The sequence below is a fragment of the Arthrobacter sp. J156 genome (assembly GCF_056172865.1).
The window spans coordinates 2603850-2660158 of sequence record NZ_CM149650.1; the positions used below are offsets into that span (position 1 = coordinate 2603850).

53 protein-coding genes, 1 pseudogene and 1 riboswitch (2 of these 55 cut by a window edge) are annotated in these 56309 nt (G+C 71.1%); of the genes and pseudogenes, 16 read left to right on the forward strand and 38 right to left on the reverse strand.

From position 1 onward, the window contains the following. The 5 genes from AC0QR5_RS11955 to AC0QR5_RS11975 all read right to left on the reverse strand — a co-directional run. Positions 1-708 carry the 5' portion of a CPBP family intramembrane glutamic endopeptidase gene (locus AC0QR5_RS11955; protein WP_329861275.1) on the reverse strand. It extends 69 nt beyond the left edge of the window, so 708 of the gene's 777 nt are visible here — the first part of the coding sequence; the start codon lies at positions 706-708; the stop codon falls past the left edge of the window. A gap of 48 nt (positions 709-756) precedes the next feature. After that, positions 757-1419, reverse strand: coding sequence for a pentapeptide repeat-containing protein (locus AC0QR5_RS11960; protein ID WP_329861276.1), 663 nt, complete (start codon positions 1417-1419; stop codon positions 757-759). 15 nt (positions 1420-1434) lie between these two features. After that, on the reverse strand, positions 1435-3471 hold the full coding sequence (locus AC0QR5_RS11965) for an ABC transporter ATP-binding protein (protein ID WP_329861310.1): 2037 nt from the start codon (positions 3469-3471) through the stop codon (positions 1435-1437). A gap of 57 nt (positions 3472-3528) precedes the next feature. Beyond that, positions 3529-5262: an ABC transporter ATP-binding protein gene (locus AC0QR5_RS11970; RefSeq protein WP_329861277.1), complete on the reverse strand. Its 1734-nt coding sequence runs from the start codon at positions 5260-5262 to the stop codon at positions 3529-3531. Positions 5263-5424: 162 nt separating this feature from the next. Next, complete coding sequence (locus AC0QR5_RS11975) at positions 5425-5868, reverse strand: SRPBCC family protein (RefSeq protein ID WP_329861278.1); 444 nt, start codon at positions 5866-5868, stop codon at positions 5425-5427. Positions 5869-5974: 106 nt separating this feature from the next. Between AC0QR5_RS11975 and AC0QR5_RS11980 the strand changes: the two genes are divergently transcribed. Both AC0QR5_RS11980 and AC0QR5_RS11985 read left to right on the forward strand, forming a co-directional pair. After that, entirely contained in the window at positions 5975-7072 is a 1098-nt protein-coding gene (locus AC0QR5_RS11980) for a WD40/YVTN/BNR-like repeat-containing protein (RefSeq protein WP_329861279.1), read from the forward strand. A gap of 2 nt (positions 7073-7074) precedes the next feature. Next, positions 7075-7362, forward strand: coding sequence for a MoaD/ThiS family protein (locus AC0QR5_RS11985; RefSeq protein WP_329861280.1), 288 nt, complete (start codon positions 7075-7077; stop codon positions 7360-7362). Positions 7363-7373: 11 nt separating this feature from the next. Here AC0QR5_RS11985 and AC0QR5_RS11990 read toward each other — a convergent pair whose 3' ends face one another. Beyond that, a complete protein-coding gene (locus tag AC0QR5_RS11990) occupies positions 7374-7877 on the reverse strand; it encodes an Lrp/AsnC family transcriptional regulator (RefSeq protein WP_329861281.1) in 504 nt (167 codons plus the stop codon). A 103-nt stretch (positions 7878-7980) separates the two neighbouring features. Here AC0QR5_RS11990 and kynU point away from each other — a divergent pair, with 103 nt between their 5' ends. From kynU to AC0QR5_RS12005, 3 genes and pseudogenes are all read left to right on the forward strand, one after another. Beyond that, positions 7981-9270: a kynureninase gene (gene kynU, locus AC0QR5_RS11995; protein ID WP_329861282.1), complete on the forward strand. Its 1290-nt coding sequence runs from the start codon at positions 7981-7983 to the stop codon at positions 9268-9270. A 21-nt stretch (positions 9271-9291) separates the two neighbouring features. Further along, positions 9292-10254 (forward strand): annotated as a pseudogene (locus tag AC0QR5_RS12000) (pirin family protein); the annotation flags it as partial. Continuing rightward, positions 10243-10974 (forward strand): GNAT family N-acetyltransferase, encoded by a 732-nt coding sequence (locus tag AC0QR5_RS12005; RefSeq protein WP_475372528.1) that lies wholly within the window; start codon positions 10243-10245, stop codon positions 10972-10974. The pseudogene AC0QR5_RS12000 and the gene AC0QR5_RS12005, both read left to right, overlap by 12 nt. A gap of 323 nt (positions 10975-11297) precedes the next feature. On the opposite strand, the gene AC0QR5_RS12010 is transcribed toward AC0QR5_RS12005, so the two are convergent. Continuing rightward, positions 11298-14297, reverse strand: a complete 3000-nt coding sequence (locus tag AC0QR5_RS12010) for an aminotransferase (protein WP_329861284.1) — start codon at positions 14295-14297, stop codon at positions 11298-11300. Positions 14298-14449: 152 nt separating this feature from the next. Here AC0QR5_RS12010 and AC0QR5_RS12015 point away from each other — a divergent pair, with 152 nt between their 5' ends. After that, a complete protein-coding gene (locus AC0QR5_RS12015; protein ID WP_329861285.1) occupies positions 14450-14965 on the forward strand; it encodes a GyrI-like domain-containing protein in 516 nt (171 codons plus the stop codon). Between the two features lie 43 nt (positions 14966-15008). Here AC0QR5_RS12015 and AC0QR5_RS12020 read toward each other — a convergent pair whose 3' ends face one another. Both AC0QR5_RS12020 and dnaB read right to left on the reverse strand, forming a co-directional pair. Next, a complete protein-coding gene (locus tag AC0QR5_RS12020; protein WP_329861286.1) occupies positions 15009-16448 on the reverse strand; it encodes an MFS transporter in 1440 nt (479 codons plus the stop codon). 37 nt (positions 16449-16485) lie between these two features. After that, entirely contained in the window at positions 16486-17859 is a 1374-nt protein-coding gene (gene dnaB / locus AC0QR5_RS12025; protein ID WP_329861287.1) for a replicative DNA helicase, read from the reverse strand. A 544-nt stretch (positions 17860-18403) separates the two neighbouring features. Between dnaB and AC0QR5_RS12030 the strand changes: the two genes are divergently transcribed. After that, positions 18404-18913: a hypothetical protein gene (locus AC0QR5_RS12030; protein ID WP_329861288.1), complete on the forward strand. Its 510-nt coding sequence runs from the start codon at positions 18404-18406 to the stop codon at positions 18911-18913. Positions 18914-18962: 49 nt separating this feature from the next. Here the strand turns inward: AC0QR5_RS12030 and AC0QR5_RS12035 are convergent, their stop codons facing one another. The 16 genes from AC0QR5_RS12035 to AC0QR5_RS12110 all read right to left on the reverse strand — a co-directional run bounded on the left by AC0QR5_RS12035 (position 18963) and on the right by AC0QR5_RS12110 (position 32839). Then, positions 18963-19469, reverse strand: coding sequence for a flavin reductase family protein (locus AC0QR5_RS12035; RefSeq protein ID WP_329861289.1), 507 nt, complete (start codon positions 19467-19469; stop codon positions 18963-18965). Positions 19470-19525: 56 nt separating this feature from the next. Then, positions 19526-19642: riboswitch (SAM riboswitch) on the reverse strand. Between the two features lie 143 nt (positions 19643-19785). After that, a complete protein-coding gene (gene rplI / locus AC0QR5_RS12040) occupies positions 19786-20244 on the reverse strand; it encodes a 50S ribosomal protein L9 (RefSeq protein WP_329861290.1) in 459 nt (152 codons plus the stop codon). 17 nt (positions 20245-20261) lie between these two features. Further along, positions 20262-20501 carry a 30S ribosomal protein S18 gene (gene rpsR / locus AC0QR5_RS12045; RefSeq protein WP_007269381.1) on the reverse strand — a complete coding sequence of 80 codons (240 nt, stop codon included), beginning with the start codon at positions 20499-20501 and terminating at the stop codon, positions 20262-20264. A 67-nt stretch (positions 20502-20568) separates the two neighbouring features. Continuing rightward, on the reverse strand, positions 20569-21153 hold the full coding sequence (locus AC0QR5_RS12050) for a single-stranded DNA-binding protein (protein WP_329861298.1): 585 nt from the start codon (positions 21151-21153) through the stop codon (positions 20569-20571). 41 nt (positions 21154-21194) lie between these two features. Continuing rightward, on the reverse strand, positions 21195-21500 hold the full coding sequence (gene rpsF, locus AC0QR5_RS12055; RefSeq protein WP_329861299.1) for a 30S ribosomal protein S6: 306 nt from the start codon (positions 21498-21500) through the stop codon (positions 21195-21197). 194 nt (positions 21501-21694) lie between these two features. Continuing rightward, positions 21695-22258: a GNAT family N-acetyltransferase gene (locus tag AC0QR5_RS12060; protein WP_329861300.1), complete on the reverse strand. Its 564-nt coding sequence runs from the start codon at positions 22256-22258 to the stop codon at positions 21695-21697. Positions 22259-22324: 66 nt separating this feature from the next. Beyond that, the gene (locus AC0QR5_RS12065; protein WP_329861302.1) at positions 22325-23623 is read right to left on the reverse strand and encodes a M18 family aminopeptidase; all 1299 of its coding nucleotides are present in this window, start codon (positions 23621-23623) and stop codon (positions 22325-22327) included. A 62-nt stretch (positions 23624-23685) separates the two neighbouring features. Further along, positions 23686-23850: a hypothetical protein gene (locus tag AC0QR5_RS12070; protein ID WP_329861304.1), complete on the reverse strand. Its 165-nt coding sequence runs from the start codon at positions 23848-23850 to the stop codon at positions 23686-23688. A 9-nt stretch (positions 23851-23859) separates the two neighbouring features. Next, positions 23860-24531 carry a response regulator gene (locus AC0QR5_RS12075; RefSeq protein WP_475372529.1) on the reverse strand — a complete coding sequence of 224 codons (672 nt, stop codon included), beginning with the start codon at positions 24529-24531 and terminating at the stop codon, positions 23860-23862. 76 nt (positions 24532-24607) lie between these two features. Next, positions 24608-25930: a sensor histidine kinase gene (locus tag AC0QR5_RS12080; protein ID WP_329861305.1), complete on the reverse strand. Its 1323-nt coding sequence runs from the start codon at positions 25928-25930 to the stop codon at positions 24608-24610. 169 nt (positions 25931-26099) lie between these two features. Continuing rightward, complete coding sequence (locus AC0QR5_RS12085) at positions 26100-26966, reverse strand: ABC transporter permease (RefSeq protein WP_329862014.1); 867 nt, start codon at positions 26964-26966, stop codon at positions 26100-26102. Continuing rightward, the gene (locus tag AC0QR5_RS12090) at positions 26963-27934 is read right to left on the reverse strand and encodes an ABC transporter ATP-binding protein (RefSeq protein ID WP_329862013.1); all 972 of its coding nucleotides are present in this window, start codon (positions 27932-27934) and stop codon (positions 26963-26965) included. Before AC0QR5_RS12090 ends, AC0QR5_RS12085 begins: the two co-directional genes overlap by 4 nt. 106 nt (positions 27935-28040) lie before the next feature. Continuing rightward, on the reverse strand, positions 28041-28670 hold the full coding sequence (locus AC0QR5_RS12095; RefSeq protein ID WP_329862012.1) for a response regulator transcription factor: 630 nt from the start codon (positions 28668-28670) through the stop codon (positions 28041-28043). Continuing rightward, a complete protein-coding gene (locus AC0QR5_RS12100; protein ID WP_329862011.1) occupies positions 28661-29947 on the reverse strand; it encodes a sensor histidine kinase in 1287 nt (428 codons plus the stop codon). Before AC0QR5_RS12100 ends, AC0QR5_RS12095 begins: the two co-directional genes overlap by 10 nt. Continuing rightward, positions 29944-31371 carry a phytoene desaturase family protein gene (locus tag AC0QR5_RS12105; RefSeq protein ID WP_329862010.1) on the reverse strand — a complete coding sequence of 476 codons (1428 nt, stop codon included), beginning with the start codon at positions 31369-31371 and terminating at the stop codon, positions 29944-29946. Before AC0QR5_RS12105 ends, AC0QR5_RS12100 begins: the two co-directional genes overlap by 4 nt. Then, the gene (locus AC0QR5_RS12110) at positions 31361-32839 is read right to left on the reverse strand and encodes a glycosyltransferase family 87 protein (protein WP_329862009.1); all 1479 of its coding nucleotides are present in this window, start codon (positions 32837-32839) and stop codon (positions 31361-31363) included. Before AC0QR5_RS12110 ends, AC0QR5_RS12105 begins: the two co-directional genes overlap by 11 nt. Before the next feature lie 94 nt (positions 32840-32933). Between AC0QR5_RS12110 and AC0QR5_RS12115 the strand changes: the two genes are divergently transcribed. Both AC0QR5_RS12115 and AC0QR5_RS12120 read left to right on the forward strand, forming a co-directional pair. Next, a complete protein-coding gene (locus AC0QR5_RS12115; protein ID WP_329862008.1) occupies positions 32934-33812 on the forward strand; it encodes a hypothetical protein in 879 nt (292 codons plus the stop codon). A gap of 65 nt (positions 33813-33877) precedes the next feature. Further along, positions 33878-34963, forward strand: a complete 1086-nt coding sequence (locus tag AC0QR5_RS12120; protein ID WP_329862007.1) for an inositol-3-phosphate synthase — start codon at positions 33878-33880, stop codon at positions 34961-34963. Between the two features lie 45 nt (positions 34964-35008). Here the strand turns inward: AC0QR5_RS12120 and AC0QR5_RS12125 are convergent, their stop codons facing one another. After that, on the reverse strand, positions 35009-35638 hold the full coding sequence (locus tag AC0QR5_RS12125; protein WP_329862006.1) for a MerR family transcriptional regulator: 630 nt from the start codon (positions 35636-35638) through the stop codon (positions 35009-35011). A 127-nt stretch (positions 35639-35765) separates the two neighbouring features. Here AC0QR5_RS12125 and AC0QR5_RS12130 point away from each other — a divergent pair, with 127 nt between their 5' ends. Further along, positions 35766-36281, forward strand: coding sequence for a DUF2306 domain-containing protein (locus AC0QR5_RS12130; RefSeq protein ID WP_329862005.1), 516 nt, complete (start codon positions 35766-35768; stop codon positions 36279-36281). Here the strand turns inward: AC0QR5_RS12130 and AC0QR5_RS12135 are convergent. Further along, positions 36265-37950, reverse strand: a complete 1686-nt coding sequence (locus tag AC0QR5_RS12135; RefSeq protein ID WP_329862004.1) for a formate--tetrahydrofolate ligase — start codon at positions 37948-37950, stop codon at positions 36265-36267. The genes AC0QR5_RS12130 and AC0QR5_RS12135 overlap by 17 nt on opposite strands. Positions 37951-38254: 304 nt before the next feature. Beyond that, entirely contained in the window at positions 38255-38401 is a 147-nt protein-coding gene (locus AC0QR5_RS12140; RefSeq protein WP_329862003.1) for a hypothetical protein, read from the reverse strand. Between the two features lie 534 nt (positions 38402-38935). Here AC0QR5_RS12140 and AC0QR5_RS12145 point away from each other — a divergent pair. Next, on the forward strand, positions 38936-40177 hold the full coding sequence (locus tag AC0QR5_RS12145; protein WP_329862002.1) for a DUF418 domain-containing protein: 1242 nt from the start codon (positions 38936-38938) through the stop codon (positions 40175-40177). Between the two features lie 6 nt (positions 40178-40183). Here AC0QR5_RS12145 and AC0QR5_RS12150 read toward each other — a convergent pair whose 3' ends face one another. Continuing rightward, positions 40184-40774 (reverse strand): histidine phosphatase family protein, encoded by a 591-nt coding sequence (locus AC0QR5_RS12150; protein ID WP_329862001.1) that lies wholly within the window; start codon positions 40772-40774, stop codon positions 40184-40186. Then, the gene (locus AC0QR5_RS12155) at positions 40767-42215 is read right to left on the reverse strand and encodes a CCA tRNA nucleotidyltransferase (RefSeq protein WP_329862000.1); all 1449 of its coding nucleotides are present in this window, start codon (positions 42213-42215) and stop codon (positions 40767-40769) included. Before AC0QR5_RS12155 ends, AC0QR5_RS12150 begins: the two co-directional genes overlap by 8 nt. 112 nt (positions 42216-42327) lie before the next feature. Between AC0QR5_RS12155 and AC0QR5_RS12160 the strand changes: the two genes are divergently transcribed. From AC0QR5_RS12160 to trxA, 5 genes are all read left to right on the forward strand, one after another. Continuing rightward, the gene (locus AC0QR5_RS12160) at positions 42328-42861 is read left to right on the forward strand and encodes an NUDIX hydrolase (protein ID WP_329861999.1); all 534 of its coding nucleotides are present in this window, start codon (positions 42328-42330) and stop codon (positions 42859-42861) included. Next, complete coding sequence (gene murJ / locus AC0QR5_RS12165; protein ID WP_329861998.1) at positions 42851-44548, forward strand: murein biosynthesis integral membrane protein MurJ; 1698 nt, start codon at positions 42851-42853, stop codon at positions 44546-44548. The genes AC0QR5_RS12160 and murJ overlap by 11 nt, the downstream gene beginning before the upstream one ends. 99 nt (positions 44549-44647) lie before the next feature. Continuing rightward, positions 44648-46276, forward strand: coding sequence for an ABC transporter substrate-binding protein (locus AC0QR5_RS12170; protein ID WP_329861997.1), 1629 nt, complete (start codon positions 44648-44650; stop codon positions 46274-46276). Positions 46277-46378: 102 nt separating this feature from the next. Next, positions 46379-47356: a thioredoxin-disulfide reductase gene (trxB, locus tag AC0QR5_RS12175; RefSeq protein WP_329861996.1), complete on the forward strand. Its 978-nt coding sequence runs from the start codon at positions 46379-46381 to the stop codon at positions 47354-47356. A gap of 28 nt (positions 47357-47384) precedes the next feature. Further along, the gene (gene trxA, locus AC0QR5_RS12180; protein WP_329861995.1) at positions 47385-47708 is read left to right on the forward strand and encodes a thioredoxin; all 324 of its coding nucleotides are present in this window, start codon (positions 47385-47387) and stop codon (positions 47706-47708) included. Positions 47709-49993: 2285 nt separating this feature from the next. On the opposite strand, the gene AC0QR5_RS12185 is transcribed toward trxA, so the two are convergent. From AC0QR5_RS12185 to rpmH, 8 genes are all read right to left on the reverse strand, one after another. After that, the gene (locus AC0QR5_RS12185; protein WP_329861994.1) at positions 49994-51223 is read right to left on the reverse strand and encodes a ParB/RepB/Spo0J family partition protein; all 1230 of its coding nucleotides are present in this window, start codon (positions 51221-51223) and stop codon (positions 49994-49996) included. A gap of 622 nt (positions 51224-51845) precedes the next feature. Continuing rightward, entirely contained in the window at positions 51846-52736 is an 891-nt protein-coding gene (locus AC0QR5_RS12190; RefSeq protein WP_430633254.1) for a ParA family protein, read from the reverse strand. Between the two features lie 344 nt (positions 52737-53080). Next, on the reverse strand, positions 53081-53728 hold the full coding sequence (rsmG, locus tag AC0QR5_RS12195; protein WP_329861993.1) for a 16S rRNA (guanine(527)-N(7))-methyltransferase RsmG: 648 nt from the start codon (positions 53726-53728) through the stop codon (positions 53081-53083). Between the two features lie 88 nt (positions 53729-53816). After that, the gene (locus AC0QR5_RS12200) at positions 53817-54359 is read right to left on the reverse strand and encodes a Jag family protein (RefSeq protein ID WP_329861992.1); all 543 of its coding nucleotides are present in this window, start codon (positions 54357-54359) and stop codon (positions 53817-53819) included. A gap of 3 nt (positions 54360-54362) precedes the next feature. Continuing rightward, complete coding sequence (yidC, locus tag AC0QR5_RS12205; protein ID WP_329861991.1) at positions 54363-55322, reverse strand: membrane protein insertase YidC; 960 nt, start codon at positions 55320-55322, stop codon at positions 54363-54365. A gap of 6 nt (positions 55323-55328) precedes the next feature. Beyond that, positions 55329-55700, reverse strand: a complete 372-nt coding sequence (gene yidD / locus AC0QR5_RS12210; protein WP_329861990.1) for a membrane protein insertion efficiency factor YidD — start codon at positions 55698-55700, stop codon at positions 55329-55331. Then, positions 55687-56142, reverse strand: a complete 456-nt coding sequence (gene rnpA / locus AC0QR5_RS12215) for a ribonuclease P protein component (RefSeq protein WP_329861989.1) — start codon at positions 56140-56142, stop codon at positions 55687-55689. Before rnpA ends, yidD begins: the two co-directional genes overlap by 14 nt. Before the next feature lie 71 nt (positions 56143-56213). Then, positions 56214-56309, reverse strand: the 3' portion of a protein-coding gene (gene rpmH, locus AC0QR5_RS12220) for a 50S ribosomal protein L34 (RefSeq protein WP_127513203.1). Its footprint extends 42 nt past the window's final position; only the last 96 of its 138 coding nucleotides appear in the window; the start codon falls outside the window, past its right edge; the stop codon is at positions 56214-56216.

Consider the following 56309-nt stretch of genomic DNA (forward strand, 5'->3'; position numbering starts at 1 on the left):
GATGTAGGCGTAGGCGAGCGACTTGCCGGTCAGGACGTAGGCGACGCTGATCACCGTGCCGAGCGTCAGGTAGGGCACGAGCGAGCTGACGTCGAACGAGCCGGTGCCGATGAAGTGGATCCCCGCGAAGAGCGCGATCGAGACCACCACGCAGAGCCAGACGTTGACGTAGCGGCTGAGCTTGCCGATGAGCAGGTGGCGGAAGACGTACTCCTCCACGAACGGCCCCATGACCACGGCCACGACGAACATCGTGGGGAACGGGACGGAGTAGGTCATGCCCTCGATCGCCAGCTGGTTCTCGCTCTTGACCACCTCCCCCATGCCCATGAGGATCGCAGCCGTGATCATGAGCGAGCCGAACCAGGCGCCCGGAATGCCGAAGCCCTTGGCCCACGGGTGGAACGCGAACGTGCGCAGGGATTCGCGGAACGCGCCGAAGGCCATGATCATCGCGGCCGTGAAGAGGACGGCGTAGACGATCAGGTTGACCGCGAACGTCGCCGTGTCCGGCGTGGAGAACGTGTCCGTGAAGCCCGGGACGAGGACCATGAAGCTGGCCAGGCCCACGACGAACAGCAGGATGTACAGGCCCACCGTGACGCCGTCGCCGACCCCGAAGCGGCCGGGATCGAACACGGGCTGCCGGCGCCGCGGCCCGGGGAACGGGTAGGGGCCGGCCGGTCCTGGCTGGGGGTGGGGACGCATGCCCCAACCCTACCGATTCGCCCCGGGCCGCGCTTCACGCCGGGACCCTCAGAGCACCCGGATCCCGGCCTCGGCGGCGAGCAGCGGCGCGAGGTCCTGGAGCTGCAGGGCGTCGATCGTCGCGCCCCGCAGCCCCGCCGGGGCCGTGATGGACCTCAGGCCCGCACCGCGCAGGTCGGCGTGGGAGAGCCGGGCCCCGTGGAGCAGGAGCGAGTCGATCCGGCAGTCCTCGAAGGCCACCCGGGTCGCCGTCGCGGATCCCAGGTCGAGCTCCTCGATGATGACGTCCCGGAACAGGACGTCCTTGAGCTCGGCCGAGCGCAGGTTGACGTAGCCGAGCTTGCCGCCGTCGAACAGCACGGAGCGCAGCGTGGCCCCGTACAGCTCGGCGGAGCCGATCCGCCCGCGGGCGATCCGCGTGTTCCACCAGGCAGAGTCCGGGGCGGAGAGCGTCGGCGCGAGCAGCTCCTCGAAGCGGCAGTCGCCGAAGGAGGCCCGCTCGAGGCGCGCCCCGGCGAGGGAGACCCCGCGGAAGGAGCAGGCCGTGAAGACGGCGTCCTCGAGGTCCGCTCCCGCGGCGTCGTCCTGCTCGAACAGCAGGCCCTCGCACCGCCCGTCGGCATCCAGCGCGGTCAGGTCGCCGGCCCCGGGGTACGACGCCGGGGCGAAGGACGGCAGGCGGGGCGCCTGGGGCGCGGGCCGGGCGGGCACCGCCTCCCGCCCCACTCAGCCCTCCCGGCCGGACGCGTCCGCCGAGGCGGCGTCGGGGACCGGCTCCGCACCGCCGTCGTCCCCCGGCTCCACCCCGGCCTGCGGCGCCGAGGCGGCGTCCGCGAGCGCGGCGGCGTCGGGGTCCTCGGCCGGGCCCGCGAACTGGGACATGTAGAGCCGGTGGTACGCACCGCGGGACTCGAGCAGCCGCTCGTGGCTGCCCTGCTCGACGATCCGGCCCGCCTCCATCACCAGGATGGTGTCCGCGTCGCGGATCGTGGAGAGCCGGTGGGCGATCACGAAGCTCGTGCGGTCGCTGCGCAGGGCGGCCATGGCGTGCTGGACCAGGACCTCGGTGCGCGTGTCCACGGAGGAGGTCGCCTCGTCGAGGATCAGCAGCGAGGGGTTGGCCAGGAACGCGCGGGCGATCGTGATGAGCTGCTTCTCGCCGGCCGAGACGTTGGTGCCCTCGTCGTCGATCACCGTCTGGTAGCCGTCCGGGAGCGCCCTGACGAAGCGGTCGACGTAGGTGGCGCGGGCCGCCTCGAAGACGTCCTCGTCGCTCGCGTCCAGGCGCCCGTAGCGGATGTTGTCCATGATGGTGCCGTTGAACAGCCAGGCGTCCTGCAGCACCATGCCCACCTTGGAGCGCAGCTCCGCGCGGGACAGCGCGGTGACGTCCACGCCGTCGAGCGTGATGCGCCCGGAATCGAGCTCGTAGAAGCGCATGACCAGGTTCACGAGCGTCGTCTTGCCCGCGCCCGTGGGTCCGACGATCGCCACCGTGTGGCCCGGGTGCGCCTCGAAGGACAGCTCCTCGATGAGCGGCTTGGCCGGATCGTAGGAGAACGAGACGCCGTGGAACTCCACGTGGCCGTCGGTGCGCTCCGGGAGGTGTCCCGTGACCGTCTCCGGCTCCTCCTCGTCGGCGTCGAGCAGCTCGAACGTCCGCTCGGCGCTCGCCACGCCGGACTGGAGCATGTTGGCCATGCCGGCCATCTGCCCGAGCGGCTGCGTGAACTCGCGCGAGTACTGGATGAAGGCCGTCGCGTCGCCGAGGGTCATCTGCCCGCTCGCGACGCGCAGGCCGCCGACCACGGCGATGCCCACGTAGGCCAGGTAGGAGATGAAGTTCATCACCGGGTAGATGGTGCCGGAGACGAACTGGGCGCCGAAGGAGGCCTTGTAGAGCTCCTCGTTGCGCTCGTCGAAGCGCGCCAGCGCCTCCTCCTCGCGCCCGAAGACCTTCATGAGCTCGTGGCCGGAGAAGGACTCCTCGATCTGCCCGTTGAGGGCGCCGGTGGACTTCCACTGGGCCGTGAACTGCTTCTGGGCCCGCACGCCGATGACGCCGGCCGCGACGGCGGACAGCGGCAGCGCGATGAGCGCGATCAGCGCGAGCTGCCAGGAGACGATGAACATCATGATGACGATCCCGACCACCGTCAGGAGCGCCTGGACGAGCTGCGCGAACGCCTGTTGGAGGGCGTTCTGGATGTTGTCGACGTCGTTCGTCACGCGCGAGAGCACATCGCCGCGCTGGCGCGTGTCGAAGTAGTTCAGCGGCAGCCGGTTGAGCTTGTGCTCGACGTCCTTGCGGAGGTTGTAGACCACGCGCATGACGAGCTTGTTGAGGATGAAGCCCTGGGCCCACATGAACACGTTGGCGACGAAGTACATCGCCAGCACGATCGAGATGACGATCCCGAGCTCGCGGAAGTCGATCCCGGCGCCGGGGACCACCGTCATGCCGGAGAGCATGTCGGCGAAGTCGTCCTGGCCGCTGGCCCGCAGGCCCGCGATGAACTGCTCCTGGGTGACGTCGGCGGGCATCATGGGGCCGAGCACGCCCGCGAAGATGATGTCCATGGCGTAGCCGAGGACCTTCGGGGCGATGACGTTGAGCACGACGCCGATGGCCACGAAGACCAGGACGATCCCGATGCCGGCCTTCTCCGTGCCGAGCAGGCCCAGCAGGCGCTTGGCCGAGGGCCAGAAGTGCTTGGGCTTGCGGATCGACGTCTGGCCGCCGAATCCGTCGTCGAGCGACATGTCGGCGAACTCTTCCTCGGTGTTCTCTTCGGTGTTCTCCACCTGGGTCTGCGCCATCTAGGCCACCTCCTCCGCGCTGATCTGGGATTCGACGATCTCGCGGTAGGTCTCCGAGGAGGCCAGGAGCTCGTCGTGGGTACCGCGGTCCACGATCCTGCCGTTGTCGAGGACCAGGATCTGGTCCGCTTCGGTGATCGAGGCGACGCGCTGGGCGACCATGATGACGGTCGCGTCGTGGATGCTGGACTTCAGGGCCTGCCGCAGCCGGGCGTCGGTGGCGACGTCGAGGGCGGAGAACGAGTCGTCGAACAGGTACACGGCCGGCCGGGCGACGAGCGCCCGGGCGATGCAGAGGCGCTGCCGCTGGCCGCCCGAGACGTTGGTGCCGCCCTGGGAGATCCTGGTCTCGAGCCCGTCCGGCTTCTCGCGCACGAAGTCCTCGGCCTGGGCGATCCGCAGGGCCTCCCACAGCTCGGCCTCGTCGGCGTCGCCCTTGCCGTAGCGCAGGTTGGACGCGACGGTTCCGGAGAAGAGGTACGGCCGCTGCGGGACGGTGGAGACGCGCCGGGACAGCTGTTCGCGGGTGAGCCCGGAGACCGGGACGCCGTCGATCAAGACCTCGCCGGACCCGGGATCGTAGAGCCGGGGCACGAGGTTCAGCAGCGTGGACTTGCCGGCGCCGGTCGAGCCGATGATCGCCGTCGTCTGGCCCGGCTTCGCCGTGAAGCTGATGTCCTTGAGCACGGGCTCCTCGGCGCCGGGGTAGCCGAAGCTAACGCCGCGGAACTCGACCTCGCCGCGGACGGGCCCCGTCGCGCGCGGCGCGTGGGGATCGTGGAGGGAGGGTTCGACGGCGGTCACCTCGCCGATGCGCTCGGCGCAGACCATGGCGCGCGGGATCATCATGGCCATGAACGTGCCCATCATGACGGCCATGAGGATCTGCAGGAGGTACTGCAGGAAGGCCGTGAGCGCACCGACCTCGACCTGGCCGGCATCGACCCGCTGGCCGCCGAACCAGAGCACGGCGGCGGTGGCCACGTGCAGGATCATGCCGATGACGGGGAACATGAGCACGAACAGCTGGCCGACCTTGACGCCGACGTCCGTCAGCTTCTCGTTGGCGCCGCGGAAGCGTTCGGTCTCGAAGTCCTCGCGGACGAACGCGCGGACCACGCGGATGCCGGTGATCTGCTCGCGCAGCACGCCGTTGATGCCGTCGATGCGGTCCTGCATGATGCGGAACAGGGGCATGAGGAAGCGGATGAGGATGCCGACGATGACCACGAGGAGCGGCACGGAGACCCAGACGAGCCAGGACAGCCCGGCGTCCTCGCGCAGCGCCATGATGATGCCGCCGATGCACATGATGGGGGCCGCGACCATGAAGTTCAGGCCCATGAGCACGAGCATCTGGACCTGCTGGACGTCGTTCGTGCCACGCGTGATCAGGGTGGGGGCGCCGAACTGGTTGACCTCGCGCGCCGAGAAGCCGGCGACGGAGTGGAAGACGGCGCGGCGGATGTCCCGGCCGATGGCCATGGACGTCTTGGCGCCGAAGTAGACGGCGGCGACGGCGGTGAGCACCTGCGCGAACGCGACGCCGAGCATCACTCCGCCGGTGCGCCAGATGAAGTCGGTGTCGCCCTTGGCCACGCCCTCGTCGATGATGCGGGCGTTGAGGCTGGGCAGGTAGAGCGTGGCGATCGTGGTGGCCAGCTGGAAGACCATCACGGCCACGATCCACATCGTGTAGGGCTTGGAGTACTTCAGGATCAGTCGAAGCAGCATGGTGGAAGTGGTCCTTTGCGCGGTTCCGCCCACGGCGCGCCCCGGGGCGGGGCGGGGTGGCGGGAGGGCACGCGGAGGCCGGCTGCCTCCGGAGCATAAGGAACTCTAGTCCCCAGTTGGGACAACTCAATCCGTCGAGAGGATGATTTCTCCGCCGGCGGATCAGCCGCGGGCGAGGAGCCTCTCGAGCTTCGCGAAGGACTGCTCCCAGCCGCCGCCCGCCATCTCGAGGACCTCTTCGGGGTAGGGGCCTTGGCTGAGGCGCATCCGCGTGCCGCGGCCGGACTCCTCGAGCTCGACCCGCAGCTCCATGACCTGTCCGCCGGACTCCGGCGTCGCGGCGGTACGCCCCACGAGGAGCGACGGCGGCTCGAACGCGCCGAGCTCGGCCTCGATGGGCGAGACGGACAGGGGGTCCTCGTCGGAGGCCATAACGAGCCGCCACACGCCGCCGGGGCGCGGTTCCACCATCACGGACCCCGCGGTCACGCTCCAGCCCTCGGGGCCGAACCAGGCGGCGAGGACGTCGGGATCGGTCCACGCCTCCCACACCTTCTCCCGCGGCGCATCGAAGTCGCGTTCCATCACCAGGGTTCCATCGGCCATGGCGCCAGAGTACCCGTCCGCGGTCCGGGGGTCGACGCCGCCGCGGTCCCGAATCCGGGTCCACCACCCCTTGTCCGCCGCCGCACCCGGTGGTGGACTATGGCCCATGGGCAACGCAGCAGAGACCGTGATCGCCATCGGCACCAAAAAGGGCCTGTGGCTCGCCAGAAGCACCGACCGCGCCAGCTGGATCCTGGACGGCCCGTACTTCCTCAACATCGAGGTGGCCTCCGTGGCCATCGACACCCGCGGCGGCCGGACCCGCGTCCTCGCCGGCATCAACGACTGGCACTGGGGCCCGGCCGTGGTGCATTCGGATGACCTCGGCGCCACGTGGACCGAGCCGGAGCACGGGGCCATCAAGTTTCCGGCGGACACGGGCGCGGAGCTCGCCCGGATCTGGCACCTGCGCCCGGACACCGACGAGCGGCCGGGCGTGGTCTGGGCCGGCTGCGAACCGATCTCCGTGTGGAAGTCCACGGACTCCGGGGAGAGCTTCGAGCTGAACCGCGGGCTGTGGGAGCACCCGCACCGCAAGGAGTGGGGCGAGGGATTCGGAGGCCCCGCGGCCCACACGATCATCCCGGACCGCGAGGACGCCAAGACGCTGCACGTGGCCATGAGCACGGGCGGCGTGTACCGCAGCCGGGACGCGGGCGGCAGCTGGGAGCCGCGCAACAAGGGCATCAGCGCCGGGTTCATGCCGGACGAGGAGCCGGAGTTCGGCCAGTGCGTGCACCGCATCACGGCGGACGCCGCGGACCACAACCGGCTCTACGCGCAGAACCACGGCGGGGTCTACCGGACGGACAACGGCGGGGACGAGTGGGTGAGCATCGCCGACGGGCTGCCGGCCGACTTCGGCTTCACGTTCCTGACGCACCCGCGCCGGGCGGGCACGGCGTGGACCATTCCGCTCCATTCCGACTTCCAGCGCATCCCGGTCGGAGGCCGGCTGGCGCTCTGGCGCACGGACGACGCCGGGCTGACCTGGGCGGAGCAGCGCGAAGGCCTCCCGGACGGCGAGTACAACGTGGTGCTGCGGGACGCGGCGTGGGTCGACGAGCACGACGGCGTCGCGGGGCTCTACTTCGGCACGCGGGCCGGCGAGGTCTTCGCGAGCAGCGACGAGGGGGCGTCCTTCAGCCAGGTCGCCGAACGGCTGCCGGACGTGCTCAGCGTCCGCGCAGCCATCGTGGCGTAGCCGTGCCGAGCGCGATCCTGGACGTGCCCGCGGTGCTCGCGCCGACCCTCGGCGGGCGCCGGACGCTGGATCTGGAGTACGACGCCGGAGCGACCGTGGGTGCCCTGCTGGACCGGGTGGGGGCCGGGCACCCCGTCTTCGCGCGGCGCATCCGGACGGAGACGGGCGCGGTGCGGCGCTTCGTCAATGTGTTCGTGGGGCAGGACAACATCCGCGACCTGGCCGGGCTGGACACGCCGGTGCCGGACGGGGCCCGCATCCTGGTGATCCAGTCGGTCGCCGGCGGCTGATCCGCGGCGCGTCAGCGCCCCGCGCCGGCGCGGGGCGTGAGGTGCTCGAAGACCAGGCTGGTCTGGGTCGAGGCGACGGCCGGGTCGGCGAGCCGGACGTTGATGAAGTCCCGCAGCTCCTCCGGGCCGGCACAGGCCACGTGGACCAGGAAGTCGCGGTCCCCGGCCAACAGGAAGACTCCCAGCGTCTCGGGGAGGTCCCGGAGCGCGGCCGCGAGCTCGAGCATCCGGTGGCGGGCCTGAGGGTTGACGCGGACGGAAATCATGGCGAAGACGTGCAGACCCAGGCGGGCCAGGTCCAGCTCGGCGTGGTAGCCCGTGATCACGCCGGAGTCCTTGAGTGCCCGGACGCGGGCCAGGCAGGTCGACGGCGCGATCCCGGCCTTGCGGGCCAGGACGTTGTTGGGAAGACGCGCGTCGGCGGCGAGCTCGCGCAGGATCACCAGGTCCGCCTCGTCGAGCCGAACCCGATTCCGGCCCTCCTGGTGATTTCGGATCAGATCCGAATTGATCACGGAACTCCCTCTGCTTTCTGGATGAATATTCGCTGAAGAGGACGCGTTCTTCACGTCGATTCTAGACTGGGCGGAGAATCCACCTCAACGAAGGACACCGGGCATGGACACCACCACGGCACCACTCACCCGCGCTGACTGCCTCGCGCTCGACGCCGCGGATCCGTTGGCCGGGTTCCGCGGCCGCTTCGAGCTGCCGGACGGCGTCGTCTACCTCGACGGGAACTCGCTGGGCGCCCTGCCCCGCGGCGCCGCGGAACGCGCGCAGGAGGTCGTGACCGCCGAATGGGGCCGCGGCCTCATCCGCTCGTGGAACACGGCCGGATGGTTCGGGCTGCCCCGCACGCTCGGGGACAAGCTGTCCCGCCTCATCGGAGGAGCCCCGGGCGAGACAGTGGTCACCGACACCACGAGCCTGAACCTCTTCAAGGCCCTCGCCGCCGCGATCCGGATCCAGCAGCAGGACGCGCCGGCCCGCCGCGTGATCGTCACGGAGCGGGACAACTTCCCCACGGACATCTACATCGCGGAGGGCATCGCCGACTTCCTCAACTCCGTCGCCGAGCACACGGGAACCCGCTACGAGGTCCGCCTCGTCGACGACTCGCTCCCGCTCGGGGAAGCGCTCGACGAGGACAGCGCCGTCGTCTCCCTCTCCCACGTGAACTACCGCACCGGCGCCATGTGGGACCTCGCGGGCGTCACGGCCCGGGCCCACGCGGCGGGGGCCCTGATGATCTGGGACCTTGCGCACTCCGCCGGCGCCGTACCCGTGGACCTGAACGGAGCGGGCGCCGACTTCGCCGTCGGCTGTACCTACAAGTACCTCAACGGCGGGCCCGGCGCCCCCGCGTTCATCTGGGTGAGCCCGCGCCACCAGGACCGCTTTTGGCAGCCGCTGTCCGGCTGGTGGTCCCACGCCGCCCCGTTCGCGATGGCCGATTCCTACAGTGCCGCCCCGGACATCCGCCGCTTCCTCTGCGGGACGCAGCCGGTGACCTCCCTGGCCCTGGTGGAGACGGGTCTGGACGTCGCGCTCGAGGCGGACATGGCCCTGGTCCGGGAGAAGTCCCTGGCACTGACGGATCTGTTCATCCGCCTCGTCGAGGAGCGCTGCGCGGAGCACCCGCTGCGGCTCGTGACGCCCCGGGAACAGGCCGCCCGCGGCAGCCACGTGAGCTTCCGCCACCCGGAGGGCTACGCGGTCATGAGCGCGGTCATCGCCCGCGGCGTCATCGGCGACTACCGCGAACCGGAGGTCCTGCGCTTCGGGATCACGCCCCTCTATGTCGGGTACGCGGACGTGTGGGACGCCGTCGAGGTGCTGCGCGACGTCCTGGATTCGAAGGCGTGGGACGCCCCGGAGCACCGCACGCGCCATGCCGTGACCTGAGGATCGGCATATGCTGGCCCCATGAGCAATGCGGAGACCCTTCCGGACGAGGTGCTCTGCGCCGCCGGAGGCACCGGGGAGATCGAGCTGCTCGAGCCCCGTGCGGTGCCGCTCGGCGGGCCGCGGGCCATGGACGTGCGCCGGACGCTGCCGCAACGGCGGCGCAGCCTCATCGGCGCGTGGTGCTTCCTGGACCACTACGGCCCGGACCACGTCGCGGCGTCCGGCGGCATGCGGGTCCCCCGCCACCCGCACACCGGTCTGCAGACCGTCAGCTGGCTCTTCACGGGGGAGATCGAGCACCGCGACTCCGCGGGCTTCCACGCCCTGGTCCGCCCGGGCGAGCTGAACCTGATGACGGCCGGCCGTGGCATCAGCCACTCCGAGTTCTCCACCCCGTCGACGACGCTCCTGCACGGGGCCCAGTTGTGGCTCGCCCTGCCCGAGGCCGCCCGCCACACGGCCCCGACGTTCGAGCACTATGCGCCCCAGGCCGTCGAGGGGCCGGGCTGGAGCCTGCGCGTCTTCATCGGCTCCCTCGCCGGCAGCACCTCGCCCGTCGCCACGCACACCCCGCTCCTCGGCGCCGAGATCCTCCTGGAGGGCGGCGCCGAACTGGAGCTCGAGCTCGATCCGTCCTTTGAGCACGGACTGCTGCTGGACGCGGGCGACCTCTACCTGGACTGCCCGGCCCCCGACGCCCCGGGGCCGGTCGGCACCGGCCAGGAAGCCCAGGGCGCAACCACCGCCCCGGGCGCGGCGACCGCCCGGGGCGGCATCGCGGCGGTCCGGGACCACCTCGCCTACCTGCCCACGGGCCGCGCGCGGCTGGTGCTGCGCGCGGGGGCCGAGCCGGTCCGCGCCCTGCTGATCGGCGGGGAGCCGTTCGACGAACAGATCGTGATGTGGTGGAACTTCGTGGGCCGCAGCCACGAGGAGGTCGCCGCCTACCGCGCCGACTGGCAGCGGGAGATCGGCGCCGAGGGACCCCTCGGCGCGGCGGCCGGCAGCCTCGCGGCCCAGGCGGGGGGAGCGGGCGCCGGGACCTCCGTACCGGCGCCGGACGATCCCCGGACGGACCAACCTGCGACGGACAGGACCGGAGGGGACGTCGCTGGCTCGGGCGGACCCGGGACCGACGAGGCCGGAGGGGACGTCGCCGGGGCCCCACCGCCCGCGGACGGGCTGCGGTTCGGCACTTTCCCGCCGGGCGAGCCGGACCCACTGCCCGCTCCAGCGCTGCCGAACGCGCGGATGCGGCCCCGCGGCGGGCCCGCCGAACAGCGGAACAACCGGACGAACCACCAGGAGGACGCCATGGAACACGCCGAGGCCGCAGCCCAGGACGACGGCCGGGACGAGGGCAAGAACGACGCCGCCGGGGACGCCATCACCGTCCGCCACAACGCCAAGCGGCGCCGCTACGAGCTGCTCGACGGCGAGGCGGTCATCGGCGCGGCCCACTACCTCCCGTTCGGCCAGGACCAGCGGATCTTCTTCCACACCACGGTGGACGAGGCCTATGGCGGGCGCGGGCTCGGCGGCCGACTGGCCGCGGCCGCGCTGGACGGGACCGTGGCCGAGGGGCTCCGCATCGTCCCGGTCTGCCCGTACATCAAGGCCTACCTCGGCAAGCACGCCGGGACCGCGGACAGCGTCGACGCGGTCACGCCGGAACACCTCCAGGCCCTTCCCCGCGCCTGACGGCCCCACGGGCCAGGCTGAACGCCTCCGGCCGGCCCACACGACCACCCGCCCAGACCGCCCTGCCTCCCCGAGTCCCCAAGCCCCCACGTCCACGCGTCCACGCGTTTACGAGCCCACGAACCCACGAGCCCACGCTGACCCGCACCGACACCGCCCCGCTGACCCGCTGACCCGCTGACCCGCCTCACCCAGTTCACGTCATCTGGGCGAGTCGACCCTCTACAGGCCAGACCACCCCGTAGACCCCGTGGCCTCGCCCAGATGACGTGAAGTGGGCAGGGAGGCGGAACGTGGAATGGGAGCGAACGGGGCAGGGAGGACTAACGCGGGAGGGAGGCGTGCCGCTCTTCCGCCTCGCCCAGCGCCGCGTCCAGCGCGTCGACGAGGAACTCCGTGGCCTCGGCGTCGAACGTCAGCGGTGGCTTGACCTTGAGCACGTTCCGCCGCTCCGAGCCCGGCTGCGTGATGACGCCGAGCCCGAGGAGCCGCTCGCAGACCCACGTGGCCTCCTCGGCGGCCGGCGACCCGTCGGCGCGCACGAGCTCCACGCCGAGGTAGAGCCCCGCGCCGTGCACGTGCCCGATCAGCGGGTGCGCCTCGGCCAGGTTCCGCAGCGCGGCGCGCAGCCGCTTGCCCGTGCGGCGGGCGTTGCGGATGAGGTCCTCTTCGCGCAGGGCGTCGAGGACGGCCAGGCCCACGCGGCACGCGGCCGGCGAGCCGCCGGTGGAGGAGAAGAACCAGCCCTCCGCGGCGAGCGAGTCGGCGATCGCCCGCGTCGTGAGCACGCCGCCGAGCGGGAAGCCGTTGCCCATGGGCTTGGCCAGAGCGACGATGTCCGGGACCACTCCCTCGCGCTCGAACGCCCACTGCCGCCCCGTCCGGCCGAAGCCGAGCTGCACTTCGTCGGCGATGCACAGCCCCCCGTGCGCCCGGACGGCGTCGTAGACGGCCGCGAGGTAGCCCTTCGGCAGCAGCACCCCGCCCGCGTTGCCGAGCACGGCCTCGCTGATGAACGCCCCCACGGGCGCGCCCGCCGCCTCGCGCTCGGCGAGCCGGGAGGCGAGGTCCGCGGCGTGCCGGGCCCCGGCGTCGTCCGCCGTTTCCCCTCCCGGGACCCGCCCGTGCAGGGGATGCGGCGCATCGGCGAGCACCACCCAGTCCGGGCGCGTGCCGGCGGCGTGCGGGTTGTCGAACGCGCTCGTCGTCACGGCGTCGGCGCCGGGCGTCCACCCGTGGTAGGCCTCGCGCAGGGCCGCGACGCCGGTGCGCCCCGTGGCCGTGCGGGCCAGCTTGAGCGCCAGCTCCACCGCCTCGGAACCGCTATTGACGAGCAGCACGGTGTCCAGGCCGGACCCCTCCGGGGCGAGCTCGACGAGCCGCTCCGAGTAGTCGGCGAGCGCCTTGTAGAGGAAGCGCGAGTTGGTGTTGAGCAGGCGCAGCTGGGACGCCGCGGCCCCGGCGACGCCGGGGTGGCCGTGGCCGAGGACCGAGACGTTGTTGACCAGGTCGAGGTAGGACCGGCCCGAGGAGTCCACGAGGTGGTGCCGCCAGCCGCGCTCGAACCGCGGGGGCTCGGCGAAGAACCGCTCCTGCGCGGAACTCGCGTGGGCGTCCCGGCGCCGCTGCTCGGCCGCGGCGGACGGCTCGGCGGCCGTGGGGGCCAGCCCGAGCAGCACGGCGGGGTCGCGGGTCAGCCGCCGCCAGGCCGGGGCCAGCGCGCCCGTGGTGAGGAAGGGGACCTCGGCGCGGTCCTCGGGCGCCTCCGGCGCGGTCCACTGGATCCCGACGGCGCCGCCGAGCCCCGGGTACGACGTCGGCGCCGTGGCCAGGAGCGCGCCCCGCGGCACCCGCCCGTCGGGGTCGGCCCAGCGGGCGGGGACGACGCCGGTGAGCAGCAGGCGCCGCCCGTCGGCACCGCGCAGCTCCACGGAGTGCGTGTCCCAGGCCAGGGCGCGCCCGTCCCACGGCGCCGTGAGCGGGAACGGCTCGTTCGTGTAGAGCTGAAGGCCGAGCGGGATGGTCGACGCCGGACGGCGCGAGAGCGCGGGCGTGCGGGTCAGGCGCGGGGCGCCGTAGGGCAGGACGACGACGGGGTGCCGGGTCAGCGCCTCGGAGGCCAGGCGGTCCTCGGCGTCGGGATCGGTCCACGCGCCCGCGTCGAGCAGCGGCGACTCCACGCCGACGTCCAGCACGTGCGCGCCGCCGAGACGTGCCAGCGGGCCGGGGGCACCGTCGTCGTCCTCCTCCCGCTGCGCGAAGCCGAGCCGTTCGAGCACCGCGGCGGTCCCGGCCTCGACGGGCAGCGAGACGGCCTCGAGGAACCCGGCCCACTCGTGCTCCATGCGCTCGGCGGCGTAGTCGTTGCCGGGCTCGAGGGCGGTCTGCTCCCAGCCCGCGGCGACGAGCACGGCGGTCCGCAGCACGACGAGCGGCCACAGCGCCCGCGCCTCGGCCTCGGACAGGGGCAGGCGCGCGTGGTAGGCCTCCGCCGCGGCGAGGACCGCGAGGGGATCGCCCGCCCGGTGGCGCAGGAGCGACGCGCACAGCACCGCGGGCTCGGCGACGCGCCAGCCGCGGTGCAGGTCGCCGAAGTCGAGCACGGCCAGGCCTCGGCCTGGGGCGTCCACGACGTTGTCGTCGGTGAGGTCCCCGTGGATGGGTTGGAGCGGCAGGTCCAGGGACAGCGGGGCGATGAGCCCGTGTGCGCGGGCCGCAGCGGTGGCCACGGCCGTGGCCCGGCGGGCGTCGCCGATCGAGCCGAGGCCGGCCTGCACCTGCTCGAGGCCGCGGCGCAGGTCCCAGCCCAGCTCCCGGTCCAGCCCCGGGTGGTCGAAGCCGGCCAGGGCGCCGTCCAGGCCGGCCGCCGCCTCGCCGAGCCGGCGCAGCACGGCGTCGTCGAGGTGCCCGGCCGCGTAGAGCGTGCCGCCCTCGACGTACTCGAAGAGGCGCACGTGCTGGGTGGGGCCGTCCTGCAGCTCCACGCGCTGGAGCATGACGCCGTCGAGTCCGGGCCGGGCCGCGGCCGCGAGCCCCGGGCGGGCCGCGTTGACGTGGGCGATGCCCTCGAGCTGGGCCTCGAGTTCCCGGGCGGAGAAGGCCGTGTTATCCAGCTTGAGCACGCCGCGGGACCCGTCCGCGCCGTCGACGAGGAAGTTTCGGTCCTGGTTGCCGCCGAGCTCCCGCGCCGTCCCGTCCAGGCCGAACAGCGCGTGGGCCAGCGCCTCGGCGTCGCGGGGATCGGCCTCGGGGCGGCGCAGGCCGCGGCCCGGCGTGGATGCGGTTCCGGTCTCTTCGACGGCGAGACGGCGTGGGGCGGGCACGGTTCCTCCAGGGGGCGGTGCGGTGGCGTGCTCCCATTATGTCCTGCCGCCCGGCGGCCCGGGACCACCCGCTGGCGCACCCCTTGGACGTCCCCGGGCCGCGGCGTAGAGTGGCGCTCACCATCACCCCGCCCCGCACCGAGGAGCAGGACATGACAGAGCACAGCAGACACTGGGGGGAACCGCGGCTCGAGCCCGTGGTCCTGCACGTCGCGGAGGCGCGCACCGCCGTCGTCCGGGGCGCGGGCATCGACGCCGGCGGGCTGCGCGGCTTCTTCGACACGGCGTTCGGGGCGCTCGGGGCGGTCCTCGCCCGGGAACAGCTCAGCCCCGTCGGCCCCGCCTTCTCGCTCTATCCGAGGATGCCCGCCGCCACGGTGGACCTCGAGGTCGGCTTCGCGATCGACCACCCGCTCGTCGGCCGGCACACGACGGAGTCGGGGCTCGTCGTCGAGCAGTCCAGGCTTCCCGCGGGCGCCGTCGCGACCGTCTCCCACGTGGGCTCCTACGACGGGCTCGGCGAGGCGTGGCAGGTCCTCGTGGACTGGGCGGCGCGGACCGGGCACGCCGCGGGGCTGCCGTTCTGGGAGGTCTACGTGACGGAGCCCGGCCCGGAAGCCGACCCGGACACGATGCGGACCGACCTCTACCTCCCGGTCAGCGGCTGACCCCACCTCGGAGAGCGACAGGACGGTGGCGACCGACGGGCCGTCAGCCGCCGGGCGCCACGCCGGGCCCCGCCGTCGCCGCGGCGCGGGTGCGCGGGGCCGCCAGCGCCACGCCGAGCACGATGGCGGTGGCGAGCAGGAAGACCGCGGCGAACGGCGCGGCCGGTACCGCGGCGAACACGATGCCCGTCAGCGCGAGGGCGAGCGCCGCGCCCATCGAGTCGGCGATCGACAGCGCGGAACTGTTGGCGCCCTGCTGCCCGGGCGGCGAGGCGGCGAGCGTCATGACGCTCAGCCGCGGGTACATGAGCCCCATGCCGGCGCCCGCCACGGTCCACGCGGCGATCGCGACGGCGGCCGGCCAGTCGAGCAGCGTCGTCGCGAGCACGCCTGTGATGCCCGTCAGGACGAGCAGCGCCCCGCCGGCGACGGCGCGCGTGTGGTCCAGTCGCCCGCCCAGCCGGCCCTGGACCGCGGACGCCCCCGCCCAGCTCAACGCGGCCCCCGTCAGCGCGAGCCCCGCGAGCGAGGCGGGGAACGCGTAGCGCTCCATCAGGAGGTAGGGAAGGTACACCTCGGCGCCGAGGAACCCGGCGGAGACGGCGCCCCGGACCAGGATGACGGTGGGCAGGCCCCGGCGCGCGGTCAGCGTCCCGGGCGGCACCAGGCGGCGCAGCGCGGCGAGGGCCGCGGCCGCTGCGGCCACCGACCACAGGGCCGCGGGCCACGGGAGCGCACCGACGCGGTCCAGGGCGAGGACGGCCACCGCGGCGAGCACCGACCAGAGCAGTCGGGTCCGTGGGCGGGTCGCGCCCGCCCTGGCCCCGCCGGGCGCGGCCTCTCCGGGCCGGGGATCGGGGAGAGGTCGGGACTCCGGGGCAGGCCGCGGCGGCAGGGCGGCGAGGGAGGGCCTCACGAGCAGCAGGGCGGCCGCGACGAGCACGACGACGCCGAGGAAGACCCAGCGCCAGCCGACGGTCTCCGCCGTCGTCCCCGCCACGAACGGGCCGATCATCGAGGGCACGACCCAGGCGGCCGCGAAGGCGGCGAAGATCTGCGGATGGAGGGCGCCCGGGTAGATCCGGGCGACCACGACGTACAGGGCCACCGTGATGCCCCCGCCGCCGAGCCCCTGCAGGAGGCGCCCCGCGACGAGGACCTCCATGCCGGGGGCGAGTCCGCACACGAGCAGCCCGGCGCTGAACAGGAGCGACGCGGCGTAGAGCGGTCCAGTGGGTCCGGTGCGGTCGGCCCACGCACCCGCGGCGACCATGCCCACGACCCCTGCGGCCAGGGGTCCGGCGAAGGCCAGGGCGTAGAGCTGCGCCCCGCCGAGCTCCGCGCTGACGACGGGCATGATCGTGGTGACGGCGAGCGACTCGAACGCGGCCAGGAAGACCAGGACGAACGAACCGACCGTCGTGGCGGCGAGGCCCGGGGCCAGGATGCCGCTCCGGGGCGGGCCGGAATGCGGCGTGTCCATGCGCCGACTCTAGCGCCGCCCGGACGCGGGTGCCGAACTAGAAGCCGCCGCCCTCGCTCGCCATGTTGTTGAAGCGCTGGTAGTGCCCCTGGAACGCGACGACGATGGTCTTGGTGGGGCCGTTGCGGTTCTTGGCCACGATGATGTCCGCCTCGCCGGCCCGCGGGGACTCCTTGTCGTAGACGTCCTCGCGGTGCAGCAGGATCACCATGTCGGCGTCCTGCTCGATCGAGCCCGACTCGCGCAGGTCGGAGACCATGGGGCGCTTGTCCGTGCGCTGCTCCGAACCACGGTTGAGCTGGGACAGGGCGACGACCGGCACGTCGAGCTCCTTGGCGAGGAGCTTGAGCGCACGCGAGAACTCGGAGACCTCCTGCTGGCGGGACTCGACGCGCTTGCCGGAGCTCATGAGCTGGAGGTAGTCGAGCACCACGAGCTTGAGGTCGTGGCGCTGCTTGAGCCGGCGGCACTTGGCGCGGATCTCCATGAGCGACATGTTCGGCGAGTCGTCGATGAAGAGCGGCGCCTCGTTGAGCCGGCCCATCGTGGTGGCGATCTTGCCCCACTGCTCGTCCTTGATGGTGCCCTTGCGCAGGTCCTGCAGCCCGATGCTCGCCTCCGCCGAGAGCAGGCGCATCGCGATCTCGTTGCGGCCCATCTCGAGGGAGAAGACGACGGTCGTGAGGTTGTTCTTGATGGCCGCCGAACGGGCGATGTCGAGCGAGAACACCGACTTTCCGACGGCGGGGCGCGCGGCGACGACGATCATCTGGCCGCCGTGCAGGCCCTGCGTGAGCTCGTCGAGCTCGTAGAGCCCCGTGGGGACGCCCGTCATGCCCTCCCCGCGGCTGCCGGCGGACTCGATCTCGTCCACCGTGCTCTCCATGACGTCCCGCAGCGGCACGTAGTCCTCGGCCGTGCGGCGCTCGGCGACGGCGTAGATCTCCGCTTGCGCCTGGTTGACGATCTCGTCGACCTCGCCGTCGTGGGAATAGCCCATCTGGACGATCTTGGTGCCGGCGTCGACGAGGCGCCGCAGGACGGCGCGCTCGCGGACGATCTCCGCGTAGAAGCCCGCGTTGGCCGCCGTGGGCACGGACTGGATGAGGGTGTGCAGGTAGGCGGGGCCGCCGATGCGGGAGATCTCGCCGCGCTTGGTGAGCAGGTCCGAGACGGTGACCGCGTCGGCGGGCTCGCCGCGGCCGTAGAGGTCGATGATGGCCTCGAAGATCGACTCGTGGGCCGGGCGGTAGAAGTCGATCCCGCGGAGCACCTCCACGCAGTCGGCGATGGCGTCCTTGGAGAGCATCATCCCGCCGAGCACGCTCTGTTCGGCGACGAGGTCCTGCGGCGGGGTGCGCGCGAGGTCGGCGTCCCTCGATCCGCCCTGTTCGGTCTGCGCCAGTGACACGCCGTTCCTTTCGCCCGCTGCCCCGGGGCCGCCGGCGGCGGGCCCATGATGCCCTCCCCAGTATCCCAGCCGCCGCCGCGCGCAGGGAGCGGCATGGACGGCTGTGGATAGTGGTGGAGTGCTGTCACCCTAGCCCCTCTCCCGCCCGTTCCCAAGACAGTTATCCACAGCCCATGTGGAGAAGCTGTGGGAAGAGGGGCCCGTTATGTGCACAGCTTGGGGAGGAAGCTGTGGATGAAATGCCAATTTCAGAATCAATCCGGCTCTGACTAGGTAAAACATCCTCTGCTAGCTGTTGGTGGAAGAAAGTTTGTCATCAACATTCAGGTGCCACTTGCAGGTTTCGTTGGGGAAAACCCTCCGCTGGAACGGCGTTCTCCACAGGTGACCGGCCGGTATCCACAGACACGCCCGGGATCTGTGCACGAACGGCCGGGCGTGTGGTTGTTCCGGGCGTCCCGGCGCTGGGATACTGGGGCATGGCCGATCCCGAAGCCCGTGGGCCCCGTCCCGGGCGGGAATCAACGACGCTGGGAGCCCCGACATGGAACTGATGGCCACGATCCTCATCTGGACGGCGCTGATCGTCGGCGCAGCCGCCCTCATCCGCTGGGTGTTCGTCACGCGGCCCCGCAACGAGCTCAACGAGGCCGACGTCTACATCCAGCGGCTCAATGCGGAGGCCGCGCAACACCAGCTCGACGACGCACGCAAGGCCGACGAGCTCCGCCGGGCCACGACCGAGCGCACGCTCGCCGCCCAGCGCGCGGCACGGGAGCGCAGCGGCCGGCCGGAGGTGCCCACCACGCGCGGACCCGGCATCAGCGCCTCGCGGACCTCGGCCGAGGCGGCTCCGAGCGACCCGACGGCTTTCGGGCGGCGCACGGCGGTCGATCCGACGGCGGCCCCGAGCGCCTCCAACGCCGACTACCAGGCGGTCCTCGAACTCGTGCGGCGGGGCCAGCACATCGCCGCGATCAAGAAGGTCCGCCAGGACACGGGGATCTCGCTGACCGAAGCCAAGCAGTTCATCGACTCGCTCGCGGGGAAGTAGCGCCGGACCGGGAACCGCTTCCCCGACGGGTTCCTCGACGAACCTCGTCCTAGACGAACGTCTCGGAGTGGAGGCGGCGGAACGCCGAGCCGTGGAAGACGAGCGGCGCGTTCGCCCCGTCGTGCGTGGCGTGGCCGTGGACGCGCAGCAGGACGACGGTGTGGTCCCCGGCCGGGATCTCCTGCTCGATGCTGCAGTCAAGCCACAGCGAGGCGTCGTGGAGGAAGAGGGCGCCCTCGTCCGTGGAGTCGAGCCGGAGCCCGGCGAAGCGGTCCCCCGACTTCGAGGCGATCTGCTTGCAGACGCCGTCGTGCCCCTCGCCGAGGATCGAGACGCCGATGCGGGCCGAGTCGCGCAGCTTCGGCCACGTGCGGGAGCTGTTCTGGGCGGAGAACAGGACGAGCGGGGGCTCGAGCGAGACGCCGACGGTGAAGGACGAGGCGACGATCCCCTGCGGCTGGTCGTCGACGATCGCGCACAGCGCGGCGATCCCGGACGGGTGCTGGGCAAAGGCGTTGCGCAGGGTATTGGGGCTGAGGTCCTGGGACAGGGACATGGCTTCCTCCGGTGTGCGGCACACCGGGGCGCGCACCCTCAGGGTGCACCGTCGATGCGCGGTACTTGCCGCACCGGGGCATCCGGCCGGCCGAATCATCACCTGGAGCACCCCACTACCGTGAGAGGGTTGCCGGCCGACGAGCCAGGGCTTGGATGTCGACACTCTTGATTCACCACCAACGCTAGGCACACCCGGACGGGCGGGTCAAAGGTCGGCGCAACATTTCGCAAGGAGGGCCCGAACGCGGAAGGACCCCCGTCCACCAGGGACGGAGGTCCTTCACGGGCTCCGGAGAGGCTCCGGGACCGGGATGCTACTTCTTCTTCGCCGGGACGACCTGCAGGTCGATCGTGGCGGAGACGTCCTCGTGCAGGCGCACGGTGGCCTGGTAGTTGCCGAGCGACTTGATGTGCTCCGGCAGCTCGACCTTGCGCTTGTCGATGGATCCGAGGCCGGCCGACTCGACGGCCTTCGCGACGTCCTCGGCCTTGACGGTGCCGAACAGGCGTCCGGACTCGCCGGCCTTGACGGTCAGCTTGACCGGCTTGCCGGTCAGCGACGCGGCGAGCTGCTGCGCATCCTCGAGGGAGGCAACGGCGCGCGCGGCGCGGGCGGCCTTGATCGACTCGACCTGCTTCTCGCCGCCCTTGGTCCAGGTGATGGCGAAGCCGCGGGGGAGAAGGTAGTTACGGGCGTAACCGTTCTTCACCTCGACGATGTCGCCAGCGGTGCCAAGACCCGTCACTTCGTGGGTCAGAATGAGCTTTGCCATGGTGTGTTTCCCCTTCCCTAGCCGCGGCCAGCGCCGGAGTAAGGCAGCAGGGCAACCTCGCGCGCGTTCTTGATGGCCTGGGCGATCTTGCGCTGCTCCTGGACGGAGACGCCGGTCACGCGACGGGCACGGATCTTTCCGCGGTCGGAGATGAACTTGCGCAGCAAGGCGACGTCCTTGTAGTCGATGACGGTGATGTCAGCGGCCTTCAAGGGATTGGACTTTGGTTTGGGCTTACGGAGTTCAGCCTTAGCCATCGTGGAGCTCCTTTATCAGGTGGAGCCCGCAGAACTGTTCTGCGGGATGGTGGATATATCTAGGTGTTTAGAAGGGCGGTTCGTCGTTGCCCGGGTTGCTGCCCCAGCCGCCGCTGCCGGCGGTCGAGGGAGAGGACCAGGGGTCCTCGGCCGGGGCGTTGTTCCAGCCGCCGGAAGACGCGCCGGAGCCCGCGCCGGCGTTGCCGCCGCCGAAGCCTCCCGCGTTGCCGCCGCCGAATCCGCCGGAGTTTCCTCCGTCGAACCCGCCGCCGCCACCGCCGCCACCGCGCTGGACGCGCTTGACGGTCGCGGAGGCGTACCGCAGCGAGGGGCCGATCTCGTCGACCTCAAGCTCGATCACGGTGCGCTTTTCGCCTTCCTTGGTTTCGTAGGAACGCGACTTCAGCCGGCCCTGGGCGATGACGCGCATGCCCTTGGTCAGCGTCTCGGCGACATTCTCGGCAGCCTCGCGCCACACCGACGCGCGGAGGAACAGCGTTTCGCCGTCCTTCCACTCGTTGCTCTGGCGGTCGAAGGTCCGGGGGGTCGAGGCAATGGTGAAGTTCGCCACTGCGGACCCCGACGGGGTGAAACGAAGTTCCGGGTCGCCGGTGAGATTACCGATGACCGTGATGACGGTCTCGCCTGCCATGGTGCCTCCTCTGGTCGGTTTCTACTGCGGTTCCGCGCAGACTACTCTGCGGAGACCTTCTGGTCTTCCGGGCGGATGATCTTGGTGCGCAGGATCGTCTCGGTGAGAGACAGCTGGCGGTCAAGCTCGGCGGAAGTGGCCGGGGTGGCGGTGAAGTTGACCACGGCGTAGATCGCCTCGGTCTTCTTCTTGATCTCGTAGGCCAGACGACGGCGGCCCCAGATGTCGACGTTGTCGATGGTCCCGCCATCGTTGCGGACGACGTCCAGGAACTTGCCGAGGGTCGGCTCCACGGTACGCTCGTCGACCTCGGGGTCGATCAGTACCATCAGCTCGTAAGCACGCATGTGAACCCACCTCCTTTGGGCTAAACGGTCACGGTCTTTCCGTAACAGGAGGTTCTTTGCGTTGGCTGTCCCGCCGGCCCGCGAACCGGGCACGGCACAAACAGCCTGAACCATCCTACCGGATGCCTCCCGATCCACCCTAAACGCCCGGGCGCCGCCGCGGGACGCCTGTGAGGGGCCTTCCGCAGGGCGCCCTACGCGGCTCCCCCGCCCGCCATCCAGTCCGGCAGCAGCAGTCCCATGCAGACGGCGTCGATCCGCTGCCCGTCGTAGACGAGGGCCGCCCGGCGGAGGCCCTCGACCTCGAACCCGGCCTTCTCGTAGACGCGCTGCGCCCGCGGGTTGAAGGCGTAGACCTCGAGGCCGATCCGGAACAGCTCCGTCTCGGTGAAGGCGTAGCCGAGCAGCGTGCGCAGCGCCGCGGTGCCCAGGCCGCGGTCCCGCCCGCCCGGCCCGATGAGCATGCGCAGGTTGCAGGACTGGTTGGCCGGCTCCCACTCGTTGAGCACGATCTCCCCCACGCAGCCCCCGCCCTCCGCGTCGACGACGGCGAGGTCGAGCCGGTCGGGCTGCGCGGCGCGGCCGCGGTAGCAGGCGGCCGTCGCCTCGTCGATCCGGGGCGAGGCCGCCGCGGCCGCCGCGGAATCGTGCACGGATCCGGTCAGCCGCAGCACCTCGGGGTCGGCGAGCACGGGGCCCATGGCCTCGATGTCCTCGTCCGTGAACGGACGCAGCAGCACGGGCCCGCCGTCGAGCACGGGCTTGTGCGCGAACGCCGTCCCTGCCCGTCCACCATCCGCCGTCCCTTCCCGTCCGCCGCGCCGCTACGCCGCGAAGAAGGCCCGGCAGACCCGGGACAGGCGCAGCGGGTCCTCGACGCCGCACAGCTCGCGCGCGGAGTGCATGGACAACAACGGAATGCCGACGTCGACGGTGCGGATCCCGAGGCGCGTCGCCGTGAGCGGCCCGATCGTGGAGCCGCACGGGATGACGTTGTTGGAGACGAACTCCTGGTAGGGGACCCCGGCGTCGTCGCAGAGCCGGGCCCAGAGGGCGGCCCCGACGGCGTCGGTCGCGTAGCGCTGGTTCGCGTTGATCTTCAGGAGCGGGCCGCCGTTGAGGACCGGGTGGTTCGCCGGATCGTGCCGCTCGGCGTAGTTCGGGTGCACGGCGTGGCCCGCATCGGCCGAGACGCACACGGAGTCCGCGTACGCCCGGTACCGCTGCGCGTCGTCGGCCCCGAGTCCCGCGGAGATCCGCTCGAGCACTTCCTGCAGGAACGGGCCGGCCGCACCGGAACGCGTCGCGGAGCCGACCTCCTCGTGGTCGAACGCGGCGAGGAGCGCGATCCGTTCACCGGGCGCCCCGTCGGCCGCGTGGGCGGCGAGCGCCGCCAGCGAGGCGTGGACGGAGGAGAGGTTGTCGAGCCGGCCGCTCGCGAAGAACGCGTCCGACTGCCCGAAGACGCGGGGCTCCTGGGTGTCGGCCGCGACGACGTCGTAGCCCCCGACGTCGGCGGGATCCACGCCCGCGGCCCCGGCCAGCAGGCCAAGCAGGTCGGCGCCGGCCGCATCGCCGAGGCCCCACACGGGGTTCATGTGGCGCTGCTTGTCGAGGGCGAGGGACTCGTTGACGTTGCGGTCCAGGTGGATGGCGAGCTGCGGGAAGCGCAGGAGGGGGCCCGTGCGGGCCAGGACGGTGCCGCCGTCGCGCAGGGCGAGCCGTCCGGCGAGCTCGAGCTCGCGGTCGAGCCACGAGTTCATCAGCGGCCCGCCGTAGACCTCGACGCCGGCCTGGAGCCAGCCGTGCGCCCCCGTCGTCGGCCGGGGCTTGAGCTTGAACGACGGCGAGTCGGTGTGGGATCCCACGAGGTGGAACCCGGTCGTGGGGCCGGCCGATTCCGGGACCGTCCAGGCGATGACTGCGCCGTCGCGGAGCACGTAGTAGGCGCCCGGGCCGGCGGGCCAGTCCGCGGCCTCGTCGAGGCCCGTGAATCCGGCGGCGTCGAGGCGGCAGGCGGCCTCGGCGGCCGCGTGGTGGCTGGAGGGCGAGGCCGCGACGAACGCGCCGAGGTCGGCGGCGTGATCGAGGGCGTCCTGGGAGGCGGTGCTGGTGCTGGCCATGCTCTGCTTCGGTCCGATCTGTGGTCTGGGTCTCTGCTCGGCTGTCTCGATGCTACCGGGATCTAGACGCCCTGCCGGTAGCGGGCGAACACCACGAGGCCCAGCCCCAGCAGGATGCTGCCCCAGCCGGCGATGCCCCAGCCCAGGACGGAGGCCATGAACGCGCCGCCGGCGAGGAAGACGACGGCGAGCATGAACCAGGGGCTGCGGAGGAACTCGATGTTCACGCGGACCGCCTAGTAGTCCAGTCCCTGGCTGGGGACCACGAGCCCGGTCTCGTACGCGTAGACGACGGCCTGGACGCGGTCGCGCAGGTGGAGCTTGGTGAGGATCCGGCGCACGTGGGTCTTCACGGTGGCCTCGGAGAGGAAGAAGCGGTGGGCGATCTCCGCGTTGGAGAGCCCCTCGGAGATCGCGCCGAGCACCTCGAGCTCGCGCGGCGTGAGGTCCTCGAGGAGCGGGTCGCGCTCCGGCGCGTGGGGCGTCGTCGCGTGGGCCGCCCCCGTGGTGCCGCGCCCGGCCGTCCCCGCGCTGCGGACGTAGGTCTCGAGCAGGCGCTGGGTGACGCGGGGCGCGACGACGGCATCGCCGCTGGCCACGAGCCGCACGGCGTGGACGAGCTCCTCCGGCGCGACGTCCTTGAGCAGGAAGGCGCTGGCCCCGGCCTGCAGTCCCGCGAAGGCGTACTCGTCGAGGTCGAAGGTGGTGAGGATGATGATGCGGGCGTCGGGGTGCGCGGCGGCGATCCGGCGCGTGGCCTCGATCCCGTCCATGCGCGGCATCCGCACGTCCATGAGGACGACGTCGGGGCGCAGCTCCTCGGCACGCTCCACGCCCTCCTGGCCGTCGGAGGCCTCGCCGACGATGTGCAGGTCCTCCTCGCCCTCGAGGATCAGCCGGAAGCCCATGCGCAGGAGCGGCTGGTCGTCGACGAGGAGGATGCCGATGGGGGCGTCGGGGCCGCGCTCGGGCTCCGCCGCGCGGTCAGCGGGCGTCTGCTGGTTCGTCACTGTCTTCTCCCTGGGGGCCGGTGGTTGGTTCGGGACCGCGGGGGGCGGTGAGGATGGCATGGACCACCCAGCCCCCCTGCGGTCCGGGCCCGGCGTAGACGGACCCGTCGTAGATGGCGGTGCGTTCGGCGATGCCCTTGAGCCCCTGGCCGCTGCCGACCGGTTCGCGAGGCGTCCCGGCGAGCTGCCCGTTGTCGGCGACCTTAATCCGCACGGTGTCCCCGTCGCGCGAGAGCTCGACCGTGACGCGGGTGACGCCGCGGCCGTAGCGCAGGACGTTGGTCAGCGACTCCTGGACGATCCGGTACACGGTGAGCTGGAAGGCGGCGTCGGTGGGGAGGGCGGGTCCCTCGTGGCTGAAGCGCAGCGGGACCCCGGCGACGCGGAAGCCGTCGAGCATCTCCTTGAGGGAGGACGACGCCGGCTGCGGGGCGAGCGGGGCGTTGGAACCGTCGCGCAGCACGCCGATGACGCGGCGCATGTCGGCGAGCGCGCCGCGTCCGGTGGAGGAGAGCTCGCGCAGCACCTCCGCGGCCCGGTCGGGGTCGCGCTTGAGGACGACGGCGGCGCCGTCGGAGAGCGCGATCATCACCGAGAGGGAGTGGGCGACGACGTCGTGCATCTCCCGCGCGATCCGGTTCCGTTCCCCGGCCTGGGCCAGGGTCCGCACGCGCAGCCCCCAGTTGGTCAGTTCGGCGTCGTGGAGGCGGTTGCTGCGCACGGCGGCCCCGATGCCGACGGCGGCCGAGTTGAAGACGAGGACGAACGCGGCGATGAGCCAGACGACGTCGGACGGGCGGGGGTCTCCGGGGCCCAGGAACGCCGTGATGTCCTCGGCGGCGTCGAGCGCCGGAACGACCCAGAGCATGAGCAGCAGGATCTCGACGGCGCTGACGAGCACGGCCATGATGAACATGCGCTTCGAGGCATACTTCGTCGCTGCGGTGTAGAGGGCGATCCACAAGCCGATGCTGCCGGCCCCGAAGAGGGGGTCCGCGATCATGATGGCGGCCTCGAGGACCATCACGGCGGCCAGGACGGCGAAGGTCCAGCGCCGCCGGACGGCGAGCGCGACGGCGATGCCCGCGACGGCCGCCGCAGGGACCCAGGTCCCGCGGTCCAGGGCCCCTGCGGCGGAGAACGCGGAGACGAGGAGGTAGCCGGCGACCACGAGGAGGTCGACCACGCCCGGCCGCTGCCGGATGAAGCGGAGCACGGGGCCGCGGCGCCGGTCGGCGAGCTCGGCGAAGGTGGGATCGGGCGTTCCCGGTCCCTCCCAGGGCGCGGCGGCGGTCATGTCTAGAGCTTAGCTTTCCTCGCGGGGCATGGAACGGGCGGACCGTCCCCGGCGGGACCCGCTCCCAGGGGTCCCGCCGGGGACGGTGGCGCCCACCGGTCCGGCCGTTCGTTCCGGACCGGTGGGCGCGGTCTGTGGGGCCGGACCCGGGGGTCCGGCGGGGCTGGCGTCAGACGTCGCGGCGGCGCAGCACGAGGGCCGAGACCACGAGGGGGACGATGGCCCAGGCCGCGAGCACGAGGGCCGAGACCCACTGCTCGGGGGCGTCCGGGAACGATTCGGAGGCGATGAGGTTCCCGTAGGCCGCGTCCGGCAGGTACTGCCGGATCGTGACGATGAGGTCGGCCGAGAACGCCATCAGGATCATCGGCAGGACGAACACGAGTCCGGCCAGCGTCACGATCGCTCCGGCCGAGTTGCGCAGCAGGGTCCCGAGCGCGAGGCCGATCAGTGCGATGGCGACGACGAACGCGGCGCCGATCCAGAGCTGGCGCTGGAACGCCTCGCCCGCCGGGTCGAACTCGATCCCGTAGCGGTCCGCGAGGGGCTGGACGGCGACGTAGGCCGCGAGCATCGCCACGACGGTCGTCGCGAACGCCGTCACGGCGGCGATGAGCGCCTTGGCCCCGAGGACGTTGAGCCGGCGCGGCGCGGCCGTGAAGGTCGCGCGGGCGGTGCCGGTGGCGAACTCCGAGCTCATCATCATCACGGCGAGCGAGCCGATGATGAGCTGGGCGAACGAGATGCCGCCGGACAGCAGCGTGGCGCCGAGCGTGGCGAAGTCCGGATCGGATTCCACGGCCCCCGCCATCTGCGGGTCGGCCGCGGCCTGCTCCAGGACCCAGCCGAAGCTCCAGGTGGAGATCAGGGCGATGCCGACGATGACGGCGACGGTGCAGGCCAGCAGGACGTACGTGGAGGAAAGGGTCGTGAACTTGATCCACTCGGAGCGCAGGATGCGCGCGAAGGTGAGGTCCTTGCCGTTCGGCGCGTGGCGGGGCCCGGCCCCGGGGGCTGCGTGGGTGAGGGTGCTCATCGCTGGGCCTGTCCTTCCAGTTCGGCGGCGTGGGGTGCGGTCTGGACGGGCCCGGGGCCCGCCATGCCGCCGGAGTGGTACTCCACCTCGTCCTTGGTCAGTTCCATGTACGCCTCCTCGAGGGAGGCCTCGAGCGGCGTGAGCTCGTAGACCAGGACGCGGTGGTCGAAGGCGCGTTCGGCGATCGCCCGGGCGGGGACGCCGACGACCTCGAGCTCATCCGGCCCCGTGGGCGTGAGCGTCACGCCGTCGGCCGCCAGGATCCGCATGAGGTCCTGCGGGTCGGGCGTCTTGACCCGGGTCCGGGCCCGGCCGGAGGCCGAGATGATCTCGGTGATGGGCGCGTCCGCGAGGATGCGTCCGCGGCCGATGACGATCAGGTGGTCGGCGGTCTGCGCCATCTCGCTCATGAGGTGGGAGGAGAGGAACACGGTGCGACCCTCCGCGGCGAGGCCGCGGGCGAGGTTGCGCACCCACAGCACGCCCTCGGGGTCGAGCCCGTTGACGGGCTCGTCGAGGATGAGGGTCTGCGGGTCGCCGAGCAGGGCCGCGGCGATGCCGAGCCGCTGCCCCATGCCGAGCGAGAAGCCGCCGACGCGCTTGCGGGCGACGCCGTCGAGGCCCGTGAGCGCGATGACGTCGTCGACGCGGCCGTGGGGGATCCCGTGCGTCGCCGCGAGCATCCTGAGGTGGTTGCGGGCGCTGCGCGACTTGTGGACGGCCTTGGCCTCGAGGAGGGCCCCGGCCTGGCGCAGCGGATCCTTGTGGCGGGTGAAGTCCCCGCCGTTGACGGTGACGTGTCCGGAGGTGGGGCGGTCGAGGCCCACGATCATCCGCATGGTCGTGGACTTGCCGGCGCCGTTGGGGCCGAGGAAGCCCGTGACCTTGCCGGGTTGGACGGTGAACGAGATGCCGTCCACAGCGCGCTTGCGGCCGTAGTTCTTGGCCAGAGAGTCTGCCTGGATCATGGCTTCCACGCTACGCACCGCCCCGGCCCGCGTCGCCGCCCGGGCGGATGATCTTGGGCCGGCACCGCCTCACCCTTCCGGAGGACGCGGCCGGGCCCGCGTGGCCTCAGCGGATGAGGCGCCGCTGCCGGGCCGCGTCGATGGCCGCGGTGCGGTTCTCGACGCCGAGCTTGGCGTAGATGTGGACGAGGTGGGTCTTCACCGTGGCCTCGGAGATGAACATCTCGCGGGCGATCTCCCGGTTCGCGAGCCCGCGGGCGAGCAGTTGGAGGGTCTCCGACTCCCGCGGGCTCAGGTCCCCGGGGTCGTTGCGGGCGGGCCCGAGCCGGGCGGCCAGCCCGGGGGCGAGGACCCGCCGGCCCGCCGCGGCCGCGCGGACGGCGGCCGCGAGCTCGGCCAGCGGAGCGTCCTTGAGGAGGTAGCCGGCCGCCCCGGCGTCGAGGGCGGAGCGGATGTCGGCGTCGGCGTCGTACGTCGTGAGGATGAGGACGGGGGGACCGGAGGCGGCGCGGATCCGGCGCGTGGCCTCGACGCCGTCCAGCCCCGCCATCTGCAGGTCCATGAGGACGACGTCGACGGGTGTGCCCAGCGTCGCCAGGCGCGCGAGCTCGGCGAGGGCGGCCGCCCCGTCCGCCGCCTCCGCGGCGACCTCGAGCCCCGCCTGCTCGGAGAGCACCGCCTTGAGGCCCGCGCGGACCACCGGGTGGTCGTCGACGAGCAGGAGCCTCAGGTCCATGGCGCACCCCCGGTTCCGCCGTCAACGCCGTCAGCGGGGGCGGGCAGGCGGATTCCGACGCCGGTGCCGTCCCCGGGCGCCGCGTCGACCTCGAGGCTGCCCCCGAGCCCGGCGACGCGCTCCCGCAGGGAGGCCAGGCCGAACCCCGTCCCGTCGGCGCGGGGCGCGGAAGGCAGCGCGGCGGGATCGAAGCCGGCCCCGTCGTCGTACACGTCCAGGACGACCTCGCCCGGGAGGTAGCCGAGGGTCACGACCGCGCGGCGGGCGCCCGCATGGGCGACGACGTTGGCGAGGCAGGACTGGGCGGCGCGCACGAGCGTCCGGGCCGTCTCCTGCGGGAGGAGGCGCGCTTCGCCGTCCTGGCGGAAGTGGCAGTCCAGGCCCCCGCCCGGCTCCGCCGTCCGTTCCGCCGCGGCGCAGAGCGCCCCCAGCCGGGCCGCGAGCCCCGCCGCGTCCAGGGCCCCGCCGTCCGGGGCGGAGGGCGCGGCGCCGCGGACGAACTCCCGGGCCTCCGCGAGGTTCTGCGAGGCGACCTCCCCGACCGTTTCGAGCCGTTGGGCTGCCAGCGGCGCGTCGCCCGCGGCGAGCGCGTGGTCCGCGGCGCGGGCGAGCAGCACGATGCTCGAGAAGCCCTGCGCGAGCGTGTCGTGGATGTCGCGGGCCAGCCGGGTGCGCTCGGCGAGGACCCCGGCCCGGTGCTGCTCCCGGGCGAGGGCCGCGCGGGCCCGGCGCAGCTCCTCGAGCGCGCGGTGCTGCGCCACTGACTCCTCGTAGAGCGCCCGGTAGGCCATGGCCATGACGACGGCGAACACGGCCCCGACGACGGGGCCGACGAGCATCGGCAGGCTCGGGGATCCCGCGTGGAACCACTGCCCGGCGACGACGGCCGCCGTCGTCAGGCACACCGCGGAGACCGCGGCCGGGCGGGAGAGCAGGTGCAGCTGCAGGAAGAAGAGCGGGAACGCGAGCCAGCTGAAGTCCGGGTGCATCGCCATGAGCACGAGCCAGAGGAGGACGACGGCGGCGAGCCAGGTCCGCGCATGGCGTCCCGGGTCGCCCGCGCGGCCCGTGGCGAAGCGGTGCTCCCAGACCGTCCCGGCGAGGTAGACGCCGCCGAGGGCGGCGGCCACGACGGCCGCCCACGCGGCCCTCGCGGTCCCCTCCGTCGCGGCGACGCGGATCAGGCCCACGGCGAGCAGGGACGCGAAGCCGACGTGCAGGCCGAGGCGCAGCACGCGCAGCACGGCCGCGCCGGCGGTGGGGGCCCCGGCGCTCATGCGGTGATCCCGAACTCGTGGCGCAGCGCGCTGCGGGCGGCGAGGTGGCCGCACATCCCGTGGACGGCGGGCCCCGGCGGGGTCGAGGAGGAGCACAGGTAGACGCCGGGAACGGGGGTGCGCCACGGCTCTGGTCCGGGCACGGGGCGGGCGAGCATTCCGGCGAGGTCCACGGCGCCGCCCGCGATGTCCCCGCCGACGAGGTTGGCGTTCGCGGCCTGCAGCGCGGGGGCGGTGTCGCTCCGGGTGGCCAGCACCCGGTCGCGGAAGCCCGGGGCCGCGGCCTCGACGACGTCGGCCACCGCCTCCGCCGGATCCCCGGGGTGGCCGTGCGGCACGTGGGTGTAGCTCCAGACGACGTGGCGGCCCTCCGGGGCGCGCGAGGGGTCCACGACCCCGGGCTGCGAGAGCAGGACGAACGGTTCCCGGGGCGGCACGTGGCGGGCCCGGCGCTCGGCGGCGGCGACGGCGGACGCGCTGCCGCCGAGGTGGACGGTCCCGGCGCGGCCGAGCTCCGGATCGGCCCACGGGACGGGGCCGTCGAGGAGGAAGTGGACGACGGCGGAGCCCGGCCCCCGGCGCGTGCGCAGCAGCCGCTCCCGGTAGCGGTCGGGCAGGGCGGGGACGGCGCGGGCCAGGTCGCCGGGTGAGGTTGCGAAGAGGACGACGGGCTCGGGGATCTCGCGCCGGTCGGCGATCCGGCGGCCGGTCTCGATGTGGCCCCCGTGCGCGGCGAGGAGCCCGGCAAGGGCGTCGGTGACGGCCTGCGAGCCACCGATCGGCACGGGCCAGCCCCCCGCGTGCGCCGTCGCCGCGAGGATCAAGGCGGCGCCTTGCGCGGCCGGGCCGCGCGAGCCTCCCGCGGTGTGGGCGCGGACGCCGGCGAGGAGGGCGGCCGCGCGGGCCGGCAGGGGATCGCGCAGGGCCAGGATCCCCGCGCGGGCCGCGAAGAGCGCCGCGGCCGGCAGGGTCGACGGGCGCGGAAGGCGCAGCAGCGGGTGCAGGAGGAGCTCCGCGAGCTCCGGAACGCGGTCGACGAGCGGGCCGACGAGCCGCCGGTACGCCGGGCCCTCTGCGCCGAGCCCGTCGACGGTGCGCTCGAGGCTCCGCCAGGCGATCGCCGCCCGGCCCGGCAGCACGTGGGCGTAGGACGCCTCCGGGACGGCGAAGCGGACGCGGTCCAGGACGCCCGACGCACGGAAGAAGGGGGAGGCGAGGGCCATCGGGTGGACGGCCGAGCCGGCGTCGTACACCGCCCCCGTCCCAGCCCAGGCGAGCGTGCGCGCGGCCCCGCCCACGGTCGCGTTGGCCTCGTAGACGCGCACGGAGAGCCCCGCGCGGGCCAGGGTCAGCGCCGCGGCGAGGCCGTTGGGGCCGGAGCCCACGACCGCGGCGTCGGCGCGGCCGCCCGGTTCAGGCGCCACCGCGCGGCTCCCGGCCGGCCCGTTGCCGGAGCGCCCCGAGGGCGCCGCCAAGGGTGAAGCGGTCCGGCGCGCCCGCGAAGGGGCCCGCCTGGGGATCGTCCTGGCCCACGCGCCGCACGGGGTCCTCCTCCGGGTGGAGCATACTGCGAGCGACCCGGTACATGATGTATGCCGTGGCAAGCATATGACCGGCGACGGCGAGGACGTAGAAGGCCGTGGGGAAGGTGTGCTGCTCCTGAATGTCGGCCGCGTTGGCGTAGAGGTACATCCAGATCGCCCAGAAGTGCAGCGCCTCCGCGAGCTGCCACGCGAGGAAGTCCCGCCAGCGCGGCCACGCGAGCGCGGCGAGCGGGATCAGCCACACCACGAATTGGGGCGAGTAGACCTTGTTGACGAGGACGAACGCGGCGACGATCAGGAACAGCAGCTGCGCCAGCCGCGGGCGGCGGGGCGCGGCGAGGCCGAGCGCGGCGATGCCGGCGCAGCTGAGCAGGAAGAGCCAGAACGCCGCGGAGTTGATGAACTCCGCACTAAGCTGCGGAGCCCCCGGCACGGCGGCCCCCGCGACGTTCCAGGCGTGCCACAGCGAGGACAGTCCCGCCTCGCGGTCGCGGGTGAACTCCCAGAAGTGGGACCACGCCGCCGGGTTGGAGAGCATGAACGGCAGGTTCACGGCGAGCCAGGAGGCCGCCGCGCCGCCCGCGGTGGCCAGGAGCGGGCGGAGCCGGCCCGTGCGCAACGCGAGGACCACGACCGCGCCGAGGAACAGGACGGGGTAGAGCTTCATCGCCATGCCGAGGCCCACGAGCACGCCCGCGAGGAACGGCTCGTTCCGTGCGAACGCCAGCACGGCGAAGGCCAGCAGGGCCACGGCCCACAGGTCCCAGTTGATCGTCGAGGCCAGGATCATGCCGGGCGCGACGGCCACCAGGGCGGCGTCCCACGGGCGGCGGCCCGCGGCGCGGGCGGTCGCCACGACCGTGGCGATCCACAGGGCCGCGACGAAGAAGACGTTGAGGTCGAAGAACGCGAGCGAGCGGTCGTAGTCCCCGGGCACGACCATCAGGGCCGTCAGGCTCGCGACGACGGACATCAGGACGGGGTACTCGAACTGTGCCCCGGCCGCGAAGGGCGCGAACGCGTTCTCGGCGAAGCCGCGGGCGTGGAAGAGCGCCGGCCAATCGGAGTAGCACGCCCAGATGTAGCTGTTGGTGCCGCCCCAGCCCTGCGTGCGGCACATGTTCTTCGCGCCGACGGCCGCGAGGGCGGCGACGGTGGTCATCAGGATGAGCACGCGCTCGATGGTCCAGAACCCCGGGCTCACGCGACCGGGATCGGTGTGGCGGCCCAGCGGGCCCCCGAGCACCTCGACGAGCCGGCGCAGCAGCGGGTCGTTGCGGCTCGGAACCGTGATCCGCACGGGGCCGCGGCGCGGCTCCGGAGGGGTGTGGCTCGTGGTCGGGTGCATACGGACCAGCCTATCGGCGCCGCACCCGGTGCGGCCGACCAAACTTCACCCGTCCGTGGCCGCTGCGTCATCCGGCACTCCTAGAGTGTGTCGGGTGAGCAGGGACGCCGGAAGGCCAGAAGTCGCGCGGCCGCGCAGCGGACTGGCCCGGGCCTGGGTCCAGTCGCCGGAACAGCTCGTGTGCGTCGTCGCCGCCCACGAGGCCGGACTGCTGGGCCACCGGACGGAAATCCTCCACCCCTTCTCGGGCGCATGGGCCGACGCCCTGCTCCCCTGCCCGCCCCGGGGTCTGCACGTCAGGGGCGGGGCTGCTCATGCGCACCTCGCCGACGGGGATGCCCCCGACCGCTGGGTCGCGGCCCCCGGGACCTGGCACGCCATCCGCCCTGTGCTCGACTCCGGATCCGCCGAGGGCGTCGTCATCGACGACGGAACCTCGCTCCAGCAGCTCGTGCCGGCCCTGTCGCGGGGCACCGGCATCCCCGACGGAATGACCGGGCTCCTCCGGGCCGGCCGGCTCGTGCTGACCTCGGGACTGTCCGTGGAACCCGTCGTCCTCCGCGAGTTCGCGGGGCGCGGCGGCCGATGGGAGGAACAACGCTTCGAGTGCTGGCCGGGCCGGCCGGACCCTCGTCCGTGGATCCAGCGGCTCGTGGTCGTCGGAGACCTTCTCCAGCGGCGCCCGATAGGCGACACCATGGCGCTTCTGACCGTCCTGGCCTCGGATTCCGGCGTCGTCTACCTCGCCGCCACGGAGGACTCCTCGACGATGCTCGCGGCGGTCGACGCCATCCCCGGAGTGCACGTCGAAAGGGACACGGCACCGGTCGTCGCCTTGCTGGACAGGCTGCGACGAGGACACCAGCTGCTCGCCGAGCGGTCCTCGGCGCTCGCGCCCTTCCTTGGATTCCTTGGCCTCCGGGGCGTCCACCTGATGGATCCGCGGGAATACCGCCAAGGCCTTCTGACTTAGACTCTTAGCGGCCCCGGCCCGTTCGGCGCGCCGCTTTTCCACGAGTTTCTGCTGAGGAGTCCCCCGTGTCGTCACACCCCATCCGGGTAGCAATCATCGGCGTCGGCAATTGCGCCGCGTCGCTCGTCCAGGGCGTCGAGTACTACAAGGACGCGGATCCGGAGGCCACGGTCCCCGGCCTGATGCACGTGCGGTTCGGGGCGTACCACGTGGGCGACGTCGAGTTCGTCGCGGCGTTCGACGTCGACGCGAAGAAGGTCGGACTCGACCTCGCCGACGCGATCCTCGCGAGCGAGAACAACACCATCAAGATCGCCGACGTCCCGGCCACGGGCGTCACGGTCCAGCGCGGCCACACCCTCGACGGCCTGGGCAAGTACTACCGCCAGACCATCGAGGAGTCCGCCGAGGCGCCCGTGGACATGGTCGCCGCGCTCAAGGAGGCCCGGGTCGATGTCCTGGTCTGCTACCTGCCCGTGGGCTCGGAGGAGGCGGCGAAGTTCTACGCGCAGGCCGCGATCGACGCCGGCGTCGCGTTCGTCAACGCCCTGCCCGTCTTCATCGCGGGGACCCGCGAGTGGGCGGACAAGTTCACGGCCGCGGGAGTGCCGATCGTCGGTGACGACATCAAGTCCCAGATCGGCGCGACCATCACGCACCGCGTCATGGCCCGCCTCTTCGAGGACCGCGGCGTCGTCCTGGACCGCACCTACCAGCTCAATGTCGGCGGCAACATGGACTTCAAGAACATGCTCGAGCGCGACCGCCTCGAGTCGAAGAAGGTCTCCAAGACGCAGGCCGTCACGTCCAACACCTCGGCCGTGCTCGGCGACGACGACGTCCACATCGGCCCGTCGGACTACGTCTCCTGGCTCGACGACCGCAAGTGGGCGTTCGTGCGCCTCGAGGGACGCAACTTCGGCGACGCGCCCGTTTCGCTCGAGTACAAGCTCGAGGTCTGGGACTCCCCGAACTCCGCGGGCGTGATCATCGACGCGGTCCGCGCGGCCAAGATCGCCCTGGACCGGGGCGTCGGCGGCCCCCTGCTTTCGGCGTCGTCCTACTTCATGAAGTCCCCGCCGGAGCAGTACAACGACGACGCCGCGCGCGAGAAGGTCGAGGCCTTCATCCGCGGCGACGTGGAGCGCTGACCCGCAACTTCACGGCGGCGTAGGGCCCCGGCACGCGCCGGGGCCCTACTGTTCGGCGCCGAATCGGCGCCCGGCCTGGCTGGCCTGGGCGACGGCGAGCATCCGGACCAGGAGGCCGTTCTGCAGGTGCATCGCGGTGGCGGCCTCGATGACCATCTGTTCGAGGCCGCGTTCTCCGGCGGTCCGCAGGGAGGTCGCGAGGTCCGCCTCGGCGATCTGCTGGACCGCGCGGGCGTAGACGTCGAGCCGGCCGGGCACGGGCTCGGCCCCCAGGGAGCGCATGAGCGCGAGCTGGGCCCGCAAGGCGGCGTGCGCGGCGCCGCCGGGCCCACCCCATCCGTGCCGCGCCTCGAGCGCGTCGGCTGCGGGGTCCGACGCCGGCGCGTCCACCGCGTCCTGGTCCAGTCCCAGCACGGCCGCCTGGACATAGCCGAGCAGCTCGAGGGGATCCCCGACGTCGATGCGTTCGACGACGCCGCGGAGGGCGCCGATCGACAGTCCGGCCACCGAGCGGAGGGCCCGGATCATCTCGACGCGGTCCACGTGGCGCTGACCGTAGTCGGCGAGGGTCGCGTGGACCGCCTCGCCCGGCGGCAGGAGCCCCTCGCGCAGGTAGAACTTCAGGCTCGCGGTGCTGGCGCCCGTGTGCGCCGCGAGTTCGCTGAGCTTCATCATGCTCCCTTCGACGTGGATTCCGTTGTCCTCATTCCGCTGCCCTCCGGGCCACAGGCTCCCGTGGAGAGTGCGCGCGCCCGCGAAGATCCTGCTTCCCCCAGCTGGATAGTGTAACTATCCTATAAGCATGGACGGCCAGAATCCGCTCTTGACCCAACCGGTGGTCTACCTCCACGCCGTGGCTGCTGCCTACGTCCTGGTGCTCGGCCCGTTCCAGCTGCTGCGCCGACGACGCGACAGGCTTCACCGGGCCGTCGGGCGATCGTGGGTCGCCGCGATGGCGGTGGTCTGCGTCAGCAGCTTCTGGATCGGCCATGGATTCTCCTGGCTCCACGTCCTGGCCCTCTGGACCCTGTTCTCGGTGGGCCTCGGCGTGTTCTCGATCCTGCGCGGCAATGTGCCGGCGCACCGCTACAACATGCTGGGCTCGTATCTGGGAACGGTCGCGGCGTTCGGCTTCGCCACGGCGGTTCCCGGACGTTCGATCCCCGAGCTGGCCGCCCAGTACCCGGCCACGCTCGGCATCGGCGTCGCGGTCGTCCTGGCCACCGCGGCCGCCCTGGTGGCCACGTTCCGCGCCGCCCCGGCGCTGACCCCGCCGCCCGCCGGCCGCCAGCCGGACCGGGCTAGAACAGCCCCGTGATGTTTCCCTCGGCGTCGACGTCCATGCGATGGGCGGCCGGCTGCTTCGGCAGCCCGGGCATGGTCATGACGCTGCCCGTCAGTGCGACGATGAAGCCCGCCCCCGTCTTGGGGATCAGGTCCCTCACGTGCAGCGTGAAGCCCTCGGGCGCGCCGAGGAGGGAGGCGTCGTCGGAGAACGAGTACTGCGTCTTGGCCATGCACACCGGCAGGGTGTCCCAGCCGTTGGCGCGGATCTCCCCGAGCCGGCGGCGGGCAGCGGCCGAGAACTCGACGGTCCCGCCGCGGTAGAGCTCGCGCACGATGAGCCCGATCTTCTCCTCGACCCCCAGCTCGAGCGGATAGAGCGGGCGCGCCGACTCCTGCGAGGCGAGCGCGTCGGCGACGTGCGCGGCCAGCTCGCGACCACCGTCGCCGCCGCGCGCCCACACGTCGGCGACGGCCGCGCGGACGCCGTGCTCCGCGCACCAGCCCGTCACGGCGTCGAGCTCCGCGGCCGTGTCGGCGCCGAAGCGGTTGACGGCCACGATCGGCTCCACCCCGAAGCGCCGGATGTTCTCCACGTGCCGGGCCAGGTTCGGCAGTCCCGCCCGCACGGCCTCGACGTCCTCGCCCGCGAGGCGGTCCTTGGGGACGCCGCCGTGCATCTTCAGCGCCCGGACGGTGGCCACGAGGACGACGGCGGACGGCTGGCACCCGGCGTACCTCGCCTTGATGTCCATGAACTTCTCGGCCCCGAGGTCCGAGCCGAAGCCCGCCTCGGTGACGACGACGTCGGCGAGGCGGCGGGCCGTGTTCGTGGCGATCGCCGAGTTGCAGCCGTGCGCGATGTTGGCGAACGGTCCGCCGTGGATGAGCGCCGGGGTGCCGGCGATGGTCTGGACGAGATTGGGCTTCACGGCGTCCTTGAGCAGCATGGCCATGGCGCCCTCTGCCCCGAGCTCCGCGACGGAGACCGGGCGGCGGTCGAAGGTGTAGCCGATGGTCATCCGGCCGAGCCGCTCCTTGAGGTCCTCCAGGCCGGTCGCGAGGCAGAAGACCGCCATGACCTCGGAGGCCACGGTGATGTCGAAGCCGTCCTCGCGTGGCATCCCCTCCGTGGGGCCGCCCAGGCCGATCACGATGTTGCGCAGCGCGCGGTCGTTCATGTCCAGGACCCTCTTGAAGGTGATCCGCCGCGGATCGATCCCGAGCTCGTTGCCCTGGTGCAGGTGGTTGTCCACGAGCGCCATGAGGAGGTTGTTGGCGCTCGTGATCGCGTGGAAGTCACCCGTGAAGTGGGTGTTGATGTCCTCCATCGGGAGCACTTGCGAGTATCCGCCGCCCGTGGCGCCGCCCTTGATCCCGAAGATCGGCCCCAGCGACGGCTCGCGCAGGGCGATCATGGTCCGGTGCCCCGTGAGGGCGAGGGCGTCTCCGAGCCCGACCGTGACCGTGGACTTGCCCTCGCCGGCGGGAGTCGGGGACATGGCGCTGACCAGGACCACCCGCCCCGGTTCCCCCGTCGCGGCGGGCAGGCGTCCCACGTCGATCTTCGCCTTGGCCCGCCCATAGGGCTCGAGCGCCTCGGCCGGGATGCCCGCCGCGGCGGCGATGTCCGCAATGGGACGCAGCGTGGCCCGCTGCGCGATCGCGAGGTCGTTCATGTCGGTTCCGGACGTCGTTGTCATGGATTCCGTTCCTGTCCTGGGGCCCCGGGGTCTCCGCGGCGCTGCAACCAAGCTACCAATCAGGACCCCCGGACGCGGCAAAGCCCGCCGGTCAAGCCGGCGGGCTTTGCGGTCGGTGCTGGCAGTCGTCTCATGTCTCCTCCTGGGTGGGCCGCTGAACTGGCCGGCGGTGCCGGCGGCGTGCCCGCCTAACGAAGGCGGTAGAGCATTTCCACGGGTAGCTGTGACTCGTGGCGGGTACGGGGCTGCGGGTTGAACCGGGTGGTCGTCCGGTCCCGCTTGTGCCGTCGCTGCTGCATCTGCATCACCTCCGATCCTGGGATCGAAGGGACATCGCCGGCAGGGCCGGCGTGCGCTTCGCCGGCCGGGCGCTGAGCACCTCGGGGCCGGAGAAGATGAACTCGGCGGAACGCGCCGGGGTCAGGGTGGGGGTGGTGGATTGGGCGGACATCGCTGCTCTTCCTGCTGAGAACCTCTGGGATGGGGAGGCCTCGGGAGCAGCGTCCGTCGGGACGGCTGGTGCGCGGTTCTAGCGGGGCGCTGTTCCAGAGGCGGGTGCGATGGCACGGGCACGACGGCCGATGCCGGTCGGAGCGGTAAACACTCCGCCGAAGTCCAAGTTGTTCATCACGATTCCCACCTCCTTCAGGTGAACAGGCCGGCAAGCCGGCGGTCCGATCTGGTCCTGTGACCGTGCAAGTCTCATTGAGACTTCTCAATCACAGGTTCAAAGGTACATCACGATCCTCATGCACCGCCAGCCCCCGGAGGGAATTCCCGGATAAATCCATCGACTCCCGGCGTGTCCCGCACGACACGCCGAACGAACGGTTCCCGTGCCGCCGGGAAACGGGAGGCTTCGCCCCGCCACCGCGCTTCAGGCATGGCGGGTCAGGGTGCCGTGGCGACGTGATCCTTGAGGCTGACGCCGAAGATCGTCCTTCCGGGCGGTTCGCGTCGGCGACGGGCTTCCTACGCTGGAGGCATGAGCGAACAGCAGCAGTCCCCCTTGGCCGCAGGGTCCAGCGACGCCGGTCTCCCGGCTGGCGCAACGGCGGTCCGGCGCCTCGCCGAACTCGACGCGCTCCGGGCCTTCGCCTTGCTGGGGATCTTCCTGGTCAACGTGCAGTTCTTCGCCGATCCGGCCCGCTTCGAGGGGCTCCCCACGCCGCAGGACCCGGCCGGGACGGCCGTCCTCGCGTTCGTCGCCGCGCTGTTCACCGGGAAGTTCTACATCCTCTTCTCGTTCCTCTTCGGCTACAGCTTCGTCCTGCTCTGGAACGCGTGCCACCAACGGGGGCAGGACATCGTTCCCGTCGCCCTGCGCCGCTTCGGTTCCCTGTTGGCCCTCGGCCTGGCCCACGGCCTGCTGCTCTTCACGGGCGACATCCTCGTGGGCTACGCGATCGGCGGCGCCGTCCTGCTCGCCTCCCGCGCGATCCGCGTCCGCACGGCCACGCGCCTCGGGATCTGGATCGTGGCGGCCATCGGCGTCCTGATGGGCCTCCTGGCCGGCCTCATGGCCCTGATCGAGCCGTGGCTGGCCTCCGATCCCGCGTTCACCGCCGCGCTCGAGGCGGCGGCACGTCCGGCGGAGGAAGGGCACCTGGCCTCCAACCTCGCCCTCTACCCGACCACCCTGGGCGGCATCCTGGTCGGCCAGGTCCCCTTGGTGCTCGGGCTCTTCTTCCTCGGCCTCGCCTCCGGCAAGGCCCGGCTCCTGGAACGCGGCATCACCCCGCGCACGCTGCGCCGGACCGCGCTGACCGGCCTGGCCGTGGGCCTGCCCGGCGCAGCGGTCAGCGCCTGGGGCGCCGAGCTTTCCCAGTCCTACACCGGCTTCGTGGCCGCGTTCGCCGCGTCGACCCTGACGGGTCCGTTCCTCACCGCCGCCTACGTCTGTCTGCTGCTGCTCGCCTTCCGGACCGCGCCGGGCGGCCGGCTGCGCGCTGCCCTCGCGCCCGCCGGGCGCATGGCCCTGAGCAACTACCTCGCCCAGTCCGTGGTGATGTGCCTCGTGTTCACGGACTACGGGCTGGATCTGGCGGGCGCCCTGCACCCCGGCTCCGTCGTCGCGCTGTGCCTCGGGGTCTACGCCCTGCAGCTCGCCGTGAGCGCCCTGTGGATGGCGCGCTTTGGCTACGGGCCCGTGGAAGGGCTCTTGCGGGCAGCCACCTACTGGCGCCGCCCCACGTGGGCGCCGCGGTCCGCGGACACCGCCGCGTAGCCGCGCCTACAGCCCCCAGGCCTCGATCGCCGGGGAGCGCTTGTCCCAGCCGAGACGGCACAGGCCGGCGGTCCCGAGGATGAAGTGCCGGCCGTAGCCGGCGTCGAGCCCGAGCCAGCGGGCCGTGACGACGCGGGAGAAGTGGCCGTGGGAGACCAGGAGCGCGTTGCCTCCTCCGGCGAGCTCGGTGCGGACGCGGTCGATCACGCTGTCCGCCCGGGCCCCGACCTGCTCGAGGGTCTCGCCCCCGGGCACGCCGTCGTCCCAGATCAGGTAGGAGGGGTTCTCCGCCCGCACGTCCGCCGAGTTCACGCCCTCGTATCCGCCGTAGTCCCATTCGTGGGCCCACGGAACCTGCTCGGCGTCCGGGAATCCGGCCAGCTCGGCCGTGCGCCGGGCCCGCTGCAGCGGGCTCGTCATGACCAGGTCGAAGGCGGTACCGGCCTCGCGCACCGCGGCCAGTCGGCCGCCCGCGCCGCGCGCCTGCTCCTCGCCCTCGGCCGTCAGGGGAAGGTCGGTCAGGCCCGTGTACTGGCCGCTGCGGGACCATTCGGTCTCGCCGTGGCGCAGCAGCCAGAGGCGGGGCAGCTCATTCATGGGTGGGTTCCTTTGCTTCGGGTTGTCCGGACCACCAGGCACGCAGCACGGCCTCGGCGGCCGGCCGGTCCATGGGGCCGTTCTCGAGGCGCATCTCGAGCATGTGGCGATAGGCGCGGCCCACGACGGGCCCGGGCTCCAGGCCCAGAAGCTCCATGATGGCGCCGCCGTCGAGGTCGGGGCGGACGGCGTCGAGCTCCTCCTGCTCGGCAAGCTCGGCGATGCGCTTCTCGAGGTCGTCGTAGGCGAACGCGAGTCGTTCGGCCTTGCGGCGGTTGCGCGTGGTGACGTCGGAGCGGGTCAGCCGGTGCAACCGTTCAAGGTACGGGCCGGCGTCCGTGACGTAGCGGCGCACCGCGGAGTCCGTCCATCCGGCGTCCCCGTAGCCGTAGAAGCGCATGTGCAGCTCCACGAGCCGGGCGACGGCCTTGATGGTGTCGTTGTCGAAGCGCAGCGCACGCATCCGCTTCTTGACCAGCTTGGAACCGACGGCGTCGTGGTGGCGGAAGGAGACCGCCCCGGACGGTTCGAAGCGCCGCGTCGCCGGCTTGCCGACGTCGTGCATGAGTGCCGCGAAACGCAGGACGAAGTCCGGACCGGGCACGGGCCCGTCCGGACCGGACTCGAGGGAGGCGGCCTGCTCGAGCACCTGCAGGGAGTGCTGGTAGACGTCCTTGTGCCGGTGGTGCTCGTCGAGCTCAAGGCGCAGCGCGGAGACCTCGGGCAGGACGTGGTCCGCCAGACCCGTCTCCACGAGCAGGTCCACACCCGCCCGCGGCGCGGCCCCGTTGACGAGCTTGACGAGCTCGTCGCGGACGCGCTCGGCGGAGATGATCCCGATCCGATCCGCCATCCCCGTCATCGCGGCACGCACCCCGTCGGAGACGCGGACGCCCAGCTGGGACGCGAACCGCGCCGCGCGCATCATGCGCAGGGGGTCGTCGGAGAAGGAGGACTCGGCGGCCCCGGGGGTCCGGATCACGCCCGCCGCGAGGTCCGTGTAGCCGCCGAACGGGTCCACGAGCTCGAGCGAGGGCAGGCGCAGGGCCATCGCGTTCATGCTGAAGTCCCGGCGGAAGAGGTCGTCCTCGAGCGAGGTCCCGAAGGCCACCCGTGGTTTGCGCGAGGCGGGGTCGTAGGCCTCCGCCCGGTACGTCGTGACCTCAATGGTGTGCTCGCCCTTGCGCAGCGCGATCGTCCCGAAGGCGCGCCCGACCTCCCACGTCGCGTCCGCCCAGCCCGCCACCGCCTCGAGGGTGCCGTCCGGCGTCGCGTCCGTCGTGAAGTCGAGGTCCGGGGACACGCGCCCCAGGAACAGGTCGCGGACGGGGCCGCCGACGAGGGAGAGCTCGTGGCCGGACGCCGCGAAACGGCGCGCCAGCTCGAACACCACATCGGGAAGGAGCCCTTCGAGCGCGGAGGGCGGAGGAAGCTGCTGCATAGTCCTTTAACCTTGCCAGACTTTCACGCGATTGCCCCGCCCGCGCCGCCGGACGCGCGGGCCCCCCACGGGTCCGGCACCCGGGGCGGCAAACATCGCTAGAGTGGACTGCATGGCCCATCCCGTCCCCAGCGCCCCGAAGCGCACGCCGTTGACTGTGTCAATGGCGCATGCGCAGGCGCAGCCGGGCCACCACAGCCTCCCGACGGTCGAGGAGGTCTCCTCCGGCGGCGTCGTCGTGGACCTGGGCCGGCCGGAGCTGCCCGTGGCGATCATCGCCCGGTACAACCGCGGGGGACGGCTCGAGTGGTGCCTGCCGAAGGGCCATCCCGAGGGACGCGAGTCCAACGAGGAGGCCGCGGTGCGGGAGGTCGAGGAGGAGACCGGGATCGCGGGACGCGTCCTGGCCCCACTCGGCAGCATCGACTACTGGTTCACGGTCACGAGCTACCGCGTGCACAAGACCGTCCACCACTTCCTGCTCGAGGCCACGGGCGGCGAGCTGACCATCGACAACGACCCGGACCACGAGGCCGTCGACGTCGCCTGGGTGCCCATCGCCGAGCTGGGGAAGCGCCTGTCCTTCCCCAACGAGCGCCGCATCGCCGAGCTCGCCAGGGACGTCCTTCCGCGCCATGGCGACTAGGCCGGACACCCCGGCCTCCGGCGGCCGCTCCAGGGCCTACGCGCTCATGGCCAGCGGGACCACGGTCTCGCGCGTGCTCGGCTTCGTCCGCACCGCCCTGCTCGCCGTCGCCATCGGCTCCGCGACGCCCGTCGCGGACATCTTCGAAAAAGCCAACGTCATCCCGACGATCATCTTCATGCTGCTCGCGGGCGGCATCTTCAACGTCGTGCTCGTCCCCCAGCTCATCAAGGCCTCCAAGGCCGCGGACCGCGGCGCCGAGTACACCTCGAAGCTGATCACGCTCACCGTGGTGGTGATGGCCGCCGCGACGGTGCTGCTGACGCTCCTGGCCGGGCCGATCATCAAGGTACTGACCCTGAACTGGCAACCGGACATGCTGGCCCTGGGCACGGCGTTCGCCTACTGGTGCCTGCCCCAGGTCTTCTTCTACGGCGTCTACGCCGTCGTGGGCCAGGTCCTGAACGCCCACGGCCGCTTCGGCGCGTACATGTGGGCGCCGGTTGTGAACAACGTCGTGCAGATCGCCGTGATCGGCACCTTCATCGGCCTCTTCGGCGCGTATTCGGGCCAGCCGGGGCAGCTCGCGGCCTGGACCGGCACCCAGACGGTGCTCCTGGCCGGCGGTTCGACCCTGGGCATCGCCCTGCAGGCCCTCGTCCTCTTCCTGCCGCTGCGCCGCACGGGGCTGCACATCCGTCCCTCGTTCGGCTGGCGCGGCATGGGCCTGCGCCACGTCGGCAGGATCGCCGCGTGGACCCTTGCGTCGATGACGGTCGGCAACATCGCCTCGCTGCTCTACTCGCGCCTCGTCTCCGAGGCCACGGCGGCGCGCGAGCAACTGCCGCCCGGCAGCGGCCCCGTCGCGGGCGAATACGCGCTCAACACCTCCCAGCTCATCACGGTCCTGCCGCACTCGATCTTCGCCCTGTCGCTCGCCACGGTCCTCTTCAACGAGCTCACCCGGGCATTCCACGACGGCGAGCGGAAGCGGATCCCGGAGCTGCTCTCCCACGGACTGCGGACGACGGCGGTGCCGATGGTCTTCGCGACCGTCGCCATCGTGGTCCTCGCCGGGCCGCTCGGCCGGCTCTTCGGCGGCACGGCGCCGAACAGCGCGGAGCAGGGCGCCCTGATCGGGCAGCTGCTCCTGCTGACGGCGCTCGGGCTGCCCTTCAAGAGCGCGCACTTCTTCCTGATCCGCGTCTTCTACGCGGAGGAGGACACGAAGACCCCGATGCTCATCCAGTCGGTCGTCGCCGTCGCCGGGCTCGCCGCGGCGTTCACGGCCTCGGCCTTGCTGCCGGCCACGCGGATCACGGTCTTCATGGCCTTGCTGTTCGGCGTCACGAACATCCTCTCCGCGGTGATCGCCCACGTCCTGGTGGTGCGCCGCTACGGGCGCTACGGCGTCGGAGGGGTGATCGACACCTACGTGCGCGTGGGCTGGATGGCCGTGGTCTCCGGTGCTGCCGGCGCCGCGGTGCTGTGGCTCCTGGGCGGATACTCGCGCGGCTTCGCATGGTCCTCGATCCAGGGCGCCCTGGTCAGCTGCGCGGTGGTCGGCGCCGTGATGGCGGCCGTATACCTCGTGCTGCTGCGCAACGCGCGGGTGCCGGAGCTCGAGGACTTCCTGGGCCCCGTGGCCCGTCGGATCCCCGCCCCGGGCCGCCGACGACGTCGTTGAGCGCGGACCGTTCCCGGGTGGAGCGGACGCACGCGGGTAGCATGGAAACAGCAGTGAACGGGTGAACCCTACCCACACACCGATCCCCGGGAGTACATAGTGTCGCAGCCCATCGACGTCGGAGCCGTGCTCGGCGGCCGCTACAAGGTCACGGACCACATCCTGACGTCCGCCGACGGCGACGTGGTCCTCGACGGCGTCGACCAGGTCCTGAACCGGCGGGTGAGCATCCTCGTCGCCTCGGCCGGTAACGCGAGCCAGATCGCCACGAGCGCGCGCGAGATCGCCACGGGGGAACGCTACGGCGCCATGCACGTCCTGGACCTGGGGATCTCCGACGGGACCACGTACCTCATCACCAATACGGCGGACGCCGCGGACCTGCTGGACCTCGTGATCGAGCGCGACGCCCCCTACGTCGAGCCCTTCTACACCGACACGCTGGGCTCGGAGATCTTCGGCGTGGCCCGCTCCCACGAGCCGCAGGTCTACGAGGACGACGACGAGTACTACCGCGAGCTCGCCGAGCAGGAGGAGAACCGTCCCGGCGTGATGGACAAGCTTCCCGAGCTGAACCTGGGCGAGAAGCTGTCCGGCTGGAAGGCCCGCCTCGGACGGGGCCGGGACGGGGACCAGGACGACGCCGATGCCGCCTCCGCGGACCGGCGCGCCCGGGGTGCGGGTGCGGGTGCAGTGGGCGCGGCCGGCGCCGCAGCTGCGGCCGGTGCCGCCGCGGCATCCTCGCGGAAGCCCGAACCGAAGGCGGCGGACGCGCCCGAGCCCGGCTCCGGCGTCGTACCCCCGCGCCCGAGCACCCCGCCGCGGACCTCCGACAAGGTCTCCCTCTACACCGGGGACGACGCCCAGGAACCCCCGGAGGAGACCGGGCCCATCGGGCAGCCGGCCGGCGATTCGACGAGCGCGCTCGGGACCGTCCCCGCCGCGCCGCGCCAGCCCACCCCGGACGAGCGACGCGCGTCGGTGTTCCCCGCCGCGGCCCGTGACTACGAATACGAGAACACCGAGGACGACTACTACGAGGAAGAGGACGAGCAGGAGGGCGGCAACCGGATCGGGCGCCTCGTGGTCGGAGGCATCCTCGGCGTCGTGCTGATCCTCGCCGTCGTCTTCGCCTTCAACAACCTGCTGCCCCGCAACGGGGGCCCCGTCGCCGGCGACACGACGAGCCAGTCCTCGCCGGATGGCGCGACGAGCTCCGAGCCCGGCAGCAGCAGCGCCGAGCCGCCGCAGGTGGAGCCCGTGACGCCCGTCATCGCGGGTCTGACCCGCGTGGTCCCGGGCAACCAGGAGCTCAACGCGGACACGGATTCGACGCTCGTGCGGGCGATCGACGGTAACCCGGCCACGATCTACGCGTCCTACTCCTACACCCAGCCCCGCTTCGGCGGATTCGCCTCCAACATGGTGCTCGTCGTCGAGCTCGAGGAGGAATCCGACGTCTCGCAGGTCGAGCTCTCCGGCCTCAACGGCAGCGGCGGGGCGTTCGAGATCCGAGTCGGCAACAGCGACGACCTCGGATCCGCCACTGAGGTCACCTCCGGCTCCTTCACGGGACCGACCGTCACCGTTCCCGTGAGCGGCGAGGGCGACGGACCGGCCCGGGCGCAATACGTGTTCATCAACGTGACCGAGCTCCCGCGGCTCGCATCCGCGGCCAACAGCTCGCGGCCGTATGGCCTGCAGGTGGCCGAAATCAAGGTGTCCTGACGTAGCAGAGGCAGGGAATACCGCCGGGCACCGTACCGTTGTGCTGGGCAGACTCGATCACATCCTCCGGCGCCGCCGGACCAACAGGGAGGTTCACCGCGCGTGGCCACTGAAGCAAACGACGCCGTCCGCGATGTCATCATCGTCGGTTCCGGCCCCGCCGGGTACACCGCCGCCGTCTACACGGCGCGCGCCAACCTGAACCCGCTCGTCGTCGCCGGTTCCGTGACCGCCGGCGGCGAGCTCATGAACACGACCGACGTCGAGAACTTCCCGGGCTTCCGCGAGGGGATCATGGGTCCGGACCTCATGGACAACATGCAGGCCCAGGCCGAGCGATTCGGCGCGGAGATCCTCTTCGAGGACGTCGTCTCCGTGGAGCTCGAAGGCCCCGTGAAGCAGGTCGTCCTCGGTAACGGCGACGTCCACCGGGCCCGCGCCGTCATCCTCTCCACCGGATCCGCCTACCGCGAGCTCGGCGTCCCGCGGGAGAAGGAGCTCTCCGGCCACGGCGTGTCCTGGTGTGCGACGTGCGACGGCTTCTTCTTCCGCGACCAGGAGATCGCCGTCGTCGGCGGCGGGGACTCCGCGATGGAAGAGGCGCTCTTCCTGACGAAGTTCGCCTCCAAGGTCACGGTCATCCACCGCCGGGACTCGCTGCGTGCCTCCAAGATCATGGCCGACCGCGCCCTGGAGCACCCGAAGATCGAGTTCATCTGGAACACCGCCGTCGAGGCCTTCGAGGGCGAGGCCAAGGTCAGCGGCGTGAAGCTGCGCAACCTCGTCGACAGCAGTCAGACCACGCTCGCCGTCACCGGCGTCTTCGTCGCGATCGGCAACGACCCGCGCACCGAGCTGATCAAGGACGTCCTGGAGCTGACGCCCGAGGGCACCATCTCCGTCCAGGGTCGCACGTCCAAGACCAACCTGGAGGGCGTCTTCGCCGCGGGCGACGTCATCGACCCCACGTACCGCCAGGCCGTCACGGCCGCGGGATCCGGCTGCGTCGCCGCCCTCGACGTCGAGCACTACCTCGCCAACCATGCCGCGGCACCCGCCGCGAGCGCCTCCGTCAGCTAGCGTCCACCACCACCGAAAGGGGCCCACCTTGAGCCACGCAAAAGACGTCACCGACGCCACCTTCCAGTCCGATGTCCTCGAGGCCTCCAAGCCGGTCATCGTGGACTTCTGGGCCGAGTGGTGTGGACCGTGCCGCAAGCTCAGCCCGATCCTGGACCAGATCGCCGCTGAGCACGCGGAGAAGGTCGAGGTCGTCAAGGTCAACGTCGACGACAACCCGGGCATCGCCGCCAAGTACGGCATCACGAGCATCCCCGCGGTCTTCGTGTTCCAAGGCGGCGAGCACGTCGCCACGTCCATCGGCGCGAAGCCGAAGCAGGTCATCGAGCAGGAGTTCGCCGAGTACCTCTAGCCGCCGCTCCCCGAAGAGGCCTTCTGGATCCCCCCACCAAGTAGTTTCGGTGGGGGGATTCCCCTTGATGGGCGAGTGTCTGGGCGAGGCCCGCCCCTGAAGGCCATCAGGTGAATTTGCCTCCTGAAGCAACTTATAACAGTTGTGTTCGTCGCCGCAACGCGCCCAGGGGACGTTTGGTGGGCACACCGCCCGAAAGCAACACTCCATTCCACGCCCACGGTCGTCGCGGCGGTCTGTCCAGCCATCATGATCGATGGCGCGCATCGCGTCACCCGCGGCCTTCCTCCGCAGTGGGCGCCCCCCGCCGAGTAGTACTTGATGGAGGCCTTCGATTCGACAGGTACGGTGGGCAGAACTTGAGCCAGCGCTGCCCTGGATGCTGCCTTAGACACTGCATTGAAGTCCCTGCCGTTTCACGTGAAACACGGCCGGCCTCACTGTCACATGCTGCCAGACGCAAGAGGAGCAGGCCATCGGCCTGCCGCACACTCATCCTCGTGGCGGAATTGCGGTCCCTCCGGAAGGCAAGGGAGACCCTTAAGGACAACCTCGTGGCCGACGTGAGCCCTTGCAGGGACAAGCTACGCAGAACTGGACCGGCTCCTCACACCGAGAAGACGAGCTCATCGGAGCACCAGCAACAGCCGAACACGTACTCCATGCCGCCCTACCTTCCCTCCAGTAGGCAATGAGCGTCCATCATGATCGGCGTTTCACGTAGAACGAGCATGCTGTCCGCACACCCCAGGTCCACATGAGGCTTAAGCGGTTGATTCCCTTTCGATTCACTGCGTCGAGTCAGGTCTCAATGATGCCCGGCGAACACCAAAGACGAAACCTCCCAGCAGCGAGGTGACACCGCGACCTACAGCGGTCGCGCGACAATCGAGGCTCTGCGCATCCGCGCGTCCCAGTGCCCATCCAGAATCGTGCCTACGTTCAACTCCACGTCCTCGTTTCAGTGAATGTCGGCGCAGGCGTTCAGGATCAGACCAGTCGGACCCGAGCGAGGACGGACGCTGGTCTATCGACGAGTCCGGCTTGACGTCTTTGTCCGAGTCGGAGCCAGGATTCAGGCATCAGACTGCAGGCACCAAGCACTCTAACAACATTCACCTGGACATCGCGGTGGTAGACGGCAACGCCACGTCCTGGCGACTTTGGTCGCGTCGGGCAAGCATTGTACGACCGCACACACCACCTGCGGGCGTTGCACGTGAAACACAGGCCCGCATATATCATCGTCCAAAAAGTACAGGCACCGTTCAAGCACTACTGCCAGGAGGGGACCCACGGTCCCCACAATATCGATACGACCGATGCGAGCCTCGCGTGATGAGGAGTCCTCGTTGCTCCACGGATGCGCCAAATTCGAGTGCCATCGGCGGTTTGGCTCGACTTGTTCACAGCTCTCTGCAGTTTTCCACAGCGATTCTGTGCATAAGTGGCTCGTTTCACGTGAAACCCAGGCGCTAAGTACGCGGCCGGGGCTCTCCGATGCGGAGTGCCACCCCGATACTGAACTATTTCGCCCGCGGTAAACGGCATCGCCTCTCGAGTGCCTCCTGGAGACTAGTACCCGTAGCAACGAAGTTCGCGTTGCCAGACTGGATTCCCGTTCAGCAATTCTTATGAGCGCGTTGGTGCCTCAGGTCGGGGGTTTGTTGTTTGGTGTTTGGGCGAACACCCGGTCTGAACACGAGGCGAGAAACTGCGCGCGGAGAGCCTGTTTCACGTGAAACCGTTGCTACCAAGAACTCCGTACTTTGGGCACGCGTCAATGTGGTGTAGTTGCGGGGTCCAGGCACCCTCGTGGTGGATCAAACGCGTGGGAGATCAAGAGCCGCGAACGCGAGCGGCACGGAATCCACCTACAACTCCGACTCTGGCGCAGCCGCTAGCGGGTTTCACGTGAAACGCGGTGCTCAACAGGATTCTGAACTCCACAAGGCTTACGGCTCGGTTTAGGATGCCGGCTACGTTCAACCGGAGCCGCCTATCCCGCCCAGGTTAGTGTCTGCCTCACCATTCATTGCTGTGCACGCAGGGTAGGCCCAGCCTCGACCACCGATCACCGATCACACCGGACACTAGCGGCGTGAAGCGCACTCCACACGAAACATTCTCTGAGAGACAAGGGTCCATCCGACCGTTGGTACCCATTCGTCAGTCAAGCAGAGTCAGATACAGACACAGACACGTGTGGCCCCGTTTCACGTGAAACAGGGCCACCGTTGGTCCAACAGCTGAAGATTCGATCTTCAGCAGACCTCTTGGTCCATTTAGCTCTGGCCCTCAGGTGCAATGACCGACATGATGCGATTCAGGTCGTCAACGCTGGCAAACTCAATGCTCACGCGGCCCTTCTTCGCCCCCAGAGTGATCTTCACGTTGGTATCCAAACGATCAGAGAGAGACGTGGCCAAGTAGTCGAGACGCTCATGGCGTGCCGACGAGCGGGGCTTGGTTTCACGTGATGGGCGACGAAGGGAGTCGGACAAGGCGACGATCTCTTCAGTGGCACGAACGGAGAGGCCTTCATTGACGATGCGCTGCGCCAGACGCTCCATATCGGCGGGATCCTGCAATGCCAGCAGCGCACGAGCATGGCCGGCGCTCAGAACGCCGGCTGCCACACGACGCTGAACGAGGGCAGGAAGCTTCATCAACCTCATCGTGTTGGAGATCTGTGGCCTAGAACGACCAATACGTTCGCTGAGCTCATCCTGCGTGCAACCAAACTCCTGGAGAAGCTGCTGATAGGCCGCGGCTTCTTCCAAGGGATTCAGTTGCGAGCGGTGAAGGTTCTCGAGGAGCGCATCACGCAGCAGGTCGATATCAGAGGTTTCCCGGACGATCGCGGGAATCGCCGTCAGGCCCGCCTGTTGTGTCGCCCGCCAACGTCGCTCGCCCATGACGAGCTCGTACTTCTCCGCTCCCTGTTCCGAGCTCGGCCGCACGACGATGGGCTGAAGCAGTCCTACTTCCTTGATGGAGTGGACCAACTCGGCCATGTCCTCTTCGTCGAAGACCTGACGCGGCTGCTTGCGGTTGGGGTGGATGTCTCCCACCGGAACCTCGACGTAGCTGGCACCGGGGACGGCCACGAGCGTTTCACGTGAAACGGCCGGATCCTTGTCCACGGAATCGCCGGCTTCCCTGACAGCCGCCGCGACTCCGGTGGAGGCGGCTACCGGAGCCTCGGCCTCCTCTTCCAGATCTCCATTCGACGCAACGGGCTCAGGAGCCGCGGACACGTCGGAAGCACCCAGATCGAGACCAGTCTTGGCCTCGCCGCCGTCAAAGCCCACGGGAGCGAGGCTCGTCGGGGCCCCGGCATCATCGTCTCCCTCCGGGGAAGTCGCCGCACGTCCGGCGGCCCGACCGGTTCCGAGCACATCGGGAATGGCAGGCCTGCGTGAACCGCCCTTGGACGACGGACGCGAAGTGGAGCTCTGATTCGATGCCTGGACAGCTTCGTCGTCGGCTGAACGCCCGGGAGTGAAGAACATATCAACCGGACGCGGTTTCTTGACCGTAGAAGTGCGCTGGGCGGTTGTCGGAGTGCTCTCCGCCGACGACGCGGTTTCGGTTTCCTTGGTCGAGGTAGCCCCAGTCCCAACGGCACCACCTGACATTGCTCCACTGGCGGAACCATGGTCAGATCCCGAAGCCTTCGAGCCGCCATTCTTCGTGGCCGGAGACTTCGCCTTCGCAGCAGAACCCGCCTTCACTGCGGTCGACGACTTTGCTCCGGAGGCAGGCCTAGCAGCACGGGAGGTCTTCGAGGCCCCCTTGCCAGCGGGGGCCGAACCATTCTCCTCGGTCTGGGCGGCAGGCGAAGCGGCAGCCGATGCGCCACGTGAAGTACCCCGAACCGGAACTGCCTCGTCCGCACGTTCGTCGCTCGCTGCCGGGGCGCTGGAGATCAGGGCACCCAGTCCACGTCCTAGGCCACGTCGCTTTTCCGCCATCTGTGTTCCTCCCGGCACCAGTGTCGCCCGTCCGCAGGGCATGAATACTCAGGGACGAGTCTACTGTGCCGTCCTGGGGAACAGGCCTTCGACGGGCCGGAATCAACCGCCGGAGGGTGGATGAAGCACGAGCCACGGACGCTTTCGACGGCGGTGCGGACTACTGTCCGCGTTCGGCGATCTCCGTCGCGGCCTCCCGATAGGACAGTGCGCCGGTCGAGTTGGCGTCGTACGTCATGACCGTCTGCTGGTAGCTCGGCGCCTCGGAAATCCGCACGCTGCGCGGGATGACTGCTCCCAGGACCTGGTGTGGGAAGTGCTCGCGCACCTCGGCGGCCACCTGCGCAGCGAGGTTGGTCCGGCCGTCGTACATCGTGAGCAGGATCGTGGACACCACCAGGTCGGCGTTGAGGTGCTTCTGGATCATCTCGATGTTCTTCAGGAGCTGGCTCAGTCCCTCGAGCGCGTAGTACTCGCACTGGATGGGAATGAGTACCTCGCGGGCCGCCACGAACGCGTTGACCGTGAGCAGGCCGAGGCTGGGCGGGCAGTCGATGAAGACGTAGTCAAGGCGCGGCTCGCCGGCTTCGGCGCGATGCTTCGCGTACTCGTCGAGGGCGCGCCGCAGCCGCTGCTCGCGGGCCACGAGCGACACGAGCTCGATCTCGGCCCCTGCCAAGTGGATCGTGGCAGGGGCAACCATCAAGTGGTCGATGTCGGGGCACGGGGCCACGACCTCCGCGAGCGGCACGTCATTGATCAGGACGTCGTAGATGGAATCGATATCGGCATGGTGCTCGATCCCCAGCGCCGTCGACGCGTTGCCCTGCGGGTCGATGTCCACCACGAGGACGTTCAGGCCGGCGGAGGCGAGCGCGGCGGCAATGTTGACCGTGGTGGTGGTCTTGCCGACACCGCCCTTCTGGTTGCTGACCGTGAGGAACCGCGTCGACTCCGGTCGGGGCAGTTCGCGCGCGTTGAGCCGTTCCCTGCGCTTGTTCTCGCTGGCCAACTGGCTCGCCAGCGGAGTGCTCTCGTCCATAGTGTCCATAACGTTCCGAACCGGTGCCTCTGATGGGGAGTGAACTGCTTCTTCCAGTGACGTCTCCGGGGATGCGGGCCGCGCATCCTGGCCGGGGGACTCGGTGGCCGCCTCTACCTCGCCGAGCGGCGACACCGCGGCCGCCTCCGCGAGGCCGTCCCGACCCACGCGGGGTGTTTCACGTGAAACCTCCGAAGCGGTGGAACCAACGGCTTCTGGTTGTTTCTCCGCCGCAGTCCGGAAGGCACCACCGAACAAGGCCGCAAAGGGCGGAATCTTCTGTCCGGTCTTGCTCACGTACTGGGCGTCCTTTCAACCGTCGGGGCGACGTACCACCACTACAGACTAGCGGTTCAGGCCGATCCGACGCGGATGCGGACCACGGTCGTGGATTCCTCGAGGACGTCCCCGCCGACGGTCAGCACCTCGGTTCCGCGGCCTCCAAGGCGCTTGATCACCTTGGCCGCCTTCTCGACTTCCTCGGCCGCGCTGCGTCCCTTGATGGCCAGGACCTGACCGGAGCCGTGCAGCAGGGGAATGGTCAGCCCGGCCAGGTTCGAGAGCGCGGACACGGCCCTCGCCGTCGCCACGTCGGCGTCCACCTCGTCCACCACTTGCTCGGCCCGTCCCCGCAGGATGCGGACGTTGTCCAGCCCCAGGTCCTCGACGACCTCGCCGAGCCAGATGCAGCGTCGTTCCAGCGGCTCGATCAGCGTGATGGCCAGATCGGGCCGCGCGATGGCAAAGGTCAGCCCGGGCAGGCCGGCACCGCTGCCGACGTCGGCCACGGCGGCGTCTCGCGGAATCAGCGACGAGACGACAGCGCAGTTGAGCACGTGGCGCCCCCACAAGCGGGGAACCTCGCGGGGGCCGAGCAGGCCCCGCTCCATGCCGGACGTGGCCAGGTGCCCGACGTAGCGCTCGGCGAGGGCCAGCCGGTCACCGAACACGGCCTGCGCCGCGTCCAGCTCCTGCTCCGTTGCCTGATGGGATTCGACCACGGGGGACCTCCGCTTCCGTTCGTGCCGTCGGGACCCTGCCGGGTCCGGTGTGGGGGCCGCCGGTGGGGACCGGCGGCCGGGGGACGTCCTAGGCCCCGGAGAGTGAGACGACGATGTGCCGGCCCGAGCCCTCGCCGTCGGACTCGCTGTCCAGACCCAGGGCCGCGACGGCGTCGTGCACGAGCTTGCGCTCGTACGCGCTCATCGGCGCGAGGGGGACGTCCTCACCCGTCTCACGGGCCTTCGCCACGGCGTCCTCGGCGATCTTCTGCAGCTCGGAGGCCCGCCCCTCGCGGTACCCGTCGATGTCCAGGACCAGGCGCGAGCGGTTGCCCGTCGCGGTGAGCACGGCCAAGCGGGCCAGCTCCTGCAGGGCCTCCAGGGCCTCGCCGTCGCGGCCGATCAGCTCCTTGAGGCGCGAATCCCCGCCCTCCTCGTTGACGATCGAGATGTACGTGCGGCCGGACCGGACCTCGATGTCGATGTCGCCGTCGATGTCGGCGATGTCGAGCAGCTCCTCGAGGTAGTCCGCGGCGACGTCGCCCTCCTCCTCGAGGCGGCTTGCGGGGGCTTCCTGCTCGGCGTCCTCGGTGGCCTCGGGCTGGACGGCCGTCTCTTCAACGTTGCTCATGGGCTACTTCTTCTTCCTGTTCTTACGCTGCGGCTGCTGGCGCTGGCCCTTGGGCTGTTCGACCTGCGGCGGCTCCTCGGCCTCGGCCTTCTTCTGGCCGATGGGCGGCAGGCCCTTGGCGGCACGCCGCTCGTTCAGCTCTCGCTCCGCCTGGGAGCCGGGGGTCGGGTTGTTGCGGATGACGTAGAACTGCTGGCCCAGGGTCCACAGGTTGGAGGCCGTCCAGTAGATCAGGACGCCGATCGGGAAGTTGATGCCGCCGATGCCGAAGACGAGGGGAAGGATGTACAGCATCATCTTCTGCTGCTGCATGAACGGGCCCTCGAGGGCCTCCTTGGTCATGTTCTTGGACATGATCTGCTTCTGGGTGATGAACTGCGAGGCCGTCATGGCCAGGATCATCACGATCGCCACGATGATCACCGACACGGACGGCGAACCCGAATTGATGGTGCCCAGGAAGGTCTCGGAGAGCTTGGCCCCGAAGATCGAGGACTCGTCGAAGCTGCGGACGTGGTGCGGCTGCAGGGCGCCGATGCCGGTGCCGTCGGCGCTTGCCCGCGAGGCGTTGTTCAGCACGGTGAAGAGCGCGAAGAAGAACGGCATCTGCACCAGGATGGGCAGGCAGGAGGAGAGCGGGTTCGTCTTGTGCTTCTTGAACAGGGCGCGCTGCTCGGCGATCATGGCCTGCTGCGAGAGCTGGTCCTTCTTGCCCTTGTACTTGGCCTGCAGCTTCCGCAGGTCCGGCTGCAGCGCCTGCATGGCGCGCTGGGCCTTGATCTGCTTGACGAAGACGGGGATCAGTGCGGTGCGGATCAGGAGCACCAGCAGGATGATGGACAGCGTCCACGTCCAGCCGGAGTCCCCGTCCATGCCGATGAAGGTCAGGCCCTCATGCCACATGAGCAGGATCCACGAGACCACCTGGCGGAAGGGCCACAGCAGCGTGTCAAAGAATTCCATGAACGGTCATGCTCCTTGTGCCGCGTCAGCGGCCTCATCGTCGGCGGGAATCGGCGGATGATTCAACACCATGATCTTCGGGGTCCCGCCTTCGGGCCAAATCCTCCGGCCGGGCGGGACATGGTCGATTCCGCCGTGGCTCCACGGGTTGCAGCGCAGGACCCGGTAGGCGGCGAGGCCGGCCCCCTTCACCGCGCCGTGGACCGTCACGGCCTCGAGCGCGTAGGCGGAACAGCTGGGGAAGTAGCGGCAGACGTCGCCGTAGAGCGGCGAGACGATGCGACGGTAGGCCTTGAGCAGCAGGATCAACAGGCTCCGGGGCACGTCGATGATCCAGCGGACGACGCCGGTGCCCGCCTGGTCCTCATGTCCCGCCATCGCTGCCCTTCCCCGGGGGATTCCCGGTGTGGTACCGCTCTGTCTGGTCCCGCCCGTCCTGCGCCCTCGACGCCTTGGCGGCCGCCGTGGCGAGGGCCGCCACCGTCTCGTCCCTCAGGGCGTCCCATCCGGCGCCAGCGGCCGGAGCCAGGGCCCGGACGACGACGTCGTATCCCGTCGCGTAGCCGTCGGCACCGGGCGCACCCGCCGCGGGGCCGCGCCCGAGCAACCCGGCAGCGACGGCACGCAGCCTTCGTTTAACGAGGTTGCGGGCGACGGCGTTCCCGACGGCCTTGGAGACGATGAAGCCGAACCGTGACGGCGTGCCGTCCGGGAGGCGCCGGGCATATAGCACGACGTTCCGGCGCCCTGAGCGGGCACCGGAACGTACGGTGGTGCTGAAATCCACGGAGGTCCGCAGGCGGTGCTGTCGAGGCAGCACGGCTAGTGGCCGATCGGGCGGTTGGGCCGAATCATGGCGCGTACGGCAGACCGGAGTGGACCGCCGGGTTCCTAGGCGGAGAGTTCGGTGCGGCCCTTGGAACGGCGGGCCGCCAGGATGGCGCGGCCGGCGCGGGTGCGCATACGAAGACGGAAGCCGTGCTTCTT

Bases quoted from the DNA above. Each gene is read 5' to 3' on its own strand.
- AC0QR5_RS12085 (WP_329862014.1), bottom strand. From the start codon at position 26,966: ATGAGCACCCTCACCCACGCAGCCCCCGGGGCCGGGCCCCGCCACGCG.
- murJ (WP_329861998.1), top strand. From the start codon at position 42,851: ATGGCGACTAGGCCGGACACCCCGGCCTCCGGCGGCCGCTCCAGGGCC.
- AC0QR5_RS12135 (WP_329862004.1), bottom strand. From the start codon at position 37,950: ATGACAACGACGTCCGGAACCGACATGAACGACCTCGCGATCGCGCAG.
- AC0QR5_RS12100 (WP_329862011.1), bottom strand. From the start codon at position 29,947: ATGAGCGCCGGGGCCCCCACCGCCGGCGCGGCCGTGCTGCGCGTGCTG.
- yidC (WP_329861991.1), bottom strand. From the start codon at position 55,322: ATGGAATTCTTTGACACGCTGCTGTGGCCCTTCCGCCAGGTGGTCTCG.
- AC0QR5_RS11975 (WP_329861278.1), bottom strand. From the start codon at position 5,868: ATGGCCGATGGAACCCTGGTGATGGAACGCGACTTCGATGCGCCGCGG.
- rpsR (WP_007269381.1), bottom strand. From the start codon at position 20,501: ATGGCTAAGGCTGAACTCCGTAAGCCCAAACCAAAGTCCAATCCCTTG.
- AC0QR5_RS12080 (WP_329861305.1), bottom strand. From the start codon at position 25,930: ATGACCGCCGCCGCGCCCTGGGAGGGACCGGGAACGCCCGATCCCACC.
- AC0QR5_RS12190 (WP_430633254.1), bottom strand. From the start codon at position 52,736: ATGGACACTATGGACGAGAGCACTCCGCTGGCGAGCCAGTTGGCCAGC.
- AC0QR5_RS12075 (WP_475372529.1), bottom strand. From the start codon at position 24,531: ATGGGCTTCCGGCTGATCCTCGAGGGCGAGGAGGACCTGCACATCGTC.
- AC0QR5_RS11970 (WP_329861277.1), bottom strand. From the start codon at position 5,262: ATGCTGCTTCGACTGATCCTGAAGTACTCCAAGCCCTACACGATGTGG.
- AC0QR5_RS12185 (WP_329861994.1), bottom strand. From the start codon at position 51,223: ATGTTCTTCACTCCCGGGCGTTCAGCCGACGACGAAGCTGTCCAGGCA.
- AC0QR5_RS12145 (WP_329862002.1), top strand. From the start codon at position 38,936: ATGAGCGAACAGCAGCAGTCCCCCTTGGCCGCAGGGTCCAGCGACGCC.
- AC0QR5_RS12130 (WP_329862005.1), top strand. From the start codon at position 35,766: ATGGACGGCCAGAATCCGCTCTTGACCCAACCGGTGGTCTACCTCCAC.
- AC0QR5_RS12030 (WP_329861288.1), top strand. From the start codon at position 18,404: ATGGAACTGATGGCCACGATCCTCATCTGGACGGCGCTGATCGTCGGC.
- AC0QR5_RS12035 (WP_329861289.1), bottom strand. From the start codon at position 19,469: ATGTCCCTGTCCCAGGACCTCAGCCCCAATACCCTGCGCAACGCCTTT.
- AC0QR5_RS11980 (WP_329861279.1), top strand. From the start codon at position 5,975: ATGGGCAACGCAGCAGAGACCGTGATCGCCATCGGCACCAAAAAGGGC.
- AC0QR5_RS11965 (WP_329861310.1), bottom strand. From the start codon at position 3,471: ATGTCGCTCGACGACGGATTCGGCGGCCAGACGTCGATCCGCAAGCCC.
- AC0QR5_RS12155 (WP_329862000.1), bottom strand. From the start codon at position 42,215: ATGCAGCAGCTTCCTCCGCCCTCCGCGCTCGAAGGGCTCCTTCCCGAT.
- AC0QR5_RS12140 (WP_329862003.1), bottom strand. From the start codon at position 38,401: ATGTCCGCCCAATCCACCACCCCCACCCTGACCCCGGCGCGTTCCGCC.
- kynU (WP_329861282.1), top strand. From the start codon at position 7,981: ATGGACACCACCACGGCACCACTCACCCGCGCTGACTGCCTCGCGCTC.
- yidD (WP_329861990.1), bottom strand. From the start codon at position 55,700: ATGGCGGGACATGAGGACCAGGCGGGCACCGGCGTCGTCCGCTGGATC.
- AC0QR5_RS12050 (WP_329861298.1), bottom strand. From the start codon at position 21,153: ATGGCAGGCGAGACCGTCATCACGGTCATCGGTAATCTCACCGGCGAC.
- AC0QR5_RS12020 (WP_329861286.1), bottom strand. From the start codon at position 16,448: ATGGACACGCCGCATTCCGGCCCGCCCCGGAGCGGCATCCTGGCCCCG.
- AC0QR5_RS12125 (WP_329862006.1), bottom strand. From the start codon at position 35,638: ATGATGAAGCTCAGCGAACTCGCGGCGCACACGGGCGCCAGCACCGCG.
- AC0QR5_RS12150 (WP_329862001.1), bottom strand. From the start codon at position 40,774: ATGAATGAGCTGCCCCGCCTCTGGCTGCTGCGCCACGGCGAGACCGAA.
- rplI (WP_329861290.1), bottom strand. From the start codon at position 20,244: ATGGCAAAGCTCATTCTGACCCACGAAGTGACGGGTCTTGGCACCGCT.
- AC0QR5_RS12015 (WP_329861285.1), top strand. From the start codon at position 14,450: ATGACAGAGCACAGCAGACACTGGGGGGAACCGCGGCTCGAGCCCGTG.
- AC0QR5_RS12110 (WP_329862009.1), bottom strand. From the start codon at position 32,839: ATGCACCCGACCACGAGCCACACCCCTCCGGAGCCGCGCCGCGGCCCC.
- rpsF (WP_329861299.1), bottom strand. From the start codon at position 21,500: ATGCGTGCTTACGAGCTGATGGTACTGATCGACCCCGAGGTCGACGAG.
- AC0QR5_RS12160 (WP_329861999.1), top strand. From the start codon at position 42,328: ATGGCCCATCCCGTCCCCAGCGCCCCGAAGCGCACGCCGTTGACTGTG.
- AC0QR5_RS12200 (WP_329861992.1), bottom strand. From the start codon at position 54,359: ATGAGCAACGTTGAAGAGACGGCCGTCCAGCCCGAGGCCACCGAGGAC.
- AC0QR5_RS12095 (WP_329862012.1), bottom strand. From the start codon at position 28,670: ATGGACCTGAGGCTCCTGCTCGTCGACGACCACCCGGTGGTCCGCGCG.
- AC0QR5_RS12090 (WP_329862013.1), bottom strand. From the start codon at position 27,934: ATGATCCAGGCAGACTCTCTGGCCAAGAACTACGGCCGCAAGCGCGCT.
- AC0QR5_RS12065 (WP_329861302.1), bottom strand. From the start codon at position 23,623: ATGGCCAGCACCAGCACCGCCTCCCAGGACGCCCTCGATCACGCCGCC.